The organism is Paenibacillus sp. FSL H7-0716, from assembly GCF_038002705.1.
Taxonomy (GTDB): Bacteria; Bacillota; Bacilli; order Paenibacillales; family Paenibacillaceae; genus Paenibacillus_AQ; species Paenibacillus_AQ odorifer.
Genome location: NZ_JBBODA010000011.1, coordinates 1 through 57,671 on the forward strand (window position 1 = coordinate 1; position 57,671 = coordinate 57,671).

The following is a 57,671-nucleotide window of genomic DNA, read 5'->3' on the forward strand; positions in this document are numbered from 1 at the left end:
TACATCCCGCCATCTCAGCTACTCCATCCCAATTCAACGGGATTTATACCGTACATCCCGCCATTCCTGCCACTTCGAGCCAATTCAACAGCATTTATACCGTACATCCCGCCATCTCAGCTACTCCATCCCAATTCAACGGGATTTATACCGTACATTCCACCATCCCAGCCACTATGAGCCAAGTCAGCCATATATCATGTTACTCAAAACCGCTCATCACTTCATATCTTAATCTAACCCAATTTTATAATCTTTACAGTGTCCACGCGCACTTTTACTCCACCCGTTGCTCAGCAATCCAAGCGTCCATATCCTCCGGGCTCCACGCTATGAAGGTACCCTTGCTCATCTCGTTCAACACATCCAGCGCGCCCAGCTTCCGCAAAAGCCTTCCACGAACTTCAGCAGAAGGTTCTTTTTCCTTAATCCGGGTACGCATGGCATGCACAAAATCCAAATATGGCTCATACGCCGCATCCAGCGCTTTTTCAAGCACATTTTTGATCTTCGTTGCCGCAAGCGGGCCAGCACCCGAAGTAGATACAGCTACCGTCAAACGTCCCCTCCGAACCACTCCAGGCGTGATAAAGTTTCCCGCTTCGGCATGGCTGGCCACATTTACATGAATTCCAAGCCGCCTAGACTCCTGAGCAACCTCTTCATTAACCGCCCTATCGTTAGTGGCTGCATATACGAGAAAGGCCCCACGGAGATCTCCGGGAGCATAAGTACGGTCCATCCAGATCAGGAGACCTTTTTCAGCTAGAGAATCAAGCGAATCTGTCAAAGAAGGACTAATCACCTTAACCGCCGCTCCAGCTTCCAACAGCCCGCTCACCTTACGTTCAGCCACGACACCACCGCCAATAACCACACAGGGCTGCCCTTCACAATCCAGCATTATGGGTAAATAACGCGTCATGCCCTTCACTCCCCGCTCCAACCGTGAAAATCAGACCAAGAATTCAACAGAAAATTCAAGATAATAAAAGCATATCCTAAAATCGCCCAGCGAGCCATACTTACTCCACTTTTCCGCCCGGACTTCTTAAAGATAATATAAAATATGTAAATCCCAAGACCGATAAGAGTCGTTAATACTTTTAAATCCTTCAATAAAAGCGTCCGTCCCTCGGATACTATAGATAAACCAGCCACCACCAGTGATATTCCCAGCAAAGGCGTGCCCACCAAAATAGCGGTGTAAGAGTATTTATCTGTAGTCTCTAGGTTCGGCAAACGACGGATCCGGTCGCTCCATTTCTTGCTTTTGAGTCTGGTGTGCAGGAACAAGTACAATATTGCAAAAACCGTCCCTAACGTCAGTGCTGCAAAACTCAAATTTGCCAAAATCACATGCATCGTCAGCCAGCCATACACCGCACTCCAAGTCTCAAGCGTATGTCCACCCGCCGTCAGCCACACCCGATTAAGCAGAAAAACACTAAACCCAGCCATACTGAGCAGCAGAATCGTAAACTCGCCACCACGTGTAAAAGCCACCGCAAGCGAAGTCAGCACAATACTAAACGCAAACCAAAACAAGAAATCATAAGGTGTAAAAATAGGCAGGCCTTTCTCCTGAGAGAAACGAATTCCAAGTCCTGCAACTTGCAAAAGACCCACAACAACAAGAAGCCCCGTGCCTAACCGCTTCCCACCCGGACTCCTTTTAAGGCAATCCGAGAAAACAAACAGCAGGCTCAGGGCATAGACCAGCAGAGCGGCGTCATATATTCCGTTCAGCAGTTGCATATTATTCACCCGCCCAGCAAGCCTGCCGGAGCAAGCGCCGTTTTAGGCACAGAAAAATCAGCGCTGCCAGCCGTACGTTCTCCAGAACTAGACTGCTTAACCGGGGCAATGTCTCCATCATCTGAATCGGATTTGAGCTGTTCCTGCAATGCAAAGATTTTAGAAAAATAATCAAGAGCTTCATTCCCCTGCTTACCGCCGGACAGCTCTTTAATTACATTGATCGGATCATGCATCATCTGGTTCACGATACTTTTAGTCAGGCGGCGGATTACTTTCCGCTGATGCTCGTCCAGCTCGGGCAGCTTGTTGAACAGACTCTCCATCGTTTCTTCATGAATCGTATTCGATTTATCCTGGAGCGCCCGGATCACCGGTCTTACACCAAGCGTCTTGAGCCACAGCTGGAACTCATCCATTTCCTCGCTGATCATCACTTCAATCTTCGCAGCTTCACTTCGGCGCATTTCCAGATTGTTCTCCACAATGCCCTCCAGATCGTCAATATCATACAAAAAAACATCCGGCACATTTGCCGCCGCAGGATCAATATCACGTGGTACAGCAATATCAATCATAAAAAGCGGCCGCGAAGGGCGGCGTTTCATAGCATGCGCTACCTTATCAGCCGTAAGCACATACCCGTCTGCTCCTGTTGAGCTGATCACGATATCTACTTCATTTAGAGTTGTTAACGCATCTTCAATCGTGCTCGGCTTACCCGAGAACTTCTCCGCCAATTCAATCGCACGCGACAGCGTACGGTTAGCGACAATCACTTCTGCCGCACCACTACTGTATAGATGCTTCACGGTAAGCTCGCTCATTTTGCCGGCGCCGAGAATCAGCACTTTTTTCCCAGTGAACATGCCAAAAATCCGCTTGCCCAGCTCCACAGCCGCATAACTGACAGATACTGCACTCTCGCCGATTGACGTTTCACTATGTGCTCTTTTGCCCAGCGTCACCGCTTGCTTGAACAACCGATTGAACCAAGTTCCAGTTACACCCTCAGCCTGAGCTGTGAGAAAAGAACTCCGCACCTGTCCCAGGATCTGCGTCTCCCCAATCACCATGGAATCCAGACCGCAGGTCACGCGGAACAAATGCGCAATCGCCTGTTCGTCTTCATAAATATACATATGCTGAGCAAATTGCTCGCTTTTCACACCAAACCATTGCTCCATAAAGCCGCGGATGAAATAACCAGCCATATGAAGGCGGTCCATCACCACATAAATTTCCGTACGGTTGCAGGTAGCTACTAAGACCCCTTCTAGCACACCCTTCGTCTTCATCAGTTGATGGAGCGCTGCCGGAAGATCACTTTCCGCAAAAGCAAACTGTTCCCGAACCTCCACGGGAGCCGTACGATAATTCAGGCCAACGACGACGATGTGCATCGATAGTTCACCATCCTAGTCTCTATAAGTTGCTGAAATCCAATTATATAAATTAATATCTTACATACCGTTCACTTTCACAACATCTCAAAACACTGTGTTAAGTATATCACACGAAAATAAGACTTTTTACAGATTTTTTGAACGCTTTATGAAATCCAGATAATAATTATTATAAATAAAAAACCGTAGGTTCGCTACGGTTAGGATGAGTTATTTTTAGCTAATTTATAAGGTTGTGATAGCAAAAAGGAAACATTAGGACCTACTAGTTCTTAAAATCGTCAAAAAGTCCGTTCTCCAAAAAAATAAGTCACTGCTCAGTGACTTAAAACTTCTCAGGTTTCTTAACTTTTATCGACGCTACTTCTCCACACTTTTTACAAAATGTGATGAGATCACCTCGGAAGTTGGACAAAAATATTAATTATATAGTAGACTCTACTCTTTTTAGAAGTCGCCGATGCTTAGACCAAACTTTAACCCAAACACGATTTTCATCATCTAGATAAAAACGAATATTCACTAATTTTAAAGGCGTCCATATTTCTTTAAAATAGTAATTTGGCATTTGGCGTCTCTCCCACGAGAATAATATTGATATAGTTATAAGTATAAAACTATTAAGCAATATTGTTTGTCGTAATGCGCCTTAAGCCAAGATAAGAAAAAAATGTTTTTGTCGGATTATAGTGTGAACATTCTACAGCAGATTAGCGAAACCAGTTCTTAATCTGATCAAGAGTACTTTTTGCCTCCGGACCATTGTAACCAAAGGTGTTGCCGATCATTTTCACATACTCGTTGAACGTTGTTTCTCTACTTTTTCGGTCACTCCACCAGCGTTTAGCGTTATATCCTGATGCAGAACCCACATATGTCAGCTCAATCTCCGATTTTTTGTAAACACGACCAAAAAGAAATTTCACCCTCCGCATGTGAAAGTCAGAGGAAACAACAATCGCAGATTTAAAACCGTATTCTTTCATTATAGGAAGAGTGTACTCGGCATTCTGATAAGTGCTATCCGCCGCGTTCTCGGTATAAATAACGTCCTGTGGTATGCCTAAAGCTAGGGCGGTTTGGATCATATCACCCGATTTACTCGTTGACTCTTTAGCATTGGAAAGAATTATATAAGGAGCATAGCCTGCTTTATATAACTCAGCTGCCTTTTCCACACGACCTTGGCCTCCGCTTAGGACGATGATTACATCTGAATGTTTGGGAGATTCAGATAGAGCTAAGAAACGGCCTGCACTGAATAAACCAGTAATTAACAATAGCAAGCATACGAAAAGGACAAATCTTTTATTCATTAAATTACCTTTTCTTTTCTTAACCGTTAAGTCGTGCATAAATCACTTATGCGATTCGTTACTAAGGATTTGTTGCCACCATTCAGCATTATCAATATACCATTGGATCGTCTGCGCAATTCCGGTCTCAAAAGTATAAGTTGGCTTCCAACCTAAATTCTCAAGTTTCGTTGGATCAATGGCGTAGCGTTTATCATGTCCTAATCTATCTGTTACAAATTCAATCAAATCTTCAGATTTCCCCAAGGTACTGATAATCGTCTTAACTACTTCAAGATTAGTTCTCTCATTATGACCACCTACATTATAAACTTCACCGCTTACTCCTTGGTGCACGACAAGGTCAATGGCCGCACAGTGATCCCAGACATGGAGCCAGTCGCGAATATTTTTTCCATCTCCGTATACAGGAACTTTCTCTTCGTTTAATACTCTTGAAATGGTTAGTGGAATCAGTTTCTCAGGAAAATGATAGGGGCCGTAATTGTTCGAGCAGCGTGTTATGTTCATTGGTAAACCAAAGGTCTCATAATACGCACGAACTAACAAATCAGACGCTGTTTTGCTAGCACTATAAGGACTGTTAGGCTGCAAAGGTGTTTCTTCGGTAAAAAATACAGTAGGATCAAAATCGAGTTCGCCATACACTTCATCCGTAGAGACATGGAGGAATTTAGTAATGCCGAATTTTTTAGCTGCATCCAGTAGTACCTGTGTCCCCATAACATTCGTACGAACGAATATCGCAGGATCAGTAATTGAGCGATCCACATGGCTCTCCGCAGCGAAATGAACAACATAATCGAATTTTTCCAACTCAAAAAGAGACAATATTGCCTCTCGGTCAGCAATGTCAGCTTGAACAAACCGATAATTGGATTTGGACTCAATATCCTTATGCTTCGTTAGATCACCCGCATAAGTTAACAAATCCAAATTCACAATATCATAATGCGGATATTTATCTACCATATACTGTACGAAGTTGCCTCCAATAAATCCGGCACCACCCGTAACCAGCATCTTTTGCTTACTCAATGAACGCACTCCCGATCTATTAGCTTTATTAGTTATTGTAAAAAAAATTCAAATTAGCATCTTTTAATAAAGGCGCCTTCTCATCCTTGGCAGATAATACAGGTGTAATATGAAGAGGCCATTCGATGCCAATAGAAGGATCATTCCACAGAATACCCCCATCACATTCCGGGGCATAAAGCTCATCGCACTTATACTGAACCTCTACGTCTTCTGTTAGTGTCATGAACCCATGTGCGAATCCTTTTGGGATCAGCAGTTGCTTTTTGTTCTCAGCGTTCAGTTCAATGCCGAACCATTTACTATAGGTAGGACTACCTTTTCTGATATCTACGGCTACATCAAAAATAGCACCACGTGTACACCGAACCAGCTTCGTCTGTGCCTTAGGATGTAATTGAAAATGCAAACCACGTAATGTTCCTTTAGTCGCAGAGTAGGATTGGTTATCTTGTACAAACTCCATGTCAATTCCATGCTCTTTAAACTTAGCTCCGCTATACGTCTCCATAAACCAACCACGGTGATCCCCAAAAACAGCCGGTTCAACGACTAATACGCCTTGCAAAAAGGTCTCTGTAATTTTCATCTCTGCCACACTTTCAGTTATTAGTATTGTATTTTACCTGTTGCTACTTTCATCAAATACTGACCATACCCCGTCTTACTTAACTTCTCCCCGCAATTCCACAAGTGTTCTTTAGTAATCCATCCATTAATATATGCAATTTCCTCAGGAGCGGCGATCTTGATTCCTTGATGATCTTCAATAGTCCGTACAAAGTTAGTTGCGTCGACAAGACTTTGATGAGTTCCTGTATCTAACCAGGTGAATCCCCGACCTAGAAGTTCCACATCAAGCTCACCAAGATTTAAGTAAGCTTCATTAATGGAGGTAATCTCCAATTCCCCACGTGAAGAGACCTCAACATTCTTAGCAATCTCAATAACTCTGTTATCATAAAAATATAGACCAGTAATTGCATAGTTAGATTTTGGCTGAGTTGGTTTTTCTTCCACGCTCAATACTTTACCTTCTTCATTAAACTCTACCACACCGAAGCGCTCTGGATCTTGTACATGATATCCGAACACCGTTGCTCCTTGTTGTTTAGAAGAAGCACGTTGCAACATCTTCCGCATTCCATTTCCATAGTAGATATTATCTCCAAGGATCATGGCAACTGAATCATCACCTATAAAAGATTCACCCAAAATAAAAGCCTGCGCTAAACCATCAGGACTTGGTTGAACTTTGTATTGTAATGAGATGCCAAATTGAGAACCGTCACCTAATAAACTTTCAAATCTAGGCGTGTCCTCTGGAGTGGAAATAATTAGAATTTCTTTAATGCCCGCTAGCATTAATGTAGATAGTGGATAGTAGATCATTGGTTTGTCGTAAATAGGTAAAAGCTGCTTACTTGTGACCATTGTTAATGGGTATAGGCGCGTACCGCTGCCGCCTGCTAGGATAATGCCTTTCATTCATGCCACCTCTTCTTCTTTTTAGAATATATATAGAAAAAGCTAATTTTAACATATTAATTCTAGTCCCTGCTGAATAAATCTCTCGTATACACTTTTTCCTTAACATCTTTAATCTCATCAGACATTCTATTGGCAACAATAACATCAGAGATACTTTTAAATTCATTGAAGTTCTTAATAACTCTTGATTGATTGAATTTTATTTCATCTAGAGAAGGTTCATATAAAACAACTTCAACACCTTTCTCCTTAATACATTTCATAACCCCTTGAATAGAGGACTGCCTAAAATTATCCGAATCCATTTTCATAGTAAGTCTGTAAATACCAACAATCTGAGGCTTTCTAGCTAATATCATTTCAGCTATATGGTTTTTTCTTGTTCTATTAGCATCTACTATTGCAGTCATAATATTATTAGGGACATCCGAGTAGTTAGCCAATAACTGTTTTGTGTCTTTAGGTAAACAATACCCACCATAACCAAATGAAGGATTATTGTAATGATTTCCTATCCTAGGATCCATCCCAACTCCCTCAATTATCTGTTTTGTGTCTAAACCTCTTACTTCTGCGTACGTATCCAGTTCGTTAAAAAATGCAACTCTCATTGCAAGATATGTATTAGCAAATAATTTAATAGCCTCAGCTTCTGTAGAATCAGTTAAAAGTACTGGTATATTGTCCTTAGTAGCTCCATTTACAAAAAAACTGGCTACTTTTTCAGCTCTTTCAGATCTTTCGCCAACTATAATACGTGCTGGAAATAAATTGTCATATAATGCTTTGCCTTCCCTCAAAAACTCCGGTGAAAATATAATATTTTCCGTTTTAAACATTTCTCTAACTTTCTGTGTGTATCCAACAGGCACTGTAGATTTAATTATTATTAAAGCCTTATTGTTTACAGAGATTATATCGTTAATAACCTTTTCAACAGTTTGTGTATTAAAATAATTTTTTTCAGTATCATAGTTGGTAGGTGTTGCTATAATAATAAATTCTGCATTTTCATAGGCTTTACGGTAGTTAGTAGTTGCAAATAAATTTAGTTCTTTAGTACTTAAATATTCTTCTATTTCACGATCACATATCGGTGATATCTTATTATTAATCATATCAACTTTATCCTGTATAGTATCGAGCGCTATAACTTCATTATTTTGAGCTAGAAGTATTGCATTTGATAGTCCAACGTACCCGATACCAACTATAGTTATTTTGGCCATTTAATATAAATACCTCCTAAACTAATTTTTCTGTATTTATGTACTCATAAATTGTTTTAATTTGTTAAACGATTTAGCAATATCCCTCCTTTTCATGATTAGAAATGTAAAATAAACAACTATATATACAATTCCACCAATTAAAGAGGAAAAAAACCAACCACTAATAACAAAAAGAGACACGACAATTAATTCAAGAATAATATCTTTCATTATTGATAATTCTAAACTTTTACATAATAGAATTTCTGCAAATAGAGATCTAAATGCCAACAATAACAATATCGAAAGAACAGCAAAATGTAAATTCTTTAGAATTAAAGTTGTTATCACTGTTATTAAAATGCTAATGAATAAAGAAATTAAATTAATTTTCAACAACAAGGATTCTTTTCTCATGGCCTTATAATATGTATTAATTAACACAGCCGTTCTACCTTCAAAAATACACATTGGAAATAATAAGCACATATACATTAACGTATCTGCGTAATCTGGTAACCATAAGGTGAGTATAGATTTCATAGGAAAGTATAAAATTAATACTCCCAAAGTAACGACTAACAATAAATCTCTTATAGTAAGGTATAAATTCGAGATTTTTCTCTCATCAGTTCTCTTTAATAGTGGAAACATTATTATCCCAATTGCATTAATGAAAATCATCATTAAATTCGAAACGCTAAACGTTAGTGAAATTTTTCCAAATGTAGATACTCCCCAAAAACGTTCAATCCCAAACCGTACTACACCAATTATCATAATATTTGCGATATTTGAAAACATCAATTTTATTCCAACCTTAATATTTTCGAACATCTCTATAAAATTAAAATAAAATATAGATAGTTTTTGAAATGCAATTTCTTTGCAACAATACATTGCATACAATAAAAAAACAAACTTTGCGCTAATGTCCGCTACTATTATCAGTTTATAATCTCTGATACCAAGAAGCAAAAACAAAACTATCAAAATAACATAAACAATTCTATCCAACATTGTAATTTTTGCGTACTCTTTTATCCTGTTAGTAGCTTGAAGAATGTATAAGAACATGTACCGAACGTTAACAACTAATAGACAAAGGGCCGTCATTCTAATAATATAATTTCTATCAGAATCATGTATATTTAGTAAAGTAAAAACTACAATTAAACATGCAATCGAAATTTGAGAAATAGTAAGCATTAAGAATTGTGAAAAAAATAACTTTTTATCTAAATTTCGGTAATCATCCCCACCGTATCTTAAGTATATTCCATCATTCCATCCAAAATGTAAAAAACCGACATATGAAGTAAAGAACATATACAATTGCCAATATCCATATTCTTCTACACCTATTAATTTAGGGACAACTAGAACAACTAGACTGGAAATAGCTAAAGAGACGAGGTTTGAAGTGAGAGTATATGATAAGTTTTTCATTACACTTTTTGCTCTAGTATTCAAAGCTCTAACCTCAACATTCTTATTCATTTTTAAATCAAAACCAATATGTAAAGTGATATTTTAAAACATAAAAAAATAGATTATCCCTTCGCTTTTTGTATGATATCTCTTTTATTATAAACTATTGAGTTTTCTCCCACGGTACCTCGAACCACAGTACCTGCGGCAATCACTGAATTTTTCTTGATAATAGTATTTTTCAGAATTATTACATTCGCACCTATCCACACGTTATCTTCTATAACAATCTTTCCTATTTTAAAATTATTCGCATAATCTTTTGCCAAATAATCATGATCATGATCAAAAACCATAACATTAGGTCCAAATAGGACATTATTTCCAATATTAATATCTCCTCTACAAGTAACTATACAAGCATTATTAAAGTTCACCCCAGTTCCAATAATTAGTTTTGCAGATTCTCGAACTCTTATAGATACATTTTTATTGAAAATCACTTTCCCTAATTTAACTTCCGACTTTTTGTGAACTTCAAAGTTCAGACTTATTGGGAGTAATATACGAGTATTGAAAGATATATTCCCATTATTTAGAAATAAACTTTTTAATTTGTAATATAAATACCTGCTAAAACCAAAAATCTTCCTAAACAATTAGTTCACCTCGAACAATTCAGAATAATGTCAGTTTAGAAATTAATAATTCTACAAACTTTATTTATGAGAAAAGTATAAAGTTAATAATTTTTTATAATCAAATAGAATAAAACCATGAGTACAAAACTAGATTAAATAATATTTTGTGTGTAAATAAATGACTAGTTTCTTATTAATAGTCATGTTTATGCAGTAATGATCGTACCCTATTAAATACTAACCTCACAGATGACCCCGAACCCATGATCTCCTAATTTTTGGTTTAACAAGCCAGTTGTACAATAAAATCAAATAAAAGATACGAATTAAATATCCAAGCGATAATACATTCATGAAAAATCTTTCTTCGATAGAACATTCAATTATAGTTTGAAATAAAATTGCATATATTATCAAATTCACACCTGGTTTATTCACTATTCTTAAGTTCAAGTACAATGCAGAATAAAAAATCCCCAAGAAAATTTCAATAAGTACAAAACCAAAAAATGAAAAATCTTTAATGTATCTCATGTACGAAGTGTATACATTTGTTTCATAATTACCTATTCCAACAAACTCTGCTTGTTTTAATAATTTAGGAAAATGACCATCAAAAATACGTAAAATATCGTAAATGCCAAACAGCGTACTTCCACCAAAAAATTCCGAAGAACTCCCTGGGTTTTGCAAAAAATGATCTAACGCCACCACAGACGATCCAGTATAAATTGATAATGTATCAACTAAATTCAATTTTGCAGTCTTGCCTGTATAACTTCCAAGGAGATAAAAAATAAGTAACATCGATATAAATGTGAATAAACCAATTCTTAAATATTTTAAATTTTTATCATTTTTCCATCCATTTTTAATATTGTAAAGTATTACACTAATTAAAAAAGCTGAGCTAACTAAATAGATAAATTGCGTTCTTCCACCAGTGAGTATTATCTGAATTACATATATCAGTATAGGGAAAATATACAAAAAGTACTTTTTTCTGAATTTTGTGAATATAAGATTATAAAGTAACACAAAGAGTATTAAATAAGTGTATGAGTATGATATGATTACAAATTGACCTAAAATTTTATTAGTATTCAACTCATCCAAACTAGTTGTTGCGATTCTAGCGAATTTTAACATAGGTAGATTTGATGATGATGAATAACCTGCGCTATATGCAATATTTAGAACTTGTTTATAGTAAAAAAAGGTAACTACAGACATGAAAATTATTGACAGAACAATAATGACTGTATGAATATTTATAGGTTCTCTCAGCATATTTTCATTATTTTTTTTTGAAATTTCATAATGATAAGAAAGTTTTGTCTTATAAAGTCGTCTAACAGTCATTTCACCTAAACCAAAAGATAATAATCCTAGACCAATCGTCATCAATGTTTTTAAACTCAAATCTACATTCCAATTACCGACATTGGGAACAATAAATAAACAACTCAAAATAAACATACAACAACTTATCACCCAAGGTGACATTAAATCCCTTTTGGTAATGAAATAGCTCAGAAAAAACATTAATAATAAAAATGAGATAAGAATAAATATCATAAAGAGCCCACTTTCAATTTGTCTTATTACCAAAAATATACATACTAAAATATAAAACAAGAAATAATTTAAGTTTGTAGAGAGTAAGTATTACTGCTTTTTTTTTATTTTTCTCTCCTAGTTCAATCAACTTACTATAATTATAATTTGCTTTGAAACAATCTAACTTCGATATATTTCTCAAAAAAATCATTTTATCGCGTATACTTTTCGTTTCTATTTTAGTAAGTGCAAACAAAATTTGAACAATATAACTACTCAGACATTCATTCCAAATTTCATTTTCAAAACTTTGAGAATTAATCATTTTATATTCCAATTCTGCATTAATTATATATGCGTCAAGTTTGTTATCATTAAATTTAACTGCAGTACTATGTGAAAAACGTTTATAATGTATATAATGTTCGGTAGGATTTATAGCTAATTTATTTATAAACGGAAATATAGAAAGATTAAAATCAATATCTTCTCCTCCATATTTTAATTTTTCATTAAAATAAATTTTATTTTTTATAAGTTCGGCTTTGTATAAGCCGTCCCATACATACACTAAAAACTTATCTTTTTTCAAAAGCAAATAAGCTTCCTTTATTTGTTCCCTTGATAAAACTTGAAATTTTTCAGACCTAATTTGAACTTTTATCTTTTTTGTTTCTGATACAACATAATAAGAAATACCATATTTCACAATATCAGCTTCGTATTTTTTCGCTATACTATAGTTTTCTTCTAAAAGCTCATTTGAAAACTCATCGTCATTATCAGCAAAGGTTATATATTCTCCATTTGAGAGTTCTATCCCCCTATTTCTTGCAGCAGATATACCTTTATTATTTTGATGAACAACCCTAATTCTATTATCTTGACTAGCATAATAATCACATATTTCTCCAGACCTATCCGTTGACCCATCATTTACTATAATCAATTCAAATTCTTTAAATGTTTGTGACAATATACTTTCAATGGCTAAAGAAATATATTCTTCGGAGTTATAGACTGGCATAATAATGCTAATTGGAATCATTCTTTTCTCCTTATGATTTCATATTGTTCAATTACTTCTCTAGCTGTCCGTTCTATACTGAAGGATTTTTCAGCACGTTCAAAGGCTCTCTCCACTATTTCATCCATTTCATTTTTATTAAGAATAGCGTACTTGATTCTATTTGCTAAACTAATATAATCACCTTGATGATAAATTAATCCTGTTTCCATATCATTGATTATTTCGATAGTTCCACCAGTATTCGAACCTATTACCAGTTCCCTAGCAAGCATTGCTTCAACAGTAACTCTACCAAACGCCTCCATTTTAGAACATATTAATGCTATAGAACACAACTCTCTAAATGTTGAAACATCTGTATGATAGCCATGGAAAATAACATATTCATCTAGCTGATTATCTTCTATGTATTTCTTTATTTCCGAAAAATATTGCACATCAATGATATTACCAACTATATGTAGGACAATATTCGCTACTTCTCCACTATTAACTAAAAATGATATAGCTCTTACTGCTTCATACTGCCCTTTATCCTCTGCAATTGCTCCAACCAATAAACAGGATATTTTATCATTGCTAGACTTTCTTTTTAGAACGGTTTTATTATTATTCACCTCTAAACCATTATAAATCAATTTAATTTTCTTTTTATCAAACTGTAATGAAAAATGATTATAAATCGCACCAGAGATTGCCATTATTTTTTCTGAATTCGATACAAGCTCATAAGTTTTTTTTCTATTATAAAATGTTAACCCAAAAGTTTCTTCAGGAAATTCCCTAATATGCCAAACATATGGAATATTAAGTTTCAGCAAGGATTTTGCACCAACTCCATATATAAAAGAGTTGTAATGAATTAAATCGAAATTAAATTTGTTATTTTTGAAAAAGGAATAGAAACGATATTCTGCAAATAAATTAATAACTATCTTCGCCAACTTCTTAATTTTTTTTTCTTTTTTCAGATCACCTAACCAAGACCCAGAGTAAATGCACAAATTCTCAATCTTAAGTTCGTCTAGTTTTCTACTCAGTTCACCTTTTTTGGGAGTAATCACAAAAACGTCCACTCCTAGATTGCGAACAGCACAAACTAAATCCACTAGAGACCTATTGGCACCTGATAAATCTCCTAGATGTGCTATGTAACATATTCTCATCTCTATTCTCCTAAACGTTTGTATATATAATCAAGTATTCAATCATTCTTTAAATCCATTTTCAATCCATGTAATATTCCTTTGAAATAATTCTTAATCTTTTCTTTTTTATTAGATTCAAAAAGAATTGCTAGAGTTAATACTTTGATTAGTCTTAAGTACTCAAGTTTAACATTCATTACCTTTCTATACTTTCTAATATAATACGTTATATTACGAGCAATAAAGTATTTTCTAAAGGCGGAATGATTCGTTACCCTTATCTCCTTAAAGAACAATTTCTTTATTTTACTATCACCCAATTGGTGGCTTAATGCCACGTCATTCATTCTAAGAATTTTATAATTATTTATAAAAAGCCTTGCGCAATAATCAAAGTCAACATAATCAATAAATAGTTCATCATTAAAAAAACCAATTTCATTCCAAATTTCTACATTCGTTAAAGATGCAGAAGTTATACATCTATTAACAAATTCATAATCAATGTCTTTATTAGGTTCAGTTAATAAAACATTAATTTTTGTATCAATTATTTTTGGGCAAATAATCCCAATATTTCTTTTTTCAATATATCTCGATGACTTAACAATTAAATCATTAGGACATATTGAATCTTGATCCAATGTTAATACCCAATCAGCTCCTTGTGTCTTTGCAATTTCCATAATTTGATTAAGACCTTTAGCAACCCCAAAATTCCGTATATTATTAACAATAGTTATATTCCTTAAACCCTTAAATGCTCTTTCAATTTCTTCGATATTAGAGGAACAATTATCAATCATATAAAGCTTATCAACTTGCGGTAAAATACTATTCACATTCTCTTTTAATCTATAAATGTCTGGATTAAAGAGTATGATTCCACCTATAATTTTCATCAACATTTCTACCTCTCTTTAATAAATAGTGAAATATTGATCCAACACTTCATTAAAACTTTCAACCGAAAAATGCTTTTCAAAGACTTTTCTTGCGTTTTTTCTCATATTAAGTAGTTTCTCAATATCTAAATTACAAATACTTGAAGCAAGAATATCAATATTATCATTCATAATATTGATACCTACGCTATATTTATTAACTAATCTTTCAGTATCAAACTGAATATTGTTAATTATTGGTAAACCGCCTTGAAAATAATCTATTGACTTCATCGTAAGACCTACACAAACTTCATCTTTCATAATATTGATTCCGAAATGACATTTATCAAATACTCTTTGTTTTTCTGTATAATCATATACTTTTCCATAGTATTCCACTGAAGCTCCAGTTTCTTTTATTTCTCTCATTAGCTTCTCTCTGTTTTCTCCGTCACCAATAATATGAATTGTTGTAGGTTTTAAACGGTGAATCACTTCTATTGTTTTCTTTATTTTTTGTATATCAATAATATTATTGATAGATCCTAAATAGCACAAATGAATCTCGTTTTCAGACAAGTTAGGAATACTCTCATATGAGATTTCTTTTTTTGCCAAGTAAAGTGTGAACGACTTCAAATTCACTAACACATCTTTCAGAATGGATCTAAATAAATCGCATTCCGAAATTATAAAATCAGCATGTTTCAAATTTTTATCTCTCATTGATTGCCAAAATGAGAATGGAGGGAAGTTCTTAATCTTCCCTATTGGCATCGTTTCAGGCCAAAGGTCAATTAAATCAAAAATCAACTTCACTTTCGGATTCTTTTTTTTATAGTTAGCAGCAAATTTCGCTATAGAATTCGGAGGGATAATTGCATATATTAAATCCGGTTTATTGTTTTCAACAAGTTTGAAAGCATTCTTCGCAAATATATAATGCGATTTCATCCTAGAAAAAGAAAGGTTTTTGTAGTAAGGCTTTGAAGGTACAAATAAAAAATCTGCTTTTTGTTCTGTTCGATACACTTTTTTAAAATGTCTAAAATCAGACTGAATAACTGTAACTTTATGACCGTTGCTAACAAAATATGCGTGGAGAAGATCAACCCTCTCTTCATAAGTATCAAAACAATTTACTATTATTACATTCATTGCTTTATCTCTCCACTTCAGTCACTGTAATAGATTCTCTTAAGCTGAGTACTCTATAGTTAACTTTATACTCACTGATATTTTGTTCATAATACAGATTCCCAAACACCTTATTTACTATACCTACTTTGGTAATCATCATTTTTATAATTGGATTAAATACTTTAGTTAATCTAATGCGTTTGTTGTGAGCCTCAGCAATACAACTAACCATTTCGCTTGTTTTAACATACTCACTATTTTGAGGAAAAAAAAGACCACTCTCATAATTATCTATTACAAGCTTTACAAACTCGCAGAGATTCTTTATATAAATCATACTTCGCTTGTTATCATAATCAGGAAAGACAGGTAGCTCCCTAGCTAATCGCGATAGTCTTACAAAGTTGCCCTTTGAGTGTCGACCATATACCATTGGAGGACGTAAAATAACAACCCTAAAAGAATTACTCTCTAATAACTTTATTCCCTCTTCTGCCTGCAATTTGCTATTTCCATAGAAATTACTGGGTTTAGGTACAGTATTTCTATCTATGACCTTCTCACTACTACTATCACCATAGACGATAATACTGCTTGTGAAAACAAACTGCTTAACGTGTTCTTTTTTTGCCTTTTCCGCAACTTCAATCGCCAAATCGCGGTTTACTTTATAATATTGCTGTTCCATACTTGGGTCCGTAGATACATGAGCAATTCCAGCAACATGGAGTACTACATCATAAATTGAAAAATCATGTTCCTTCCATTCCGTACCTCTAACCGATAGCTCCACGACTTCGTATTGATCTGGCCATTGTTCCAGCCACTTTATAAAATTTGTACCCACATAACTACCTTTACCAGTTATTAATATCTTTCGTCTACTCATCTTATAAAGTTACTCCTTTAGTAGAAGACACTTCCTGTTTTGTTGTTCCTTCCTTTACACCATCCGATTTCAGAACACTCAAGATAGTCATAAAAAATACCTTTATATCAAACTTAAAAGAAAGACTTGCAACATACTCCCCATCCAGGCTCGCTTTCTTCTCAATGGGCAATTCATCTCGACCATTAATCTGAGCCCATCCAGTCAACCCAGGTTTAATATCATTAGCTCCATATTTATCACGTTCAGCAATCAAATCATATTGATTCCATAATGCAGGACGAGGTCCCACGATACTCATTTCACCTTTTAGGATATTGATAATCTGAGGCAATTCATCCAAGCTTGTTTTTCTTAGGAACTTGCCTACTTTAGTAATGAAGAAATCAGGATCTTCCAGTAGATGAGTTGGCGTGTCTTGTGGTGTGTCTGTTCGCATTGTTCTAAATTTTAGTATGTAGAATTCTGATTTATTTTTGCCTAAACGTTTTTGTTTAAATAATATAGGGCCTTTGGAAGTTGTCTTAATTGCGATCGCAATGATTAAAAAGACTGGCCATAACACTAGCATCCCAATTAAAGCTAATAGAAAATCTATGGTTTGTTTCGTGTAAACATAAGGTCTCATAAATTCACCTGATCCTTTTAGTTACTATTTCTCCATATGTAGATCATCTCTATGCCAAATGAGCATAGAGATGATATTTTACTACTCTCTTAATCCGCCATTTTCGCAGCCAGATCTTTTCCCAACTGAAGCTGTGATTCAAATTCACTTTTATATTGACTAATAATTTCTGTACTGTACCCATTGCTGTTCAGTTTTTGTTCAGCATCAGCAACTATACTATTGAAGCTAGCAGTGAATGAGGCTAGTTGTTGTACCCCTTTAGCTTTAATACTTTTCTTACTCGCCTCATCTGTTGCTCCAACATACTCAAACGCAATACTCATTAATGTAGATTGGCTTTGATTTTGAAGCGCCGAAAGTTTTGCTTCTGTGTCACTAGTGATAGTTTCATATGAAACCTTTCCAGTTCCTGCAGAACCACCACCTGTTGCACCTGTACCACCTTGTGCACCTGTTGTATCCGTTGGCGCTGGTGTCGCTACTGGAGATGGGTCCTTAACATTGTCATTGTTTGTCGATCCATTAGTGGCTTGTTCCTGATAAGCCTTCGAAGCTGCAGTAATGGTCTTCGTCTTCTGATCCCAGCTAATGTTATGACCTACAGATTCCGATAAAAAACGTAGGGGTACATATAAGGAACCATTCAGAATAAAGCTAGATTGGTCTGTAGGCAAAGCCTTGGTTGCACCGTTAAATACATAACTTGCCTTAACTTGATTGAGGGCAATATTCTTCGTTGCTGCTGAAGTACTATTCCCGTTCGTTGCATTCATTAGGTATTCTTTAATCACAACTAGCTCTGAGCTGCTAGGCTCTGCAACTGTAACTTTAACGTTTTTAGCATCCCAAGCTACACTCTTTTGCAAAGCATATGACATAAACCGCAATGGAACATACGTTGTATTGTTGTACATGAATACATACTGGCCTGCTGGCGGCTGAATACTCACGCCGTCAAAAATCAAATTCACGTTCATACTTTGCACTTTAATCGTATTAGTTGCAGCCTTAGTCGTTGCACTTGGTACCGCCGCAGCTGCCGAGACAGATATAGGTGCAGATGCTGTTAAGGGTGCTAAACCAATTGAAGCAATTAATGATAAAGCCACGACTGATAGTGTTGCTTTAGACATGCTTATTCACTTCCCTTTTCTTTCGCTTTTAGTCGTTCTTCTTCAGCAATAATTTGGTCACGTGTTTTTCCTTGACTAACTCCGTACTTTTTAGCAATTTGAGATAACTCATTGTATTGCTCATCAGATACTTTACCGAGAATGATACTGCGTGCTTCTCGCTTTTCTTCTACGGTTAAGCCACCTTTGGCTAATTCTTTTAGGCGGTTAATATCAGATACGCTAAGTTGACCAAGTACAATAGAAGCCACATCTGCTTTATCCTTAATCGTTACATTTTCTTGAATTTGCTTAGCTTTATCCGTGGAGACCTGTGCTGTATAACCATCTGAAGAGCCATCTTTTTGTTCTGATGATGGAGCTTTGGTCGGTTCACTAGTAGTAGAAGCTGTTGTTTCACCACTAGGTTTATCGTTATTTTTACTACTTTGATTACTACTTCCCTCATCATTTACTGGTGGGGTAGAAGGTACCGCAGACTCTACAGGTTCGACATTACTATCATCAACTGTATCAGTTGGTGCTGTTCCTTGATCTTGACCACCAACATTATCCTCAGACTCCAGATCAAAACCATCTGCCATTGAATTCATCAGCTTATCGACAGCGTAATTCGCGGCGAACAAGCCGCCAACACCCAGCACTACAATAACTGACAGCGTCCATAAAAGGATCTTTTTCCATCGTTTGTTGAACACTTTATATCCCCCTTTATGAAATAGTTAGCTAATAGCAACTTGGGCAACGGGCTGCATCGGTACAATCTGATTGATTATTTCGCGTATAACTTCTGGTTCCTCAGCGAGAACACGTTCCAAACGTTTAAACTCCAACTCTAACTGATTTAGACTTATTACATTAGGTCTACCAATGAAAATTCTTCCATGATCTGTAGAACCTAGATTTTCTTCATCTGTAAGCAACTCTTCATATAACTTCTCACCCTCACGAATACCGGAGAAATGAATATCAATGTCCTTATAAGGTTCATATCCAGAGAGCGTAATTAAGTCTTCCGCCAACGTTAGAATTTTAACCGGCTCTCCCATATCCAGAATGAACACTTCTCCGCCTTTGGCGAAAGAACCAGATTGGATGACAAGCTGAACAGCTTCTGGAATCGTCATGAAATAACGCACCATTTCTGGATGAGTGACAGTGACTGGACCTCCGGCAGCGATCTGCTGCTTAAAGGCTGGAATTACACTGCCGCGACTACCAAGAACATTCCCAAAACGCACAGCAGAAAACTTCGTTTGACTTGTAGTGTGCAGGCTCTGCACATACATTTCCGCAATCCGCTTAGTGGCACCCATCACACTGGTTGGGTTAACCGCCTTATCAGAAGAGATCATTACGAATCTCTCGGCACCATATTTATCTGCACAATCCGCAACATTTTTGGTGCCGAAAACATTATTTTTAATAGCTTCCGAAGGATTACGCTCCATTAAAGGAACGTGTTTATGTGCTGCTGCGTGAAAGACTACATGCGGTCTATGGCCACTGAATATGTCCATCATTCGACTACGATCCTGTACATCTGCTATCACAGTCACAATGTTTAACTCTGGAAAACTCTTACGAAGCTCCATTTCAATCGTGTAAATACTGTTCTCACCGTGTCCAAGTAACATTAGCTTGTCCGGACCAAAAGGAGCAATCTGCCGGCATAACTCTGAACCTATAGAGCCGCCAGCCCCCGTAACTAACACCGTCTTATGATGTACATAACCTAAAATACTGTTCAAATCAGCTACGATCGGCTCACGACCTAATAAATCTTCTACGCTAACATCCCGAAGTTTCTTAACTGATATTTTTCCAGCGATCAGATCATTAAGAGCCGGTATAATCTTCAGCTTTGCTCCAGTCTTTTTGGCAAGATTAATAATTTCAGAAATCTCAGTACGTGAAACAGAGGGCATGGCGATGATAATCTCATGAATTTCTCTTTCTTTCACAATCGCTGGGATTGCATAACGATTTCCAATTACAGGAACACCCATAATGTACATATGGTATTTATTCGCATTATCATCAATGAAACCGACTAATTTGGTATGCGCAAAAGAGGGTCCCATCATTTCCCGAGCAATTAATATCCCACAATCACCAGCACCTACAATTAGTGTATGGGTCTTAGTGTCTTTGTAATTGATTCGATCATTATGAAGTACTCTCCACAAAAATCGGACTCCACCTACTAATAAAAGAATAGTCTCCATCGACCGAACTTCTATGGCAAGAGGTACTCTATCCGGCAAAATTAGATATGCCAGTGCAAATGAAAATAAAGACCCTACTACAATAGCTTTAGAAACCGATATAATTTCACCGATACTGGCATATTGCCACATTCTTCGGTAAAGACCGAAGTATATCAGGCTTCCACCAAATGCAAATGTTGCAATCAAACCAAATTGCAGCATTTGTACAACGTATTCCTGAAGAGCATGGTTAGGGTACCGAAACAAATAAGATGTCACAATACTGAACCAAATGATCGCAAGATCAATGAAGAATAAAAGAATCACTCTAGATTTCGCTGTCATTTTCAGTGCCTCCAAAAATAACATTTTTAATTATGAATAAATCAATTTCCATAGTAGTAGTAATAGTACCCTTCACTAGCTTTACGTTTTACATTATTGAGAACAACGCCAAGCATTTTTGCACCCACGCGATCCAGATTAGCTTTAGCTTTTACTGCGATATCGCGTTTTACCTTACCATAACTGACAACCATAATAACGCCATCACTCTTCGAGGCCACAATTTGTGCATCCGTAACCGCTAATAATGGTGGAGTATCAATAAGAATGACATCATACCGCTGACGCAAGTCCTGTAAAAGAGTGCTCATCCGATTAGATGCCATCATTTCCGCCGGGTTGGGCGGGATTGGTCCAGAGGTCATGATTGAAAGATTATTAACTCCAGAGTCTTGGACAGTGTCCTCAAGAACTGCCTGTTGAGACAGTAGGGAGGATAAACCAAAACGGTTGCTTAGTGTAAATGTCTTATGTGCCGTCGGCTTCCGCAAATCGGCGTCAATCAACAATACTCTTTTATCTGCTTGTGCGTAAGCTGCCGCCAGGTTAGCAGATACCGTAGATTTTCCTTCTTCCGGTCCGGATGAAGTGACCATAATCACTTGAATAGTCTGATCTACAGAAGAAAAATCAATATTCGTGCGCAATGCGCGAAACGCTTCAGAGACAGGAGAGCGTGGGTTCGTAACGGTGATCAGATGGCGTTGTTTATTTGGAAGCTGTGACATGTTCGAGGTCCCCCGCCTTTCTGGATGATTGTTTCTGAGTTTGTGCGGCACCTTGCTTGCTTTCATCTTGACCCAATCTTGTAATCATAGCTATGGTAGGCAAACCAAGATACTTCTCAATATCAGCTTCTGTCTTCAGGGTGTCATCCATATATTCCAGCAGGAAGGCAATCCCTAATCCAATCATCAAAGAGACGATAAAAGCAATAGCCATGTTCAGTAAAACATTTGGTTCTACCGGCCGTGGCTCAACAGTTGGATTCACTTTAGCTTCATTCAGAATCGATACATTTTCCACATTAAATAGACTTGGAATTTCTTCCTTGAACACAAGTGAAATGGCATTCACGATTTCAGCAGCCCGCTGATAAGAATTATCTCGAACGACAAGTGTCATCACCTGCGTATTATTTACGGAACTCACATTAACCTTTTTTAATAGCTCTTCCGCAGTAATATTAAATTGCGGATAATCCTTTGTAACAATATCAAGGATGGCCGGAGTCTTAATAATTTCCTTATACGTATTAATTAATTGAATATTGGTATTAATCTGGTTTAAATCAAGCTGCCCCACCGCTGACTGCGTCGGTGTTTGGTTAACGATAATCTTCGTGGATGCCTCATATACCGGGTTTTTAATATACAGACTATATACACCAGCAATACCGCACACCAATACAACTATGCTGAAAATGAGCCATAGTCTCTTCCTGACGATCTGAAAATAATCGCGAAGATCCAATTCTTGTGATGACAAGTGAAATTACCCCCAAGCTATTTCTGAAATATTTCGATGCCTGTTCAAATCTTCCCTATTTGCAAAAAAATCGCCTCCTCTCACCTACATGAGAGGAGGCTGTATACTATAAGTTTTATTTACTTGAAGTTAATAGTACGGTAGATAATTACTGCTGCTTCAGCACGGGTAGCAGTATCGTTCGGGTTGAACTTGCCAGCATTTCCGATAACCAGGTTGTGGCTTGCTGCAAACGCTACGCCATCTCTTAGGGATGCACTGATCTTAGCAGCATCAGAGAATTTGCTGATTGCAGTAGAATCGGTTTTTGCATCAGGATTGATAGATTTCAACGCACGGGAGATCATTGTTGCCATTTCTGCACGTGTAATAGTTGCATTAGGATCAAATTTGGCCGCACTGCGTCCAGTAATAATCCCTTTTTCTGCTGCAACTGCTACATATGGTGCATACCAAGCAGTTGAACTTACATCGCTAAAGCTTTGTACAGCAGAGTTGTTTTCCAGGTTAAGCGCACGAATCAGCATTTTGGAGAACTCAGCACGAGTTACGTTGCTCTTCGGTGCAAATTTACCTGCTCCGACTCCTTCAATCGCACCTTTAGCAGCTACGACTTGAATTTGTCTACCAGCCCATGCTTGTACAGCAGCAATATCATTAAAGGAGACCTTATTCTCAAGTACTGCGTAAGAAGAGAATGTATCACGTGGTTCTACGATGAAATCTCCATCAAGAACTCCACCTTGGAATTGCAGGTCGCCGTATACAAGTTTACCAACGGAAAGCAATTCTTTATCAAGACCATCAGTATTCTTAAGTGGCAATTTGATAGTAATTGGTTGTTTAAATGTGCTTTGTGCTACACCGTTCACACTAAGTGTGAATTCGTACACATCCGAAGCCAATTTCAGCTTGGTAACGGAAGTTACAACTTCTGGTTTAGCAGTAGTTACTGTCAATGAAATCGCTGTGCTGAATTGGCTTACAGGAATCGTTACAGTTACACCGTTGAAAGTAACGGCGATATTCGCAATACCTTTAGCTTTTGCAGCTTCAATAATAGCTTGGGAAAGTGGAACTTCAACTGTAGTAGCGTTTACTGTTCCCAGATTCAAGGTCAAAGTAAGACCAGTTTTACCAGGGTTCGCTGCAACCAGTTTATCAAATTCTTTAATTACATCAGCATCAACCAATTTCAAGGTTGCTTTACCGTCAACAATGCTTACGAGCTTAGATACGTCATAGATTCCTGGAGTTTGAACAGGAGCTACAGGCGTTGTAACACTTCCATTCCCGCTTCCACTACTACCATTACCATTGCCGTTGCCATTACCGTTGCCATTATCGCCTAATCCGTAGGCTTTAATATAAGCAAATGCAAGTGATTTCGCCGCAGGTTTCGCGGATTTAATATTATTGTTCAAGTTTTTCAGTGTTTCTTTCACATCACTAGCAGTAACTCCAAGCTTGTCCAACGCTTGACTTACTGTGAGTGCTCCTGTCCCTGTTGTATGGCTCAATACTTTCGCAATAGCTTCATTCAGCAAAGTATCGTAACCGGATTCGGATGTGAGAATTTCCAACAAATCTGAAGTGGACTTGCTGCTTACCAGATCACGAAGTTCTGTTTCAATACTGCTCAAGAATTCAGCAACACTATCAACAGTAAGTCCAGACACACCCGCTTTAGCTGCAATTTTGCTTACCAAAGCAATGTTTTTGTCATCGTTACGGATCACTTGGATTCCTGAGTAGTCATTTCCATAGACATCGTAGACTACACTAGTAACGCTTTGGAACAATTTAAGTGATGTTTTTGTTTCTTCTCCATCCAGTGAAAGCTTGTTCAGTACTGGAGCAAAAATTTCTGTAAATTCTTTTTCACTCAGTGCTGCAACCTCAGTCTTCAAATTGTAGAGATAAACTGCATCAGTTGCGGTCAATTGTTTGTAAACAGCAAGAACCTTATCCTTAACTGCTGCACTACTACTAACTGTAGCCGCAGATGCTGTGCCTACTGCTCCAAGGCTTCCCAACGGAAGACCCGCTACGGATGCTGCTACCATACTTGCTGCTAATGTTGATACTACTAGTTTCTTTTTCAAAGTCACTAAATATCCACCTCTTCTTATGTATTAAAATACTGTACTACCATAGACCTAGAACAATTCGCCCAAATGCTACGCTATTACGTATAGCACTAAATCACCCAATAAAACCCATTCTACCACTATTAGGTAGAATAGTCAGCCCTTTCGGAAAAAAAATCCAAACAATTTTTGTCGGTTTCCCCTTGTTTGTACGTGTTTTCCATGAATAACCTCGCCATTGGTCATAATTTGCTGAGCATTGCCGCGAACATAGTCACGCATCTCAGGGCCTAATTCTTTCTCCATAACCACATAAGCAGCGTTTAATCCAAAAGGACGATGAACACTGTCATGTGCATCAGAGGCCAACACATGTACTGCATTTCTACGGCATAGCTCCAGCGACAATTTCTGTAGCTTATTCCCGAAAACGCCTGCAAGACTCTGTGCAGTTACCTGCCCAAGTGATCCTAGCTCTATCAGTCTCTCTAGTTTAGAAGGATCAGCAGCTATTTCAGCATTGCGCTCCGGATGGGCGATGACCGGAACGAACCCTTGAATGATCAGCTCGTGGCAGATTTCTTCCATGTTACGTGGTACTCGTGAAGAAGGCATTTCCAGTAAAATATACCGCGAATCTGCAAGACTCAGCAGTTCCCCCCGCTCCAGATCATTCAGAAGTTCACCGTAGATACGGATCTCTTGACCTGGAAGAACAAGCAGTGGATTACCAGCCTGACGAAGTCTCTCATTCATCATCTCCACAGCTTCTTTAATCTTGGGGGCATTATTCATATATTGACCGTTGGCATGATGTGGCGTGGCGATGACTGAAGTAATCCCTTCTCTGTGGGCGTCTTGCGCCATGGCAAGAGCAGCTTCCCAATCAGAGGCTCCGTCATCCAAAAAGGGTAAGATGTGGCAGTGAATATCTATCATATGTTATCTATCGGTCCTTTTCCATAGAAATTTTAGTTTTATCAACAAAAAAATACAACCATTCCCACTAGGAATGGTTGCTTGATTGTAAATGAGTTCATATCTTACGCTTCGGTTGACTCCTCTTGCTGAGATTCATTTGCTATCATTTCAGCATCCTCTGAATCCGGAGATTCATTCTCAGAAGGGCGAATATACCCATCAATTAAGCCCCAAAGCTCGTCTTTGCCGAGACCAATTTCCGAGGAGAATGGAATAAAATTATCCCCTGGCAGCACACCCAGCTCCTGCTTCATGGTCTTGATATGTTTTTGCCAGCGTGTCTTCGGAATTTTATCCGCTTTGGTCGCTACAACACACATAGGAAGATCATAATGCTTCAACCAGTCGAACATCATCTTATCATTGCTGGTAGGCGAATGCCGCAGGTCCACAATAAGCAGAACAAGCTTTAACGTATCGCGCTCAGAGAGGTATTTCTCAACCATTTTACCCCATACGGCGCGTTGCGTCTTGGAAACCTTGGCATACCCGTAACCTGGAAAGTCAACAAAATACATGCTGTCTTCATTGATACGGTAATAGTTCATGTGTTGTGTCTTACCAGGCGTGGAGCTTGTCCGAGCCAGATTCTTACGGTTAATCATTCGGTTAATGAGGGAGGACTTCCCCACATTGGAACGCCCTGCCAGAGCAACCTCTGGCAAGGAATCATCAGGGTACTGATCAGGGCCAACGGCACTGATAATAAATTCGGCAATATTAACTTTCATAGGACTTCCTTTCTAATGCACACTACTCGGTGGCTCACTGCTAATTTCATTATGAGGCTCAACTAACGCATGATGCAAGACCTGATCCATATTAGATACCGGTACGAACTCAACATCATTACGTACGCTCTCAGGAATATCTTTCAAATCCCGTTCATTGTCTTTAGGAAGAAGGATCTTTTTATATCCAGCTCGGTGAGCGGCAAGAGATTTCTCTTTCAATCCACCAATGGGCAGTACACGTCCCCGCAAGGTGATTTCACCTGTCATCGCCACATCCTTCGAAACATAACGTTTCGTGAGCGCGGAGATCAATGCGGTTGCAATCGTAATCCCTGCAGACGGACCATCCTTCGGAATTGCACCTTCCGGAATATGGATGTGAATATCAATCCTCTCATAAAAATCGGGCTGGAGCCCCAGCTCCTCCGCCTTCGAACGAGTATAGCTGAATGCGGCCTGTGCCGACTCCTTCATTACATCGCCCAGCTGTCCGGTGAGGGTTAGTTTACCTGTTCCCTGCACAACCGTAACTTCGATCAGCAGTGTATCCCCACCGACCTCAGTCCAAGCTAGCCCAGTGACGGTACCAATCTGATCTTCAAGCTCGGCCATACCGTAACGATATTTGGAAGCCCCAAGATAATCCTTGATGTCGTCAGGAAGAATGATCACTTTCTCTTTTTCCTCAGACACGATTTGTTTCGCAGCTTTGCGGCATAACGCTGCAATCTGCTGCTCCAAATTACGCACACCGGATTCACGGGTATATTCGCGGACAATGCGTAATAAGCTATCGTCTTCGATAATCAGTTGATCTTCTGCAAGACCGTGGTTTTTCTTCTGCTTAGGCAATAGATAACGGCTGCCGATTTGCAGTTTCTCCAGTTCCGTATAACCTGGAATGAACAGCATTTCCATCCGATCCAGCAAAGGACGTGGAATATTATGCACTACGTTCGCTGTTGTTACAAACATTACGTTCGACAAGTCGAACGGCAGCTCTACAAAATGATCACTAAACGTGTTGTTTTGTTCTGGATCCAGCACCTCAAGCAGCGCTGAAGATGGATCTCCACGGAAATCCGCAGCCATCTTATCGATTTCATCCAATAGGATAACCGGATTAATCGTACCCGCCGTCTTCATGCCTTGGATAATCCGCCCCGGCATCGCACCTACATAAGTCCGGCGATGACCTCGAATCTCCGCCTCATCACGTACACCGCCTAACGAGATACGGACGAACTTGCGGTTCAGCGAGCGGGCGATGGAACGAGCCAGTGAGGTTTTCCCCACCCCTGGAGGACCTACAAGACATAATATCGGACCCTTAAGCTTCTTAACCAGCTGCTGAACGGCCAAATATTCCAATACCCGTTCCTTCGGTTTTTCCAAACCGTAGTGATCCTCATCAAGTACCTGCTCGGCCTTTTTGATGTCAAGATCATCCTCTGTCTGTTCACTCCAAGGGAGACTGAGCAGCCAATCTACATAGTTGCGAATGACGCCGCCTTCCGCAGAGCTGACGGGCATTTTTTCCAGCCGGTCGATTTCTTTATCCATCTTTTCTTTCACGCGTTCCGGAACATTTTTCTCTTCCATTAGTGCCCGCAGCTCTTCCGCTTCTCCTACCCGGCCTTCCTTCTCGCCGAGTTCTTTCTGGATCGCTTTCATTTGCTCACGCAAATAATATTCCTTCTGCGTCTTTTCCATCTGCTTTTTGACACGTTGATTGATCTTACGTTCAAGCTCCAGCACTTCACGCTCATTATTAAGAATATCAAGAAGCTTCTCCAGCCGTTTACTAACATCAATCGTCTCGAGAATTTCTTGCTTATCCTTAATTTTTAGCGATAAATGGCTCGTAATGACATCCGCAAGTCGACCAGGCTCTTCTATATCGGATACAGCAGCGAGGGTCTCTGGGGTCACTTTTTTGGATAACGTAATATAGTGTTCGAACTGATTGAGTACTGTACGCATCAGCGCGTCACATTCTTGATTGCTATCTTCATCTTCCGGCAGCTCACGCGCCATAACCTCATAGTACTCATCATTATCGATATAATTAATAATTTCGGCCCGTTCTACACCTTCAACCAGTACACGTATCGTACCATTTGGAAGCTTCAGCATTTGCCGCACATTGGCGACAGTACCGACCCGAAAAATATCGTCCTGACCTGGCTCTTCAATATTCACTTCCGACTGGGAACAAAGAAGAATCAAATTATCTTCAACCATAGCTTTCTCTAGCGCCCGAACTGACTTCTCACGGCCCACATCCAAGTGAAGAACCATGCTTGGGTACACAAGAAGCCCTCTTAGCGGCAATAAAGGAAAACGACGACCTTTTGTTTTATTTGTCATCATCGCTTTCGCACCTCCCATGGCTCTCAATTAATCTCATATGCATTCATTCTAACAAAAGCAGCCCCAAAACACCAACAGAGTCCTTAGATTTCAAGAAGAACCGACTTGCTTTTCCTTAAATAGAGACAACATATCTTATAGCATTTAAAAAGGAAGCAGCAGAATTGCCTGCAGCCTCCTTTATTTTACAGCGACAAATCTCACCTTATTCTTCGAATTAGGGATCAATTTAGTTTAACCCTTTGCAGATTCACCAGCGGCATCGGCCTTTAGGAGTGAAGGTGCAGCGGAGAACAACTCTCCAGCAACCGCAGGCAACCTTACATCAGCTGTATCGGCACCGAACAGATGACGGAACACCTCTTCTACTGTTTCCATTGGAATAACGCGTAATGGCGCGAGGTCAGCGAAGAGAGACTGCCAGTTTTCTTTTGGAATAAGCACTGTAGTGGCTCCAGCTTGAAAAGCAGCTTCTACTTTGGCGATTACACCACCCACTGGCTTAACTCGACCGTGGATGCCTATCTCGCCTGTGATCGCTACCGTGTTATCCACGGGAAGTCCACGAATAGCAGAGACGATTGCTACTGCCATCGCCACCCCTGCCGAAGGTCCGTCAATTGGTGTACCACCTGGGAAATTTACATGTAGATCATAACGATCGGGCTCCAGATTCATCGTACGTAGTACAGTCAATACATTCTCAACCGAGCCCTTTGCCATACTTTTTCGCCGAATCGTGCGGGAGCCTCCACCGATCTCTTCTTCATCCACCACACCGGTCACGTTCAATCTGCCTTGGCCGTTCACAGCAGGTGCTGCGGAAACTTCGATTTCGAGCAGAGTACCCATCCCTGGCCCATATACAGCAAGACCGTTTACTAATCCAATCTGTGGCGCGGAAGGAATCTTGCGTTCCGTACGTAGAGGAAGCTGGCTGCTGCCTGCCACCCATTCCACATCAGCAGCATTTAGTGTATCTCTCTGCTCAGTTAAAGCTAATCCGGCAGCCAACTGAATCATATTAACTGCCTCCCGGCCGTTGGTTGCATACTGTTGCACCACAGTGACTGCTTCCGGACTTGGTTTAAGCCCGATTTTCTGTATCGCGTCACGCGCGATGACGGCAATCTCATCCGGCAGCAGCGGACGGAAATAAATCTCCATGCAGCGCGAACGCAGCGCAGGTGAAATCTCATCCGGAGATCGCGTAGTAGCGCCAACTAGCCGGAAATCAGCAGGCAAGCCATTTTGAAAAATATCATGAATATAAGCCGGAGTATTATTATCCTCCGAATTATAATAAGCGCTCTCTAGCAGGACCTTCCGGTCCTCAAGCACTTTAAGTAGCTTATTCATCTGAATAGGGTGAAGCTCTCCTATTTCATCCAGAAAAAGAATCCCGCCATGCGCCTTAGTCACCGCACCCGGCTTCGGCTGTGGCACACCTGCCACACCCATGGCTCCTGCACCTTGATAAATAGGATCATGCACAGAGCCGATCAACGGGTCAGCAATACCACGCTCATCAAACCGAGCGGTAGTGGCGTCAATCTCTGTGAATTTGGCGTCACTTTTAAAAGGAGAAAGCACATTCTTTTTCGCCTCTTCCATGACAACACGCGCTGCCGCAGTCTTGCCTACTCCCGGCGGACCATAAATAATCACATGCTGCGGATTAGCGCTGCAAAGTGCGGCTTTCAGGGCGCGCAGCCCATCTTTTTGCCCGACAATATCTCCAATAGAAGCCGGACGTGTTTTCTCCGACAATGGTTTAGTTAATGTAATCATCCGCATTTTCCGTAACTTGTCCAGTTCCTTGCGCGACTCTCGTTCCACCGCTGTCTTATTTGTCTTCTGACCCCGCAGCAGATTCCAAAAGTATACGCCGATAACCAGCGCGAAAAAGAGCTGCACGATCATCACAACTATACTTAATTCCATAGGTCATCCTCCTGTTTCGTTCAGTCTACCTTTCCACCCTTGGCTACTATTAGGTAGTATAGCCGTTTCGGTAATTAGTAAACGCGAATTTGCGGATTTGTTGAATTGTTGCCGTAGGATAGACTCTGATAATTAATTTTAAGAGCATTAATGAGTGTGGGAGTGTGAATGTGGCTTATGTAAATTTTAAAAAGGAGAAGATTGTTGAGGTGGTTGGAACTGAGATTAGAGAGGTGGTTGGAGGGAGATTGGAGGAGAAGGAATGAGGAGGAGTGCGGAAGTAAAGGAGGGATGAAGAGGGATGAAGAGAAATGCGGAGAATCGTTGAGAAATACGGGAGAGATTAGTGGAAAGAGAATTTGAGTAACTGTAGTGTTAGGGGGAATCGTCATACTTAGTAACTGAGGATTGAGATCAAGACTATGTGGGGACGAGGAACCTAGTTCTGCGACTGTACCGCTAAGGGTAAGAGCGTCGGGAGTTTCCTGTAGCTTAGTTTGTTGAGTTCGAGGAGGTACTATTAGAAGCTGAGTCAGCTGGACGCAGTGGGTTACTTCTAGATGCAGAGTTAACTTAGTTTGCTGAACATTTCCCTTTGTATCTCCTATGCTCGTAGAAACATCCTATTTAGTACAAAAATCTAAGTATCATTGGTACCCAGCTAAATAATTAGGGAATTCCTCCCTATTTATCAGTGATTCACGACCTCAAAGCTGCCAATTAGGGAAATCCTCCCTGATTATCGGTCGAATCACACATAAATGGGAGAAATCCTCCTTTTATTAGGGAGTTTTTCCCTAATAAGCTTGATTTTGAGCCATAATCGGCTTATTTCAGGGAGAATTTCCCTAATTGTTGCGTTTTACTTCATAACGGACTTCACATCAAGCTCCTTCACATACCTTCTTTTCAAATTCCCACCTTCAGCAAAAGTCATGGCCAACATTGTTACGCCTATATGATCAGCTCCATCAAACCACTTCTGCTACACCTGCTCCATCAGCCACTTTTACAACTTTATCCACTTCAAAACATCAGCTACATCAGCTACATCAGCTACATCAGCTACACCAGCTACACCAGCTACAATAGCACCACCAACTCCATAAGTTTCACCAGATACATCAATTACATCTAAACTGTTATATTAATTACTCCTACATAAACTGCTTCAATAATTAGCCTCCATCAGCCATCAGCCATCAGCTTTTACAATTATCAATCCCAGTAAAAAAGAACATCACGAGCCAGCTTATACTCAACATTTTTGACGCCGATTCCCCTCTTTACAGGAGTAAGCCAGCCTTTTTCACAGAGATTCTTTAGCATCATCCGTACTGTTTTGGGATCTAGCGTGAAATAATTAGCGACTTCTTTAGGGCGTATCACCCCAGCTTGACGCACCACTAAACGCATGATTTCCTTCTCAGCGATTAGCAATCTGCCACGCGGTGCATCTACAATTTGGTAGCGGCTTAGCGCCAAACGCAGCAGTGTAACACATAACTCAGGGCGCTGTTCAACATCATCATAGGCAAATGAAAGTACTTGATAACCCATTCCGTACAGAAAAGTTTCACGATTTAGCTCATTACAATACTTCAGCCTATCCATGTCTCTTACATGAGCTGCATACCCTTTGATCTCAAACAAAAGCTTGATTGGTCCCGGCAAAAAAGCAAAATCAGCAAAATATGCTCGTCTTTGAAAATCCAGTACCTCATACTCCGGATGAAGATCATTGAATTCACCACGAAGCGGCCACCAGACATTCTGCAAAAATAATTTCTCGGCGTGGCCATGACCTCTCTCCAGCCTCCCCCGCCGTTCGCCCGTTCTGTTTGCAAGATGATGCGCAATAAATTTTTCATGGGCTTGTTCATAGTTCATGTTTACTCATTCCTTCCTCCAAAATAGGAAATAAACACAAAAAAACGCCCCATGGGCCCCGGGTTTACCGGAGCTGCACAGGGCGTTCTTCGCCACTTAGATCACCACTTACCTAACGTCGCCCAAAATTACTATACGATGCTAAGAAGTGTTTATAATATTATGAGATTGAAAATTCTTATAAATACCATTCAGGCCAAGTTACTTCGACTGCACCGGAGGTGCAAGGTTAGCGTGGGCGCGGCCTGGGATTTCGCCCGTTGCCTCGTAAGCCACCACGATCGCATCAATTTCCTTCTTCAGCTCGTTCACGAGTTCTGCTTCAGGCACTTTACGGATCATTTGGCCGTAACGGAAAAGCAAACCTTCTCCACGAGCGCCAGCAATACCGATATCTGCTTCACGTGCCTCACCAGGACCGTTAACAGCACAGCCAAGGACAGAAACTTTAATAGGCACCTTAAGCTTCGAAATGTATTCTTCCACCTCATTAGCGATGGAGAAAAGATCGATATCCAGTCTTCCGCAAGTCGGACAAGAGATCAGCGTCGCCGCGTTAGAGATCAGACCAAACGTCTTCAGCAGTTCACGCGCCACCTTAACCTCTTCAACCGGATCGGCACTAAGCGAGATACGCAGTGTGCTGCCGATGCCCATTGAGAGCAGTGCACCAATACCTGCGGAGCTCTTCACAGTACCAGCAAACAATGTTCCAGATTCTGTAATCCCCAAGTGCAGTGGATAAGGAATAACTTCCGCAGCCTGACGGTAAGCTTCGATGGCCATTGGCACATCGGATGCTTTTAGAGAAACGATAATGTCGTGGAAATCCAGTTCCTCCAGAATACCAATATGGTATAACGCACTTTCTACCATGGCTTCTGGGGTTGGATATCCGTATTTTTCCAAAAGATGATTTTCCAAAGAACCGGCGTTTACACCAATTCGAATCGGAATACCTTTTTCTTTACATGCTTTAACTACCGCTTCTACCTTTTCGCGACGACCAATGTTCCCCGGATTAATCCGTACCTTATCGATGCCGTTCTCGATAGCCATCAACGCTAGCTTATAGTTGAAATGAATATCCGCTACGAGTGGGATATGAATCTGTTTCTTGATCTCCTTGATTGCGGCAGCCGCCTCTTCATTGTTGACAGTTACGCGTACTAGCTGGCAGCCTGCTTCCTCAAGCCGCAATATTTCAGCTACAGTAGCCTCCACATCAGCGGTTTTGGTTGTACACATGCTTTGAATCGCAACCTCGTTGTTTCCCCCAATAATGAGCCCGCCAACATTGACAGGACGGGTTTGGTGTCTCAAGAACATGATTTTTCTCCCCCATAACGCCAAAGCTCCACCCCTTCGCTCCCGCTAATGTGAAGCGGGATAAGCGGAAGAAAGGTGGAGACTGTGACATGTATTGTTAAGGAAAAGCGGCTTACGCGCTTTCCTCTTTTTTCTTGTCTTTCTTAAGGTTGAGCTCAGGCAAAGCTTTCTCCTGAACGACCTGTTCCGTGATCACACAATCCTTAATATCATCGCGTGAAGGAACTTCATACATCACATCGAGCATGATGCTCTCAATAATCGCGCGCAGTCCACGGGCTCCCGTATTACGTTTGATCGCTTCCTTGGCAATTGCTTCGAGTGCCAATGGTTCGAACTTCAACGCTACGTTGTCCATTTCCAGCAGCTTGATATATTGTTTAGTGAGTGCATTTTTAGGCTCGGAAAGGATACGTACAAGCGTATTCTCATCAAGCGGCTCCAAAGTCGAGATGACTGGCAGACGGCCTACAAATTCAGGAATAAGACCGAATTTGAGTAAATCTTCAGGCAATACCATCGACAAATATTCGCCAGGCTTAAGATCCTTTTGTCCTTCAACTGCTGCGTTGAAGCCAATGATTTTTTTACCGATACGGCGTTTAATCATTTGCTCCAGACCGTCAAAGGCACCGCCAACGATGAACAGGATGTTCGTCGTGTCGATCTGAATAAACTCCTGGTGAGGATGCTTACGTCCGCCCTGCGGAGGCACAGAAGCAACAGTTCCTTCCAGAATCTTCAGAAGCGCCTGTTGTACACCTTCGCCGGAAACGTCACGAGTAATGGACGGATTCTCGGACTTACGTGCCACTTTATCAATTTCATCAATATAGATAATGCCGCGTTCGGCTTTCTCCACATCGTAATCTGCAGCTTGAATGAGTTTGAGCAGAATGTTCTCAACATCCTCGCCGACATAACCAGCTTCTGTTAGAGAAGTAGCGTCTGCAATAGCAAAAGGAACGTTGATAATCTTCGCCATCGTTTGTGCTAACAAGGTTTTACCAGAACCTGTTGGACCGAGCAAAAGGATATTACTCTTCGTCAGCTCAACATCTTCGATCTTACTTTGGCTGTTCACACGCTTGTAGTGGTTATAAACCGCTACAGAAAGAGATTTCTTCGCTTGCTCTTGACCGATTACATATTGATCCAAAATATCGCGAATTTCCTTTGGTTTTGGAATATCCTTCAGATCAAGCTCTTCCTCATGACCGAGCTCTTCTTCCACAATTTCCGTGCAAAGCTCGATACATTCGTCACATATATAAACGCCCGGTCCTGCTACAAGCTTACGAACCTGCTCTTGTGATTTACCGCAAAAAGAACATTTCAATTGCCCTTTTTCATCATTAAATTTAAACATCTAACCACCCCTTTAAGATTTCATCGGTGAAGAAAGAACCTGGTCAATAAGCCCATATTCCTTGGCTTCTTCCGCGCTCATGAAGTTATCGCGGTCTGTGTCCCGTTCGATTTTTTCAAGGGGCTGACCTGTGCGATCTACATAAATTTGATTCAGCTTCTGTCTCGTCTTGAGGATCCAGTCAGTGTGAATCCAAATATCAGACGCTTGACCTTGAACACCGCCGAGCGGTTGATGAATCATAACTTCGCTGTTGGTCAGCGCATATCTTTTGCCCGGAGCCCCAGCTGTTAGAAGGAGCGATCCCATGCTTGCTGCCATCCCTACACAAATGGTTGAAACATCCGGTTTGATATATTGCATCGTATCGTATATACCCATGCCGGCTGTTACTGAACCACCGGGTGAGTTGAGGTACAAGTGAATGTCCTTCTCGGGATCATCTGCTGCCAAAAACAGCAATTGAGCAATAACCAGATTGGCGACATCATCGTCAATCGCACTGCTTAAGAAAATGATGCGATCCTTGAGCAATCTGGAATAGATATCGTATGAACGTTCTCCACGACTTGTTGATTCCACAACCATTGGTACCAGACTCATGCCACCAACCTCTTTTCTCTGTACAGATTAGTCTTATCGTTTCAGAAATATTTTAACACGTTCACGGCGCGATGTCATTTTTTCACTACAGTGGACAGTCCGCTGCTTGTGAATTGTGACGTTACCGCCCCTATTACCTTATTGCCATACGTTCATACGGATACCTATGTAGTCACATATATTTGCGGCCGAGGATAAAAATAAGGCACGTAACGAAACTTACGTGCCTTATCATATCTGTATGGAGGCCGTGTAACTTGGCCGTTCTAGGTAGTGTCAAGCTAAAACGCCTTCGGCGTCCTTTTGAGGACGGTAAGCGTTTATGCGAGAATTATAAGAATAAAGTATAAAGTGAAACTTATACCTTCTTATAATTTTAAAATATCCTACTCAGCTTTAGTGTCTTCAGCAGCTGGTGCTTCTTCTACTGCTTCAACTTCTACACTATTGCTAACAAGGAAATCAATGGTTTTACGCAACGAAAGCTCTTCGCTCAAGCTGCCCAGTGAACCGTTAGCTGCCAAGATGCTGCGGATTTCTTCTGGAGTACGTTTGTAAGCTTCAGCCATAGTAGCCAACTCTTCGTTAACTTCTTCTTCGGAAACTTCAATGTTCTCTTGTTTTGCGATAACTTCCAATACCAGGTTGTTGCGAACGCGTTTTTCAGCATCGCCTTTCATTTGGTTCTGCAAGTCTTCACGAGTTTGGCCGGAGAAGCTAAGGAACATATCCATGTTCATGCCTTGTTGACGAAGACGAGTGTCGAAGTCACGAACCATGTTCTCAACTTCACTGTTGATCATAGCTTCAGGGATTTCAACTTCAGCGTTAGCTGCTGCTTTATCAACAACTGCATTCTCACGAAGGCCTTTCAGTTCTTCCTCTTTACGGGATTCGAGCTGAGCTTTCAGATCTGCTTTGTACTCATCCAAAGTTTCGAATTCACTTACATCTTTAGCGAACTCATCATCGAGTGCAGGAAGTTGTTTGCGTTTGATTTCGTGCAGCTTCACTTTGAATACTGCTTTTTTACCCGCAAGGTTCTCTGCATGGTATTCATCAGGGAAAGTAACTTCAACATCTTTGAAATCTCCAGTAGCCATTCCTACCACTTGCTCTTCGAATCCAGGAATGAAGGAGTTGCTGCCAAGCTCAAGAGAGTGACGTTCAGCTTTTCCGCCTTCAAACGGTACATCATCTACATATCCGTCAAAATCGATTACAGCGATGTCGCCGTTAGCTGCTGCTTCTTCTTCAACTACTACAAGCTCAGCATGACGTTCTTGCAGACGAGCAAGTTCAGCACTCAACTCTTCTTCAGTCACTTCAGCTTTTTGTACTGGAACTTCCAGACCTTTGTAATCGCCGAGCTTCACTTCAGGTTTAACCGTGATCTTCGCTTTGAAGATAAAGGATTGGCCTTTAGCGAATTGCTCAATATCAACTTCAGGACGGTCTACAGGGAAGATGTCAGTTTGTTCAACTGCTTCACCGTAAGCTTCAGGAAGAAGAATGTCGATTGCATCTTGGTACAAGCTTTCTACACCAAAACGGGATTCAAAGATCGGCCGAGGTACTTTACCTTTACGGAAGCCTGGTACGTTAGCTTTTTTAACGACTTTGTTAAAAGCTTTATCAAGTGCTGCTGTTACGCGTTCTGCGTCTACTTCTACTTCAAGAACTCCAAGGTTCTTCTCTATTTTTTCCCATGTTGCTTTCATATTATACTTTTCCCTCCAAAATATAGGTTCACAAGTTTACTTCAAATAATGATACAATCCACGCACAGAATAACCATTATATTATATACAACATTACTTTATTTATCAAGTAGAGAAGTCTTTACAAAACCCTTGAGAGCACGATAAGCTCCCTCAAATTGAAAGCGCATGCCGTCTGTGATGCCATACATTCCACGTGTCTCTTCCTCTTGTCGGGAGCCGTTTAAACTTTCAGAAACAAATTGGTGCAAAGCTCCTGCCCAAATATCCAGCAAAACGTCTTCGCCTTCCAGCAATTTCCGATATTCGTCCGACCCATAAATCGACATGATGAACTGACCCCAGAGCTCTTGTGCAAAATAATACAGCGTAGGCTCATGCACCTCAGCCTGCTCGGCTACCCGCTCCAGCACATGACTCACCTCCGGAGGAAAATCCTCCGTCTGCAGTGGCACGCTCTCGATCTCTACAAGTACCGTTTCATGTCCGCGAATCAGCTTCACTGTTCCCTGCATCCCACGCCGCTTAAGCGTCTGCAAGGTCCGAAATTGTAGCAGTGGATGAACATTATCCCCCTGCAACCAAGTGGTCAGCTCCTCGTCAACGCCGCCACCTTCCAGATAGGATAGCTGCTCTAGTGCAAGTATTGTCGCCTCAGACAGAGGTTCATTCATCACCCGCTGCAGCAGCTTTTTGGGATACCCCGCATCCTCGTTCATTTTGGATTTGGCCAAAAAGCGGGCCATATCCTCTTCCCTTAAGTCTTCGTCTTCGGGGTGAACAGCTCCCTCCGCATCTCCATTCTGGGACGCGTAAGGAAATGCCGTTTCGAGCCATTCCAGCAGGGACCGCCATTCCTCGTAATTTCGCTCTTCCTGTCCTTGACACTGCAGCAAAAAACGAAGCAGCTCCATCGCTTCCCCGTAGCGTTCACTTTCCAGCATCACCGTCAGCTGGATTTGATAATAGTCCAGTGTCTTGGGGAAAAGGACGATATTCTCTTTGGTGGCGGGGGAATCCGAATGTTTAATGAGGGCACCTCCTTATGTCTACTTATGTGAATGGAATCCTAACCATTATAAAAGTTATTAATACCTTAAGCTTCTTCCGAAACTTAATAATTGTAGATTATAGCATACCCCGTACTCTTTTTAAAAAACAGCTTGAAAAAAAACACCCCATATGATATGATAATTCCTGCTTGCTTTTCTGCCAGCAACCATGTCCCGGTAGCTCAGCTGGATAGAGCATGCGCCTTCTAAGCGCACGGTCGGGGGTTCGAATCCCTTCCGGGACGTCATATAGAAACAGCCTTCCTTCGGGAAGGCTGTTTCTGTGTTCAGGGGAGGGGTTGGGCGGAGTTCTGGGTCCGATGGAGCTTAGCAATCGAAGCTCAGTTTCCATGAGTCAGTACCACATCATACCCCGCCGCATTAGAACATTACGGCTGCTTTTCCGGAGAAACGCCGCTACATGCTATCTAATTGCATTTTTTGCAACTAAAAGTACCCTTTTTCCTCCAAAACTCGCTTTAATTGCATTTCATACACTTATATTCTCAGATTTACGCCTAGAATGACCTTTTCACCATTTTTAACTGCACAAAGTGCAATTAAACCCAAACAAACCTATCCCCATTAAAAATAAGTGCATAAAGTGCAATTAAAAACCACTCTTATCACCATTACTCATTACTCACCACTGACTACTCATCACCTGTAGGTTTGGGACAGCGGGGTTTGATTGTAGCACCTCCAAAAGCAGGAAAAACGCTCCTCTTAAAAGAAATTGCCTCATTACTCTCTACTCACCACCCACCACTCATCGACTATTACTCTTCACATTCCCATTTCTAATTTTTTAAATATGGGAAATTTTCCAGTTTTCTAAGCTAAGCGTGCCCAATCTAATTACTCAAAAGACACGCACATTAGCAATTTTATTAATGGATGGAGCACTCTGTTTATTTAATCGGGAATAAAAAAACTGTTCACGGCGATTTGTCGCCGAGAGACAGTTTTTTATGCATAATCTTCCTATATGAGCGGATCAGCGCCCTTTGCGGCGATTTCCGAGCCAAAGCGGAAAACGGAAGGCAAAGTTAATAAACAAAACTACAAATACGAGTACTGCCGCTGATTTGTCAGCGATTTGCCGCGCATCTTCTACAATTGCCTCGGATTGTACATACCATAGATGCACTGCCAGGGTTTCACCCGGCGAGAACAGATTAAAGTCCCACATTTCGCCCGAGGTACTGAGGCCAGCGGTAAGGATAATAACCGCAGACTCCCCGAAGGCGCGTCCAGCAACGAGACAAATCCCAGTAACAATGGCTGACATTGCAACGGGTAGAACTACTGTGCGGATCACATGGAATTTAGTCATGCCCAGTGCATATCCAGCTTCACGCATCTCGCCAGGAACAGCACGAATCGCTTCCTCCGTCACACGTGCAAGCATAGGCAGATTCAAAAGCGCCAAGCTTACTCCACCGCCAAGAATCGTCAGGCCGATCCCAAAATATTCAGCAAATATCGCAAGACCAAGCATACCAAATACAATCGAAGGAACCGAAGAGAGAGCTTCTACACATATACGCAGGCCGCCTGTAAAAGCATTATCCGGAGCATACTCCGCCATATAAATCCCCGCACCTAAACCGATAGGGACGGAAATAAGCAGCGAGATGAACAAAATATAAAAAGAGTTGAAAAGTACAGGACCGATCCCGCCACCTACGTCAATCTCTTCAGGCTGTTTAATCAGGAAGTCAGGCCGCAGCGCTGGCAGACCTTTACTAAGAATCGTGAAGAGCAGCCAGAAGATTAGCAGCATGACTAAAGCCCCAAGCGTATAAAACCCAATAGTCGCGAGCTTATTGCGTCTCTGAGCACGCGCTGTATACTTTGTACTTGCGAATCCGTTCACGCTGCATCCCTCCTTTTTCTACCCAGCACGCGGATGATCAGAATCAGTACAAATGAAATCACCAACAGAAGAAAGGCCATCATATGTAGGGCATAATTCCAGGTTGATTCAAACTCTACATTCGAGATTTGCATAACGATGTTACTAGTCAAGACCGAAGCAGGTGTAAATAAGGTTTTCGCCAACTGTGGTGTGTTTCCGATAACCATTACTACAGCCATTGTCTCCCCCACAGCACGAGTCATCCCGAGGATGACTGCGGAGATAATCCCTCTGCTAGCCGCAGGCAAAACAACACGCATAATGACTTGCAGACGGGTAGATCCAAGAGCGTACGCAGCATCCCGATATTTGCGTGGAACAGCGACAATAGCATCATCACTGATTCGGCAAATCGTTGGCAAGACCATTAATGCGAGCACGAGGGCCGCAGCCAGCAAACCATCACCCAAGCTCTCCCCACTAACTCTACGCAGGAAAGGAAGTAATACCGTTAAGCCTAAATAACCATATACTATAGAAGGAATACCAACGAGCAAATCGAGCACCGGGCGAATGAAGGTCTTCATCCACTTCGGAGCAATCTCCGCACAGAGCACGGCCATACCCACCGAAATAGGTACTGCGATCAGCAGGGTCAAAGCCGTCAGCGAAAGTGTATTTACAATGAAGGCAGCAGCCCCAAAGGAGTCCTCTTCAGGCGTCCAGTTAAAAGAAAAGAAAAAGTCCGCAGGCGAGAGATGACCAAAAAGAAGCAGCGCCGTTTTGCCGATAAATAGGATTACAAGTCCAAGCACGAAACAAAGTGCAAGAATGCTGAATAAGAAATAAAAGCGGAATAATCGGTTGCTAAACATATGTCTACTGTGACGTTTGGAGTTGGCGCTAACTTCTGTAACGCCCTCCTTAACCTTAGTTGCCAAGTTGTGGACTGGTGCCCCCATACTTTCCCTCCTGTAAGCGGCCACCCCCGTATCAAAATCGGGGCTGGCCGCTGTTACCGTTCAATATGTTCTTCAGATGTTATTAACCCTTCATTGCTGCGATCGGAATGAATTTAAGCTTTTTCAGAGAACCTTGTTGGAACTTTTTGCTTTGTACGTATTCGATAAATTCTTTAGTTGCGCCAGTAGGTTGGCCTTTAGTCATGTAGTAACCATAAGCCCAAATCTTATAAGAACCGTTAATTACGTTGTCTGTAGTAGCTGCGATACCGTTGTGTTTCACTGCTTTTACGTCGCCACTTACATAAACAAGGTCGATATAACCGATGGAGTTAGGAGTAGTTCCTACTGCTGTTTTCATGTCGCCGGATGAACCTGTTTCTTTGTAGTTCTTAGCTTTTTTAACAATATCTCCGCCATCCAAAGCTTTAGCTTGATAGTTAACGCGCGTACCAGAACCGAAAGAGCGAGTGATGACAACGATATCTGCATCTGCACCGCCTACTTCCTTCCAGTTGGTGATTTTGCCAGCGAAAATGCCTTTAAGTTGTTCTGTTGTGAGGTTATCTACACCCACATTTTTGTTTACAATCGTTGCAAAAGGAATGACAGCCACTTTGTTCGCTACCTGTCCGTCAAAAGCTTTGAAGCCTGGTACGTCGATGCTAGCATCCCAGTCGCAAGCGCCGATATCAGCGATGCCTTTTTTCACAGCTTGTGGTCCAGTTACAGAACCTTTACCAGATGCTGCGATTTTCACTTTAGGGTGCAGCTTTTGGAATTCTTTTGCCGCTTGCAAGGTCAATGGAAGAAGTGCGGTTGAACCGTTAACGGTGATTTTGCCACTAAGTGAATCTGCTGCTGCTGCAATCCCTGCAAAAGATGCGGTTACCGCGATTACGGCTGTTAAAGCCGTTACTGTTAATTTCTTGAAGATTTTCATTGTACTATTTTCTCCTCTCGGCTCTAGGCCGTTAAAATATGTTTGGGATAATCATTATTTAGTCAGTTGCAGCCCTTTACCGCCTTGGATAACCCATACGCTGTCGCCGCTCACAATCGCAAGCTTGCTTCCGTCTTTAGATACAGATACTTCAGATACATCTTCAGCCGTACGGAACAGTTCGGTCTTTGCACCACTACCATCGATAGAATAGATCACTGTGCTTCCGTCTGCCGTAGTACCTGCCACTACCAAACCATTGCTAACGCCAGTGGACCAATTCACTTCGATATCAAGTGCTATATTAGTGCTGGTTGCGTCCGCTTTTACAAGCTTCAGGGTATTCTTCGCATTGCCGTCTGCATCTGCGCTCAGGTATGCCACATTTCCATCGGCCAAAATCTCTGGGTAAAGCTTGTTATCCGCTGTAGTTGTTAGTGCAGCTGGTTTAGCATCTTTTGTAGCCAGATCAAGCTTGTAAAGCTGCTCTCCTGCCGAGCTGAAGTCTACCGTAAGAGAATCTTCTGTGCTGTCTGCATCATTTTTAGCAACACCCGTTAAATTAACGATATAAACAGCGCTTTTTTCGTCAGCAGAAATGCGCAGTTCAGATTTATTCTCAACCTTATCAGCCAATACAGATTTAACATCACCAGACTCTACTGAGATTTTAGCGATTTTTTCTTGCTTGTCTCCTTGGATGAAATAAATGCTTTTCCCATCTTTGGACCAAATCAGATCTGTCTTCACACTATTGTCGGTGCCTAGTGTTTTAACAGCTCCGCTAGACAAGTTAATCAGATTCAGCAAACCTTTCTCATCATTAAAAGCTCCCCACTGTTGATCCGGCGATACTGCAAAGTCCACAGCACTGTCATTTGACGAAAACACTTCATAGTTACCTGGTTCTGTACTGAATTTGATAAGCTGAGTAGTTTCAGCATCACTTTTGTTCGCGATCAGGTTACCGGCTGCTGTCCAGTGCAAAGTATCGAACAATCCTTCCGGACGTGCAAAGCTCAAAATCGTGCTAGCATCCGCGTCCAGCTCTCCACCTAATGCAATAACTAACTTAGTCAGCTCTACATAGGTTTTACCGTTATAAAACACTGGAGCCACTGTGAACGATTCGGAATTACCATCTACTTGATAGCTCTTTGAGCCTGTTTTGAGTTGCACATTATGTAGTCCTTTGCTGTCGTTAAGTTCAAACCCGCTTGTTCCCAGTACTACCTTAGCCCCAATTTCACCAGCTACCTGAGTCAGCGAGTAAAGCTTGTAACCACTGCTGTTAATGGTGTTAAACACAATCGGCGTTCCGTTTACATTCCAAGTAGTTGTACCCTCTTTAACTGCTGTTACAGCAGCGACTTGATTGGTAGCTACAGATTTTACATTACTGCCGTTGCTAGCTGCAGACACACTTCCAACGCCTACTGTTGCAAGAAGTGCTGAAGCCAACGTTGCGCTAATCCATTTACTGTTTTTCAATTAGATTCACCCTTTTCGTATAGGTAACTGCTAATGTCATTTTCGTCTACAATTGTCAATTCTGTTGCAGAGGAATGTAATGGAAATATTAACTAGTATTCTTTTTTTAAAAATATCAGGTATATTAGCTCATTTAACAATTTTCTTGATCTAAACCAAATGAACTAAAGAGCAAAAACAGCCTTTTTTCGTAAAAAGGTGCTAGGTGCAGTTACCTTATTTAGTTGGAGAATTGTTTGGGATTTGGTGTGACGTAGAGACTAGTTTGAGATTGCAGGCGGGTGGGTGAAGCTTGTTGCCGAGGTGGGCGGGTGGAGTATATTGCAGAGGTGGCTTGTGTGGGGGGAAGCTTGTTGCGGAGGTCGCTTGGCACTTGGAGTATAGTGCGGAGTTCGCTTGGGCGCGTGGGAAAGCTTGTTGCGGAGGTCGCTTGGCACTCGTAGTATATTGCAGAGTTCGCTTGGCGCGTGGGGAAGCTTATTGAGGAGGTCGCTTGGCACTCGTAGTATATTGCAGAGTTCGCTTGGGCGCGTGGGGAAGCTTGTTGCGGAGGTCGCTTGGCACTCGTAGTATATTGCAGAGTTCGCTTGGCGCGTGGGGAAGCTTGTTGAGGAGGTCGCTTGGCACTTGGAGTATATTGCAGAGTTCGCTTGGGCGCGTGGGGAAGCTTGTTGAGGAGGTCGCTTGGCACGTGGGGAAGCTTGTTGCTGGCGAGAGTCTGCTATCAATGATATGGCTGCTGCTTACGATTTAAAAACTAACTGGTCTGTTGGGCACTTTCTGCGTAAGGGTCATAGTAGGAGATTCGGCTGATTGTAAGGGATTTATACCGTTCTTTTACTGACTTTAGTGGGATTGAGCTCATTGTGCGGGATTTATACCGTTCTTTTGTTAACTTTAGCGGGATTGAGCTCATTGTGCGGGATTTATACCGTTCTTTTACTGACTTCAGTAGGATTGGGCTCATTGTGCGGGATTTATACCGTTCTTTTGCTAACTTTAGCGGGATTGAGCTCATTGTACGGGATTTATACCGTTCTTTTACTGACTTTAGTGGGATTGAGCTCGTTGTGCGGGATTTATACCGTTCTTTTGCTTGATTTATCTAGATCATACCTATTAAGTGGCATTTATGCCCTTCTTTTGTCTGGTTTAGGTAAACCCGTGCTATTTTGAGGCATTTATGCCTTTCTATTACCTAGTTTAGGCGGACTGGCGCTATTTAGTGGCACTTTTGCCTTTCATTCAAATCATCTCTATATACATAGTAAAAGAACATGTTGAATTAACAAACGTCAATCGGGTTTAAGCTAATACTGTGGGAAACATTTGTATAAATATATGGTTTACAATTCCTAACTTTTGATGCAGAATAATGAGTGAGTACTCACTCATTTTATGGTTAGAGTGTTTAACGCAATGCAGTTCAACATCAACATCAACATCAACAACATCAACACCTTCTACACTTCTACACTTCTACACTTCTACACCTTCTACACCTTCTACACCTTCTACACCATCAACACCTTCTACACCATCAACACCATCTTCAACTCAAGTATCCCAGAACATTCAGAATCGAGGAGATATACATGGGTTCAGAGGTTCCAGTTATTTCAGTGAGCCATGTCGGGAAAGCGTTTGGAGAAAAACAGGTGCTCGAGGATATTTCGCTTCAAGTGGAACGTGCGGAAACCTTTGGCATACTAGGGCCATCCGGGTCAGGAAAAACAACATTTGTGAAGCTGCTTACTGGTATCGATGAGGTAACCTCCGGCGAGGTGAAAATACTTGACGTGACGATGCCGAAGCTGACTATGCTGCAACAGATCGGGTATATGGCTCAGTCTGATGCCTTGTACACGGAGCTTAGCGCGAAGGAGAATCTGGAGTTTTTTGCAGCGCTATATGGACTAAAGGGGGAGCAACGCTCCAAACGCATCACAGCCGTAATGGAGATCGTTAATTTACAAGATCATTTGCGAAAAAGAGTAGACCAATACTCCGGCGGGATGAAACGCCGCTTATCATTGGCGATCGCGCTGCTGCATGAACCGCCGTTGCTTATTCTTGATGAGCCTACAGTTGGCATAGATCCGGTATTACGGCTATCCATCTGGAAGGAACTAAAAGCGCTGAACCAGAAAGGCACCACCATTGTGCTGACCACACATGTTTATCTGAAATAAATAGCACATAATAATATTGCACACCATTACATAAAAAAAGTAATCACAAGCCTTTGTACTCAAAGGTTTTTTTGTTGTGTTTAGTTTTTTCACTGCACACCACAAAACTTTGTGTTAACATTTAATTCCAGCTATATCTTAATATATTTCAGACCATATTTTTGCACATATTGATAGTGTTATGGAGGGGGGATTTAGTTGAAAGAATCTCACAAAGCGGAAATCATAGAATTTAACAATGATAATATACGATTTACGCTAGTTCCTGTGTGGTTAGACTGGGGGCGTAAGCGTGATGGTAGTATTATGGAAAAGCAAGTTGCTGCAATTGGTTTAAAAGATACCTTGAAAGATGTACATATTATCCACGGGCTAACCTCTTTTATATTAGGGGAAGGCAGCAGGTGGAGAACAAAAAAATATAACACTCAACGAAAGCATGTACACAATATCATTCAGTTTTTAAATTACCTAATAAAGAACAAAAGGAAATTAAAGATCAGTAAACTGTCTGACCTCACCATTCAAATAGGCACTGACTTTCTAACCCATCTAAGTTTTAGAAATCATGACGTAGCCGCAGAGGATGGCAGCATTGAGAAAAACATAACCATTGATAGAGCGACGGTATTAAGCATCAGCAAAACACTTACTTATTTCTATATCTGGTTGAAGAATAATGACATGCTTCCTTACGTTGATGAAGAGCTATTACGGGAGTTTAAACGTAAAAACCACCATAACGGTGAACATTACTATGAATCGATCTTTGTTCCGATTTTGCCTTCTAAAAAAATTAAAAAGTTAGAACACTTCTTCCCTATCAAATACCTACCATTGCTTTTGGAGATCTCTATATTAAAAACAAATCCTATCACTTTAGGATTGTACCTTCAGATGTTTGGAGGATTACGCGTTTCCGAAGTGGTCAATATTAAACGCACTCAATTTTCCCGAACTGTTAACAAGGGGGATTTCTTATTAAACATCGAATCCAGGAATATGAGAACAGATATAAAAGGAAGTACTGGAGGAGGATATGTTAAGAAACAAAGAAGACAACTTGTAATTCAAATCAAAGACTGGGGAGACATCCTATATAGACAGCATTTAGAGCTATATAAAGAGTCAAATAACCTGTCAAATTACTCCCCGAAGGGTGCCCTGTTTGTAAATTCTCACGGAAGAGCATTATCAGAGCCTAGCTACCGTTATTATTTCAAGAAATTAAAACAGGAATTTTGTGATTTCCTAATTCAATATGGAGATTCTGAAGATAAAATAGTAGCTAATCATCTTCGAATAATAGATTGGAGTACTCATATTGGAAGGGGAACATTTACAAACATGATCACTGAACAAACTGACAACATTGCAGAAGTTGCATTTTTAAGAGGTGATTCTAATCTGATGTCTTGTTTACCCTACTTAGCTAAAACAACAAGAGCTAGAGATCGAATTGAAAAACGTATTTCAGAAACCCACGAGGATTTTGTACCTAACTTAATTAATAAACATGCTCTCCAAAGGAGAAAATAATGCATTATACGGTAAGTCAATTATGTACCTTTTTCAAAGAAAAAGGATATATCGTGGGAGAAAAAGCGGCATATGGCATGTTGAATAATCACCCCCATGTCATCAAAGATCCCAAAATCATGATCCCAAAAGAACATGCACAAGAACTTGTAGAACAATACCTTTTAGTCCCCGAGGGCTATATACTCGCTACTGAGGCACTTAAACAATATAATATTGCACAGAATAAGATAGATTCATTAACGGAAGCAGGTACACTAAACAAATGTTTTCGTCTTCTTAATGGTTTTTGGAGAGTTTATATAGATTCAACCAAATTGGACGAACTACAAAAAGACTTTATCACTTACCAGCAACTACACGAACACATTCAAGCTCTCGGAATTACGATTGGCGCTGAGTATATTAGAAAAGTGATGAACACTCATCCTAATGCGATAAAAAGCGAGAATAACAAACAAAACTTACTACACAAGGACGAGGCAAAAGACATTATCAATGGGATAATACCACCTGTTGGTTACCTAACTGTAGATGAAGCTTGTAAACACACAGGACTAAATAAAAACTTAATTCAAGCACTAATAAAAGACAAAATAATCAATACATTTATCCCGAAATACGGAAGACAGAGAACTTTTGTTAATCTACAACAACTGCAAGAAGTATCGGATAGAGAAGCGAATTATTATTCAGTGCCTGATGCAGCATTACTATTGGGTACTTCTCGTACCCACGTATATAAAATAATTCAAGACGGCACTCTCAAGAATTTTAAACTCGACAAAGTAAAACAAACAAAAAAATATTTTTTAGATAAGAAAGAAATCCATCAATTGCAAGCGGATTATTTAAACAAAAAGAATGAAATTCAAAAACCTTTTAACAAAGCCTATTTCATCAAACAATTTTGCGATGAAATATCACATAAATCGCTTACAGCCAAACTTCGTTTGAACAAGGAATTATTCTCTAAATTCATCATCCAAATTCTAAACGATTTAAACGATCGAGAAACGAGTCTACAGAACAGAAAATGGGAGTTAAGTAATACATTTGATAAAGCCATTACCCACCTACCAAGTTTAATTCATACACTGAGCAAAGAGTTCCTTGTTGCTTTGATTGACAATGAACAGATTCCTTATTACGTAAAACAAGATTTCATGAGATTCTATAAGTATGCGTGTAGAACACAGCGCACATCCCCACACAAGGTCTACATAACAAGAAACCGAACAAAAAGCACAATAAGCGAATCCAATGAAGACGAGATATATCCTCCTGCGATTTATGGCCAATTTTATATTCATGCAAAAAAGGTAGATCTCCATATTCCACAAGCCATTCAAAAGAGAACGTATGCTAATATGTGGCTGTTCTCGACTTTACTATTAACAGATATGTGGAGAGCAACGGATCTATTTTACGAATTTCCACGCATCGACATAGACATACTAAATATTTCTGATTGTGCATGGTTCCAAACAAAAAAAATGAATGAGAACCAGGTCCATCTAGTAATAGAACAATTACGCTTATCTTTGAATTTTGCGAATGTAGGAAAAACAGGTGCTGAATTGCTTTTTTTAATGATACCTGAATTAGAAGAAGCTATCGCAACTGCTGCCGTCATATGCGAATTACACAGCAGGGACCTCCCAACTAGCAACGTGGTTCAAAAAGGATTTCTGCTAGGCACATTTTTTGAGGGAATCACGCCCGAGAAATTAAAAACCAGTTCTTCAGGAAGAGCAGTTCACATGAAATACTTCGCTACAGATGAATTATTAAAGAGAACCAAATTTAGCTCACATAAACTATGTAAGAGCACCATGACATATGTTTATTTTTACGTAAGTGAACAAGGTGAAGCTGGAGATATTGATACCCGTAATCAAGCAGATAAGATTTTAACAAAAGGACGATCTCATCAACAAGAAAATTCCGTGATTCCTTATGTAGCCTTTTCAAATAAAGACGGGTCCATGGATAACGTATCTATCAACTTATTCAGACGTGGTCATTTTGGATGGTTGTATAACACAATGGTCTCGCACGTTGAAAGTAGTTTATCCATTCAGCAAAGCATGGAAAAAAGAACCGAGTCGATCGAAGGATTAAGAGATGAATTCTCTTTGCGAGAATTAGAAGATTGGGCGGAAGGCTTACTTCAAAATAAAAAAAACAAAGAATTTGTAGTACGTCGACTCATGAAGATGTCCCGAGAAGAATTAATACAAGAGGTCGTAAAAATCTACAGATGCGAAAAACCAAGTCGCGATGGTCTAGGTCAATGTTTCGTGTTTCCTGATTGCCATTTTCCCGAAAGATCCTCATGTATTGGTTGCCCTGAGTTCATCCCTCAATATCAATTACTAAAGGAAGCACAATCTGAATTTTTACGCCTAACGGATAGTATTAGAAACAACATTTCTGAATCTCTTCGCCTTAGGGACTCTATGTTTTTGTATCGACTGTATATCGTTATCGGAGAAGCTGTAAAGGAATTCGGCAGCGAGAAGGTCAATGCATACATCTCCTTAGAAACAATATCGAACGAATGGCAAGAAGCGAAACAATATCTCGAAATACCAAAGAAGGTGTAATATATGGAGTTAAAGCAAGTGATCAATTCTAGCGGAACATTAAAAACCATTTTGATCGAGGATGTGGTGTTCCATTCCGATGAAATCTCTAAGTATAAAGATATTTTTGATAGTTTAAAAACACTAGGAATCATTGAACAGGGTGAATTTAGTGATCGACATTGGTACACCTTTGACGAGATAAAAAACGTGATTGTCCCCTTGCGCTTTGAATTAGATGTCTACGCTGAATTACAAATATCACTCAAATGTTTCATTGCAAGCCAACTGGCCATGTCAAAAGCAGCGAGCACTGCAAAGCAGACTCTAGAAAATTTAAAAACAATCATTTTTGAAACAAACGGCATTAAATTCGATAATTTTAACTCTTTTTTATCTCAATTGGAGGTTACATCACCTGGCCAAGCATACCGATATAGTCGCCACTTGATAAACTTTTTGAATTTTCACCCTATAAAAAATCGAGACAAATTCCTGGAACGCTGCTACACTATTTCTCGAATAAACACAAAAAACAGAGATCTACCTGAATTAGATGATATTATCGAATTCGACAGGATCGTGAATGATTATTTTCGAAGAACGCCCGTAGAAGATCATTTAACGTTTAAACCCATCCAAATTTTTTGGATCATCACAAATATCGTTCCTCTACGTCCTTCTGAATTCACCTTAATAAAAACGAATTGTTTAGAGAACAAGAACGGAAACTATTATATTGAGGTTCCAAGAATTAAGAACGGCGAAGGTGAAGGTATTCATTACCAAAGCATTCAGATCACCGATGATATCTATTTCTTTATTAAAGAGTTTATTCTACGCCAAAAGCAAATGGGCATTGAATCACACTATCTTTGTTCCTTGGAATTTCATGAGCGTTCATATGAATCCAGTTGGCCGCGCAAAGCTACCGATGGCTCGGAATCATTCCAAGATAGAGTCACATCTACCCAACTTCATGGGTTACTCAAACGATTCTATAAACAAGTCGTTGAAGGTATGTACAATGAGCATACATCCATGAAAATAATACCTGCTCACACTAGACATTTTGCGATTATCAACATGTTCCTTCAAGGCTATAACATGCTTTCCATTGCAAGAATGGCTGGCCATTTAGATTTAAAAACACAAGATAATTATTACAGCCATGCAAAAACATTTGCACAATCGCATGTATATAATTTATTGCGTACCAGCATGGGAGAGAAAATGGGACAAAGCATCCCCAATGGGATATTCGGATGGAGACAGAAACTTCGAGAAAAGTCGGCACGATTCATTAGGTACTCTCACGATGAACTCAACGATAATTACCGAAAAGTAACGCACGGATACTGCAAGAGTGGAAATTTCCCTTACGATTGCGCCGAAGATTGCCGTGTCTGTCTCCCCCATTTCATCTTCAAACCTAGACTAGATGAAGAACGCCAAGCTGGAAAGTGGTTGGAGAGTTACTCCAAGGAATTAGAACAAAAAATCGACTCAACACTCGATTTGATGATTAGCACGAGCAAGAGTCTAAGTAAGCTATCCAATCCACTTACCGAAGCCTCTTTCTCAAACGCTTCAAGGCAACTACAGCAATACATGGACCACAAATTATTAGTAGATTTTAAGATTAGCGAAGGTGAATACAATGGCGGGGAAATCTAATTTTACAGATGATCAACTTATGGATCTAGCTGACGAAATCAAAGCAAAATACAAAGGCAAAGAATTAACCCCTTCTTTATTAGAACGAGAAACAGGGATCGGTCGCATGACCTGGAAGAGACGTATTGACGATTACCTTAACGAATTGAACAACCCCCTGGTTCGAGATATGGGAACAAATTCAGATGATATGATTTTATTCCCCAGTATTGAGACCATTTTCACTAGGCACGGATATAACGTGGATAGCCATGTCAAGTTGGTTAATGCTCTTCATGAACTAGAGTTGTTAGTCCAAGATCTTTATAAAGAAAAACAACAACACAAAGAGCAATCGAAGAAGTACGAGAAAATAAAAGATTCTTTTGAAGAGCAAAACAAAAAAATTCAAGCCTTAAAAAGCCAGAAACAATATTACGAAACAAAATATAACCAACTTGTAGTCTCTAGTTTAGAACCTCATTTACGCAAAGAGCACGGCATTACTGCCGATATCATCGATTTCAACGAAAATAAAAAGTTCTATGAAAAACTTAATTCTTTAGAAAAGAACTTTCCAGAACCAGAGGAAACCTCATCACAGAAAAAGATTGAGGAATTGGAAGACGAGTATGGTTTTTAGCACGTTTTTTCCACTTCGCATCGCGTGTTATCATTGAAATATCAATAGATAAAAAAGAGCTGCGTTATCTACACTATCTAAAGAAGCACTTATTAGCGTAAACTGATATGCTCCCATCATTGTAGCAGTAGAAGTTTTTGTTTTTTACACTGTCCACTTGACAGGGAGCACTTCATTGCCGAGTGCTTTTTAAAATCTATAATTTCTAAGGAGTACTACCTATGGGGAGTATCATTGATCTGAAAAATTTATTGGATGAAGAGATCGAACTCATCTTATCGACGGACTACGAAATTGTTGTAACGGAGACGATGTTTGTCCCTACTATTGATGATTCCCTTATTACATATCCAAATTTGGAAACGATGCAGCAAAAGGTCAAACTGATTGAAACGTGTGTACTATACATCGATATTCGCCGCTCTACCGAACTCAACCTCACTCACCGTAAGGAAACGGTCACGAAGCTTTATTCTGCGTTTATCCGATCCATGGTTAAAGCGGCGGAACAATATGGAGGTAAGGTCAGAGGGATTGTGGGTGACCGCGTGATGGTCGTATTTGACTCTTATCAATGCTGTACCAATGCATTGAACACCGCAATACTCATGCATTCCATCAGCGAGTATTTACTAAACAAACACTTTAACAAAAATGACATTCAATGTGGGATCGGCATTGATTACGGAAAAATGCTCGTCTCTAAAAATGGAATCATCAAACAAGGCGCAGAAAATATTTCCAATAAATCACTCGTTTGGCTTGGAAAACCCGCGAATGTTGCTTCTAAACTTACAGATGCGGCGAATAAAATAACCACCATATCCCAAAAAGAAACGATAATTGAAGAACGTCATGAGTACAAATACTTAAAACAAACAGACTGGTACAAAAGGAGCATTACTTCTTTCTTGAACAATTTAGAAAATACATACAGCTCGGTTCTTAAACATAAAGATCCGAATTTCAGTTCATTTATACATTATCAAGGTACTTCGACTTCCTCGTTCTCTACTCCGCCGATATTGTTTACAGCGGATGTATTTGAGGGTTTAAAAATGGAATCTCCTGAAGATAAAGCATTAGTGAACAGTTGGTGGAAGGAACAAACACAAGAATCACTATCCAATTTCGCCGAAACGATCTACGGGGGAGATATCTATTTTGAGTTTTTTGAAAACTCTAATTAATTGTGCTTAAACAGTCCAGTAATAATTGGTAGTGTAGTATGTTTGCCACTCATTGTTATATTGAAACGAATGTGATGTCCACATATTCACAGTTTGTTTAACACCCCAATCATTAGTATAGGTATGGATTTTTACTTCATCTGTTAAATTATTATAAACGTAACTCGAAATACTGATATGATTAGGATCTTTTGCCTCATCTCCCAGCCGAGTTGACTTGTTTACTGCATTACCTACCCAAAAAATGTCTCTATTATTTTCCCCTGCAATTCCAATTTTAGTTGCCAATATTTTTCCGTCATCAATACCTATTCCAAAATCAATTGCAGAATATTTAGAAAGGTAGTTATTGATTCCACTTTCTGAATCTGAGATCATGTATTTCATTTTCATCGCAGCTTTAACTGCATTGCTTAAAGTAAGCTTGCTTGTTCCTTGAAAAAAAACAAGCATGCTGTCCCCGTTAAAGGAGCGAACTTCACCACCCAGGCTTTTTGCTATCTTAGTGACAGTATGAAAATAAGCCATATGAATTTTAGCAACCGTTCTACGGTTGTGTTGATTTAGGATCTTTGTAGACCCTCGCATATCTATGAACAACGTCGTTGCTTCAAAACGAAGACCTGTATTACCAAAGGTCAGCTTAGTATCATTGATATCAGGTACATAAGTAACATCAGTAACTTCAAAATTGGTATCCATGATCTCTTTTACTTTGCTAACGATATCCTCTTTCAGACCCATAACTACACATCCTTTTATACAAGTTGGGTTAAGAAAATAAAAATAAGAAGAAGTCCAATAAGATAGAACATGCGACTCATTACTTTATTTAACGACTCGGTTTTTGAAAATAAAATTTGTGAAACTTCATATACCTGCGCTGCAATTTCTTGTTCGGCTTGTTGATCTGGCATATTTTCTACTTCTTCTAAGTACCGTTCTTTTTCCATGAGCTTGATGTGTCCATAATAAAATAAGGAGTGATGCTCAGGAAGATAGTGCTTGGCTACACGTGGTTTTAAAATTTGATTAATTATAATTCGGATTTTATACAATAATAATGCAAGGGTTGCGACTCCGACCAGTAGCGTAAGTGAAGATAAGAATCCATTCAAAGGAGACATCAGAAAGGGATTTACAAAGTGCAGTTTGCTTGCGTTATTCACAAATGCGGTTAAAATGAACCCGAAAATAACGAGAATTGCCGACGATTTCTGATCCATAAAGCGAATTAAATCTTGAATATTCTTAAATGAATCCAACGTGAAACTATACTTGGACAAAAAGGACCACCCCGAGTTTTCAATATGATAAAATCTTTTATTTTTCTACAGAATATTTTACCATAATCGACAAATCCAACATACGAACATTTTGGGAATATATCGAATTAGTGTTACAAAATAATCATTGTAAGAATATACCATCAGTATGATAGAATCAGTTGACTGAAAAACAGGAGGGTTAAAAATGAACCTTGCAGAATTGTTTGAAGCGGTGCGACAAAAAAATTATTAATCTCCTTGTAGAAGATGATCTCTATTTCCAATTCATCAGGAAATATTTCGCAATAGCTTTTGTTTTGTTTAGAGAACATCAAAAACAATTCCAATCCTTGTCCAATCGTGAAGTCATCAAGTGCGATTTTCACATTGCGATGTATATGAGTTATGAGTTGTTTTACGCATCATACTCACACTTTTCTATAAGTGTCCATAAATAACACTTTTGGCCCCATCATAAACTCCGCAAAACCTCTGCAATTTTATTCTAATACATTCGTTTTGCCGAACGTTAGACCCACTTTCTCCGTACTTAACAGAGTACAGTATTTAAGCCAATCATAATAAAAAGATAAATATTTTTTTGGGATTCACCAACATACTTTACATAGCATAAAAAACCCCTTATCGTTTAAGGGACTCCTTTCGAATGTTGTGCAATTTTACTATGTGCAGCCTTTTCGTTTGTGCAGATTTTCATTGTGTGCAATAATCTTGAATCAGTTACGCCTATACTCCGTATGTATTTGTATAACAAACCAACCATCTTGTGCATCATTTTTTTATGATACGCATGTCATGGATGAGGCCGAAAAATGTGACTGGCTCGGAATGATCCGTGATGGCAAGCTACTTGCCGCCGACACGCCTGCAGGACTGCTGCAAGCCACCGGTTCAGCTTCTATTGAAGAAGCCTTTTTATATTATGGAGGTGTACGTTCATGAGAATCCGAGCGATCACCTTAAGGATTTTGCGGCAATTTATTCATGACAAAAGAACGATGGCATTAATGTTCATTGCACCACTCCTCGTTCTAAGCTTAATGAGCTTGGTCTTCAACGGTGACGCCTATGAACCAAAAATCGGTGTGTCCGGTGTCCCTCTAAATATGTCAGCTGCGTTAAAAGAACAAAATGCCACCATCAAAGAATATGCCAGCGCAGAGCTGGGAAAAGGCGCTTTAGTAGAAGGAAACATTGACGCTTTGATCACTTTGAACGGAACCGCCGGAGATTCGCAAGTTACGCCTCAAGTGCTGCTAGAAGGTAGCAACCCTACAGCCAACAAGGCAGTAATCATGACGCTTCAACAAATCTCCCAGAAGTTTCTTCCAAGCACAAAGGAACAATTACAGCCGCAGATCAGCTATCTTTACGGTTCTGAGAATATGAAGACGATCGACCGTTTCGGTCCCATTATGATTGGCGTCTTTGTTTTCTTTTTCGTATTCTTGATTGCAGGTGTATCCTTCTTAAGGGAACGAACCACAGGCACGCTTGAACGGCTACTTTCGACTCCATTAAAAAGATGGGAGATTGTGCTCGGGTATGTATGTGGTTTCGGCATATTTACCGTTTTTCAGGCGCTATTGATCTCATGGTATTCCATACAGATTCTTGGCATTATGATGACTGGCAGCTTTGGTTACGTGTTGCTGATCACATTACTCCTATCGATGACAGCGCTGACGTTGGGCACACTGCTGTCGGCTTTTGCAGCCAATGAGTTGCAGATGATTCAGTTCATTCCGCTCATTATAGTGCCACAAATCTTCCTCAGTGGATTATTCCCGCTCGATACCCTTCCACTGTGGCTCCAGCGCGTTGGCCTCGCTACACCGATCTATTACGGATCAGAAGCGCTGATGAACATTATGGTCCGTGGCAAAGGATGGAGCGCAATTGCACTGGATGTCTATGTACTAATAGGATTTTCGCTGCTATTTATGCTGCTGAATGTATTGGCACTGCGCAAGCATCGCAAAATGTAACTTCACAAAATGTAACATCACAAAAGCTATTATCATATAAACAAAATGAATCAAGCATGGAGGGCTATTGTAATGAAAGAGGAAGTTTCTAGGGAACAAAATATAGAAGAGCAGTGGATAGAAGAACTGCTGACCCTTGGCAAAGACGAGAAACTGACACCGAAGCAGATTTCTATTCTACAAGCGGCGATTGAGGTATTTTCCGAAAAAGGATACTCTGCGACTTCAACGAGTGAAATTTCTCAGAAGGCGGGCGTGGCGGAGGGAACGATTTTTCGCTATTACAAGACTAAAAATGATCTGCTGCTTGCCATAGTAGGTCCTACCATGAGTCGCATGCTTGCGCCTTTTGTGCTGCGGAATTTCAACGGCGTGCTTGATATGCCCTACGACAGCTTTGAGGAGTTCCTGCGGGCATTTATGATCAATCGACTGGATTTCGCCCGCAAGAATTTTAAAATTCTTAAGATTCTTATTCAGGAGATTCCTT

53 protein-coding genes, 1 tRNA gene and 2 pseudogenes (1 of these 56 running past the window's edge) are annotated in these 57,671 nt (G+C 40.1%); 17 read left to right on the plus strand and 39 right to left on the minus strand.

The annotated features are described in order from the left end of the window. On the plus strand, positions 1-235 hold a 235-nt coding region (locus MHH60_RS15805), incomplete at its 5' end, for a hypothetical protein (RefSeq protein ID WP_341161143.1). A gap of 42 nt (positions 236-277) precedes the next feature. Here the strand turns inward: MHH60_RS15805 and MHH60_RS15810 are convergent. The 27 genes from MHH60_RS15810 to lonB all read right to left on the minus strand — a co-directional run bounded on the left by MHH60_RS15810 (position 278) and on the right by lonB (position 30,875). After that, positions 278-925 carry a precorrin-2 dehydrogenase/sirohydrochlorin ferrochelatase family protein gene (locus MHH60_RS15810; RefSeq protein ID WP_076137790.1) on the minus strand — a complete coding sequence of 216 codons (648 nt, stop codon included), beginning with the start codon at positions 923-925 and terminating at the stop codon, positions 278-280. A gap of 5 nt (positions 926-930) precedes the next feature. After that, positions 931-1,758 (minus strand): cytochrome c biogenesis protein CcsA, encoded by an 828-nt coding sequence (ccsA, locus tag MHH60_RS15815; RefSeq protein ID WP_076129405.1) that lies wholly within the window; start codon positions 1,756-1,758, stop codon positions 931-933. A 5-nt stretch (positions 1,759-1,763) separates the two neighbouring features. Continuing rightward, entirely contained in the window at positions 1,764-3,161 is a 1,398-nt protein-coding gene (hemA, locus tag MHH60_RS15820) for a glutamyl-tRNA reductase (RefSeq protein ID WP_076129406.1), read from the minus strand. A gap of 713 nt (positions 3,162-3,874) precedes the next feature. Then, the gene (locus MHH60_RS15825; RefSeq protein ID WP_179088938.1) at positions 3,875-4,480 is read right to left on the minus strand and encodes a YdcF family protein; all 606 of its coding nucleotides are present in this window, start codon (positions 4,478-4,480) and stop codon (positions 3,875-3,877) included. Positions 4,481-4,522: 42 nt separating this feature from the next. Continuing rightward, positions 4,523-5,518: a dTDP-glucose 4,6-dehydratase gene (rfbB, locus tag MHH60_RS15830; protein ID WP_076099447.1), complete on the minus strand. Its 996-nt coding sequence runs from the start codon at positions 5,516-5,518 to the stop codon at positions 4,523-4,525. Positions 5,519-5,546: 28 nt separating this feature from the next. Then, complete coding sequence (rfbC, locus tag MHH60_RS15835) at positions 5,547-6,107, minus strand: dTDP-4-dehydrorhamnose 3,5-epimerase (protein WP_076105539.1); 561 nt, start codon at positions 6,105-6,107, stop codon at positions 5,547-5,549. A 20-nt stretch (positions 6,108-6,127) separates the two neighbouring features. Next, positions 6,128-7,006, minus strand: a complete 879-nt coding sequence (rfbA, locus tag MHH60_RS15840) for a glucose-1-phosphate thymidylyltransferase RfbA (protein WP_036685112.1) — start codon at positions 7,004-7,006, stop codon at positions 6,128-6,130. Positions 7,007-7,068: 62 nt separating this feature from the next. Then, entirely contained in the window at positions 7,069-8,238 is a 1,170-nt protein-coding gene (locus MHH60_RS15845; protein ID WP_076137794.1) for a nucleotide sugar dehydrogenase, read from the minus strand. A 36-nt stretch (positions 8,239-8,274) separates the two neighbouring features. After that, positions 8,275-9,720: an oligosaccharide flippase family protein gene (locus tag MHH60_RS15850; protein ID WP_256715207.1), complete on the minus strand. Its 1,446-nt coding sequence runs from the start codon at positions 9,718-9,720 to the stop codon at positions 8,275-8,277. A 53-nt stretch (positions 9,721-9,773) separates the two neighbouring features. Continuing rightward, positions 9,774-10,154 carry an acyltransferase gene (locus MHH60_RS15855; protein ID WP_143766756.1) on the minus strand — a complete coding sequence of 127 codons (381 nt, stop codon included), beginning with the start codon at positions 10,152-10,154 and terminating at the stop codon, positions 9,774-9,776. A gap of 381 nt (positions 10,155-10,535) precedes the next feature. Then, positions 10,536-11,870, minus strand: coding sequence for an O-antigen polymerase (locus MHH60_RS15860; protein WP_076137800.1), 1,335 nt, complete (start codon positions 11,868-11,870; stop codon positions 10,536-10,538). 13 nt (positions 11,871-11,883) lie between these two features. Then, entirely contained in the window at positions 11,884-12,900 is a 1,017-nt protein-coding gene (locus tag MHH60_RS15865) for a glycosyltransferase (RefSeq protein ID WP_076137803.1), read from the minus strand. Continuing rightward, the gene (locus tag MHH60_RS15870; protein WP_076137805.1) at positions 12,897-14,048 is read right to left on the minus strand and encodes a glycosyltransferase family 4 protein; all 1,152 of its coding nucleotides are present in this window, start codon (positions 14,046-14,048) and stop codon (positions 12,897-12,899) included. Before MHH60_RS15870 ends, MHH60_RS15865 begins: the two co-directional genes overlap by 4 nt. Before the next feature lie 38 nt (positions 14,049-14,086). Then, on the minus strand, positions 14,087-14,938 hold the full coding sequence (locus tag MHH60_RS15875) for a glycosyltransferase family 2 protein (protein ID WP_081389124.1): 852 nt from the start codon (positions 14,936-14,938) through the stop codon (positions 14,087-14,089). A gap of 12 nt (positions 14,939-14,950) precedes the next feature. Then, complete coding sequence (locus MHH60_RS15880; RefSeq protein ID WP_076137807.1) at positions 14,951-16,075, minus strand: glycosyltransferase; 1,125 nt, start codon at positions 16,073-16,075, stop codon at positions 14,951-14,953. Between the two features lie 4 nt (positions 16,076-16,079). Beyond that, positions 16,080-16,946 (minus strand): NAD-dependent epimerase/dehydratase family protein, encoded by an 867-nt coding sequence (locus MHH60_RS15885; RefSeq protein ID WP_076137809.1) that lies wholly within the window; start codon positions 16,944-16,946, stop codon positions 16,080-16,082. A 1-nt stretch (position 16,947) separates the two neighbouring features. Beyond that, complete coding sequence (locus MHH60_RS15890) at positions 16,948-17,574, minus strand: sugar transferase (protein WP_076137811.1); 627 nt, start codon at positions 17,572-17,574, stop codon at positions 16,948-16,950. Between the two features lie 89 nt (positions 17,575-17,663). After that, positions 17,664-18,710 carry a copper amine oxidase N-terminal domain-containing protein gene (locus MHH60_RS15895; RefSeq protein WP_076137813.1) on the minus strand — a complete coding sequence of 349 codons (1,047 nt, stop codon included), beginning with the start codon at positions 18,708-18,710 and terminating at the stop codon, positions 17,664-17,666. Positions 18,711-18,712: 2 nt separating this feature from the next. Continuing rightward, positions 18,713-19,408: a hypothetical protein gene (locus tag MHH60_RS15900; RefSeq protein WP_076137814.1), complete on the minus strand. Its 696-nt coding sequence runs from the start codon at positions 19,406-19,408 to the stop codon at positions 18,713-18,715. Between the two features lie 24 nt (positions 19,409-19,432). Continuing rightward, on the minus strand, positions 19,433-21,265 hold the full coding sequence (locus MHH60_RS15905; protein ID WP_076099441.1) for a polysaccharide biosynthesis protein: 1,833 nt from the start codon (positions 21,263-21,265) through the stop codon (positions 19,433-19,435). A 41-nt stretch (positions 21,266-21,306) separates the two neighbouring features. After that, the gene (locus MHH60_RS15910; RefSeq protein ID WP_036685074.1) at positions 21,307-21,993 is read right to left on the minus strand and encodes a CpsD/CapB family tyrosine-protein kinase; all 687 of its coding nucleotides are present in this window, start codon (positions 21,991-21,993) and stop codon (positions 21,307-21,309) included. Continuing rightward, positions 21,974-22,753, minus strand: coding sequence for a YveK family protein (locus MHH60_RS15915; RefSeq protein ID WP_036685072.1), 780 nt, complete (start codon positions 22,751-22,753; stop codon positions 21,974-21,976). Before MHH60_RS15915 ends, MHH60_RS15910 begins: the two co-directional genes overlap by 20 nt. A 119-nt stretch (positions 22,754-22,872) precedes the next feature. Beyond that, a complete protein-coding gene (locus MHH60_RS15920; protein WP_076137816.1) occupies positions 22,873-24,864 on the minus strand; it encodes an S-layer homology domain-containing protein in 1,992 nt (663 codons plus the stop codon). A gap of 135 nt (positions 24,865-24,999) precedes the next feature. After that, positions 25,000-25,782, minus strand: a complete 783-nt coding sequence (locus MHH60_RS15925; RefSeq protein WP_076137818.1) for a tyrosine-protein phosphatase — start codon at positions 25,780-25,782, stop codon at positions 25,000-25,002. Between the two features lie 104 nt (positions 25,783-25,886). Then, positions 25,887-26,555 (minus strand): ribosome biogenesis GTP-binding protein YihA/YsxC, encoded by a 669-nt coding sequence (gene yihA / locus MHH60_RS15930; RefSeq protein ID WP_036685063.1) that lies wholly within the window; start codon positions 26,553-26,555, stop codon positions 25,887-25,889. A 12-nt stretch (positions 26,556-26,567) separates the two neighbouring features. Next, the gene (gene lon / locus MHH60_RS15935) at positions 26,568-28,931 is read right to left on the minus strand and encodes an endopeptidase La (RefSeq protein WP_076137820.1); all 2,364 of its coding nucleotides are present in this window, start codon (positions 28,929-28,931) and stop codon (positions 26,568-26,570) included. Between the two features lie 234 nt (positions 28,932-29,165). Next, positions 29,166-30,875, minus strand: a complete 1,710-nt coding sequence (gene lonB, locus MHH60_RS15940; RefSeq protein WP_038573063.1) for an ATP-dependent protease LonB — start codon at positions 30,873-30,875, stop codon at positions 29,166-29,168. Between the two features lie 204 nt (positions 30,876-31,079). Here lonB and MHH60_RS15945 point away from each other — a divergent pair, with 204 nt between their 5' ends. Then, complete coding sequence (locus tag MHH60_RS15945; protein ID WP_179088940.1) at positions 31,080-31,238, plus strand: hypothetical protein; 159 nt, start codon at positions 31,080-31,082, stop codon at positions 31,236-31,238. A gap of 855 nt (positions 31,239-32,093) precedes the next feature. On the opposite strand, the gene MHH60_RS15950 is transcribed toward MHH60_RS15945, so the two are convergent. The 6 genes from MHH60_RS15950 to MHH60_RS15975 form a co-directional block, all read right to left on the minus strand. Then, positions 32,094-32,765: a BlaI/MecI/CopY family transcriptional regulator gene (locus MHH60_RS15950; RefSeq protein WP_076137822.1), complete on the minus strand. Its 672-nt coding sequence runs from the start codon at positions 32,763-32,765 to the stop codon at positions 32,094-32,096. Positions 32,766-32,966: 201 nt separating this feature from the next. Beyond that, positions 32,967-34,094: a flavodoxin-dependent (E)-4-hydroxy-3-methylbut-2-enyl-diphosphate synthase gene (gene ispG / locus MHH60_RS15955; RefSeq protein ID WP_036685055.1), complete on the minus strand. Its 1,128-nt coding sequence runs from the start codon at positions 34,092-34,094 to the stop codon at positions 32,967-32,969. A gap of 112 nt (positions 34,095-34,206) precedes the next feature. Further along, a complete protein-coding gene (gene clpX / locus MHH60_RS15960; protein ID WP_036685052.1) occupies positions 34,207-35,463 on the minus strand; it encodes an ATP-dependent protease ATP-binding subunit ClpX in 1,257 nt (418 codons plus the stop codon). A gap of 12 nt (positions 35,464-35,475) precedes the next feature. Next, the gene (gene clpP, locus MHH60_RS15965; protein ID WP_076129430.1) at positions 35,476-36,066 is read right to left on the minus strand and encodes an ATP-dependent Clp endopeptidase proteolytic subunit ClpP; all 591 of its coding nucleotides are present in this window, start codon (positions 36,064-36,066) and stop codon (positions 35,476-35,478) included. 386 nt (positions 36,067-36,452) lie between these two features. Then, positions 36,453-37,787: a trigger factor gene (gene tig / locus MHH60_RS15970; RefSeq protein WP_036685045.1), complete on the minus strand. Its 1,335-nt coding sequence runs from the start codon at positions 37,785-37,787 to the stop codon at positions 36,453-36,455. A 98-nt stretch (positions 37,788-37,885) separates the two neighbouring features. Then, complete coding sequence (locus tag MHH60_RS15975) at positions 37,886-38,731, minus strand: hypothetical protein (protein WP_038573064.1); 846 nt, start codon at positions 38,729-38,731, stop codon at positions 37,886-37,888. A 279-nt stretch (positions 38,732-39,010) separates the two neighbouring features. Here MHH60_RS15975 and MHH60_RS15980 point away from each other — a divergent pair. Then, positions 39,011-39,084, plus strand: a tRNA-Arg gene (locus tag MHH60_RS15980). A 376-nt stretch (positions 39,085-39,460) separates the two neighbouring features. Beyond that, positions 39,461-39,610 (plus strand): annotated as a pseudogene (locus tag MHH60_RS33300) (transcription termination factor Rho); the annotation flags it as partial. 226 nt (positions 39,611-39,836) lie between these two features. On the opposite strand, the gene pstA reads toward MHH60_RS33300, so the two are convergent. The 4 genes from pstA to MHH60_RS16000 all read right to left on the minus strand — a co-directional run bounded on the left by pstA (position 39,837) and on the right by MHH60_RS16000 (position 44,096). Continuing rightward, the gene (gene pstA, locus MHH60_RS15985) at positions 39,837-40,718 is read right to left on the minus strand and encodes a phosphate ABC transporter permease PstA (RefSeq protein ID WP_076137825.1); all 882 of its coding nucleotides are present in this window, start codon (positions 40,716-40,718) and stop codon (positions 39,837-39,839) included. Then, positions 40,715-41,662 carry a phosphate ABC transporter permease subunit PstC gene (gene pstC / locus MHH60_RS15990; RefSeq protein WP_036685038.1) on the minus strand — a complete coding sequence of 316 codons (948 nt, stop codon included), beginning with the start codon at positions 41,660-41,662 and terminating at the stop codon, positions 40,715-40,717. The genes pstA and pstC overlap by 4 nt, the downstream gene beginning before the upstream one ends. A gap of 82 nt (positions 41,663-41,744) precedes the next feature. Further along, positions 41,745-42,605 carry a phosphate ABC transporter substrate-binding protein gene (locus tag MHH60_RS15995; RefSeq protein WP_038573065.1) on the minus strand — a complete coding sequence of 287 codons (861 nt, stop codon included), beginning with the start codon at positions 42,603-42,605 and terminating at the stop codon, positions 41,745-41,747. A 54-nt stretch (positions 42,606-42,659) separates the two neighbouring features. Beyond that, positions 42,660-44,096 (minus strand): stalk domain-containing protein, encoded by a 1,437-nt coding sequence (locus tag MHH60_RS16000; RefSeq protein WP_076137826.1) that lies wholly within the window; start codon positions 44,094-44,096, stop codon positions 42,660-42,662. A 292-nt stretch (positions 44,097-44,388) separates the two neighbouring features. Here MHH60_RS16000 and MHH60_RS16005 point away from each other — a divergent pair, with 292 nt between their 5' ends. The 10 genes and pseudogenes from MHH60_RS16005 to MHH60_RS16050 all read left to right on the plus strand — a co-directional run bounded on the left by MHH60_RS16005 (position 44,389) and on the right by MHH60_RS16050 (position 53,904). Continuing rightward, positions 44,389-44,580, plus strand: coding sequence for a hypothetical protein (locus MHH60_RS16005; RefSeq protein ID WP_143766758.1), 192 nt, complete (start codon positions 44,389-44,391; stop codon positions 44,578-44,580). Between the two features lie 9 nt (positions 44,581-44,589). Continuing rightward, positions 44,590-44,850, plus strand: coding sequence for a hypothetical protein (locus tag MHH60_RS16010; RefSeq protein WP_143766759.1), 261 nt, complete (start codon positions 44,590-44,592; stop codon positions 44,848-44,850). A 112-nt stretch (positions 44,851-44,962) separates the two neighbouring features. Next, positions 44,963-45,196, plus strand: coding sequence for a hypothetical protein (locus MHH60_RS16015; protein WP_076137828.1), 234 nt, complete (start codon positions 44,963-44,965; stop codon positions 45,194-45,196). A gap of 298 nt (positions 45,197-45,494) precedes the next feature. After that, a complete protein-coding gene (locus tag MHH60_RS16020) occupies positions 45,495-45,722 on the plus strand; it encodes a hypothetical protein (protein ID WP_341161144.1) in 228 nt (75 codons plus the stop codon). After that, positions 45,692-46,276, plus strand: a pseudogene (locus MHH60_RS16025) (ABC transporter ATP-binding protein); the annotation flags it as partial. The gene MHH60_RS16020 and the pseudogene MHH60_RS16025, both read left to right, overlap by 31 nt. Before the next feature lie 210 nt (positions 46,277-46,486). Then, on the plus strand, positions 46,487-47,827 hold the full coding sequence (locus tag MHH60_RS16030) for a hypothetical protein (protein ID WP_256715208.1): 1,341 nt from the start codon (positions 46,487-46,489) through the stop codon (positions 47,825-47,827). After that, entirely contained in the window at positions 47,827-50,436 is a 2,610-nt protein-coding gene (locus MHH60_RS16035; protein ID WP_076137829.1) for a helix-turn-helix domain-containing protein, read from the plus strand. Before MHH60_RS16030 ends, MHH60_RS16035 begins: the two co-directional genes overlap by 1 nt. 3 nt (positions 50,437-50,439) lie before the next feature. After that, the gene (locus tag MHH60_RS16040; RefSeq protein ID WP_076137831.1) at positions 50,440-52,092 is read left to right on the plus strand and encodes a hypothetical protein; all 1,653 of its coding nucleotides are present in this window, start codon (positions 50,440-50,442) and stop codon (positions 52,090-52,092) included. Next, positions 52,076-52,714 (plus strand): hypothetical protein, encoded by a 639-nt coding sequence (locus MHH60_RS16045; RefSeq protein WP_076137832.1) that lies wholly within the window; start codon positions 52,076-52,078, stop codon positions 52,712-52,714. The genes MHH60_RS16040 and MHH60_RS16045 overlap by 17 nt, the downstream gene beginning before the upstream one ends. A 221-nt stretch (positions 52,715-52,935) precedes the next feature. Then, positions 52,936-53,904 (plus strand): adenylate/guanylate cyclase domain-containing protein, encoded by a 969-nt coding sequence (locus tag MHH60_RS16050; protein WP_076137834.1) that lies wholly within the window; start codon positions 52,936-52,938, stop codon positions 53,902-53,904. A 6-nt stretch (positions 53,905-53,910) separates the two neighbouring features. Here MHH60_RS16050 and MHH60_RS16055 read toward each other — a convergent pair whose 3' ends face one another. Together MHH60_RS16055 and MHH60_RS16060 are read right to left on the minus strand one after the other, a co-directional pair. Beyond that, positions 53,911-54,648 (minus strand): adenylate/guanylate cyclase domain-containing protein, encoded by a 738-nt coding sequence (locus tag MHH60_RS16055; protein ID WP_076137836.1) that lies wholly within the window; start codon positions 54,646-54,648, stop codon positions 53,911-53,913. 14 nt (positions 54,649-54,662) lie between these two features. Next, positions 54,663-55,169: a Pycsar system effector family protein gene (locus MHH60_RS16060; RefSeq protein ID WP_179088942.1), complete on the minus strand. Its 507-nt coding sequence runs from the start codon at positions 55,167-55,169 to the stop codon at positions 54,663-54,665. Positions 55,170-55,988: 819 nt separating this feature from the next. Here MHH60_RS16060 and MHH60_RS16065 point away from each other — a divergent pair. The 3 genes from MHH60_RS16065 to MHH60_RS16075 all read left to right on the plus strand — a co-directional run. Further along, the gene (locus MHH60_RS16065) at positions 55,989-56,135 is read left to right on the plus strand and encodes a hypothetical protein (protein ID WP_370511511.1); all 147 of its coding nucleotides are present in this window, start codon (positions 55,989-55,991) and stop codon (positions 56,133-56,135) included. Further along, positions 56,132-57,181 carry an ABC transporter permease gene (locus MHH60_RS16070; protein ID WP_076137840.1) on the plus strand — a complete coding sequence of 350 codons (1,050 nt, stop codon included), beginning with the start codon at positions 56,132-56,134 and terminating at the stop codon, positions 57,179-57,181. The genes MHH60_RS16065 and MHH60_RS16070 overlap by 4 nt, the downstream gene beginning before the upstream one ends. 72 nt (positions 57,182-57,253) lie before the next feature. Beyond that, positions 57,254-57,671: the 5' portion of a TetR/AcrR family transcriptional regulator gene (locus MHH60_RS16075; protein WP_076099430.1), read on the plus strand. It continues 272 nt past the right edge of the window; 418 of the gene's 690 nt are visible here — the first part of the coding sequence; its start codon is at positions 57,254-57,256; its stop codon lies off the right edge, out of view.

Bases quoted from the DNA above. Each gene is read 5' to 3' on its own strand.
- MHH60_RS15810 (WP_076137790.1), bottom strand. From the start codon at position 925: ATGACGCGTTATTTACCCATAATGCTGGATTGTGAAGGGCAGCCCTGT.
- ccsA (WP_076129405.1), bottom strand. From the start codon at position 1,758: ATGCAACTGCTGAACGGAATATATGACGCCGCTCTGCTGGTCTATGCC.
- hemA (WP_076129406.1), bottom strand. From the start codon at position 3,161: ATGCACATCGTCGTCGTTGGCCTGAATTATCGTACGGCTCCCGTGGAG.
- MHH60_RS15825 (WP_179088938.1), bottom strand. From the start codon at position 4,480: ATGAATAAAAGATTTGTCCTTTTCGTATGCTTGCTATTGTTAATTACT.
- rfbC (WP_076105539.1), bottom strand. From the start codon at position 6,107: ATGAAAATTACAGAGACCTTTTTGCAAGGCGTATTAGTCGTTGAACCG.
- rfbA (WP_036685112.1), bottom strand. From the start codon at position 7,006: ATGAAAGGCATTATCCTAGCAGGCGGCAGCGGTACGCGCCTATACCCA.
- MHH60_RS15845 (WP_076137794.1), bottom strand. From the start codon at position 8,238: ATGGCCAAAATAACTATAGTTGGTATCGGGTACGTTGGACTATCAAAT.
- MHH60_RS15850 (WP_256715207.1), bottom strand. From the start codon at position 9,720: ATGAATAAGAATGTTGAGGTTAGAGCTTTGAATACTAGAGCAAAAAGT.
- MHH60_RS15860 (WP_076137800.1), bottom strand. From the start codon at position 11,870: ATGATATTTATTCTTATCTCATTTTTATTATTAATGTTTTTTCTGAGC.
- MHH60_RS15865 (WP_076137803.1), bottom strand. From the start codon at position 12,900: ATGATTCCAATTAGCATTATTATGCCAGTCTATAACTCCGAAGAATAT.
- MHH60_RS15870 (WP_076137805.1), bottom strand. From the start codon at position 14,048: ATGAGAATATGTTACATAGCACATCTAGGAGATTTATCAGGTGCCAAT.
- MHH60_RS15875 (WP_081389124.1), bottom strand. From the start codon at position 14,938: ATGTTGATGAAAATTATAGGTGGAATCATACTCTTTAATCCAGACATT.
- MHH60_RS15880 (WP_076137807.1), bottom strand. From the start codon at position 16,075: ATGAATGTAATAATAGTAAATTGTTTTGATACTTATGAAGAGAGGGTT.
- MHH60_RS15885 (WP_076137809.1), bottom strand. From the start codon at position 16,946: ATGAGTAGACGAAAGATATTAATAACTGGTAAAGGTAGTTATGTGGGT.
- MHH60_RS15890 (WP_076137811.1), bottom strand. From the start codon at position 17,574: ATGAGACCTTATGTTTACACGAAACAAACCATAGATTTTCTATTAGCT.
- MHH60_RS15895 (WP_076137813.1), bottom strand. From the start codon at position 18,710: ATGTCTAAAGCAACACTATCAGTCGTGGCTTTATCATTAATTGCTTCA.
- MHH60_RS15905 (WP_076099441.1), bottom strand. From the start codon at position 21,265: ATGACAGCGAAATCTAGAGTGATTCTTTTATTCTTCATTGATCTTGCG.
- MHH60_RS15910 (WP_036685074.1), bottom strand. From the start codon at position 21,993: ATGTCACAGCTTCCAAATAAACAACGCCATCTGATCACCGTTACGAAC.
- MHH60_RS15925 (WP_076137818.1), bottom strand. From the start codon at position 25,782: ATGATAGATATTCACTGCCACATCTTACCCTTTTTGGATGACGGAGCC.
- yihA (WP_036685063.1), bottom strand. From the start codon at position 26,555: ATGAAAGTTAATATTGCCGAATTTATTATCAGTGCCGTTGGCCCTGAT.
- lon (WP_076137820.1), bottom strand. From the start codon at position 28,931: ATGATGACAAATAAAACAAAAGGTCGTCGTTTTCCTTTATTGCCGCTA.
- lonB (WP_038573063.1), bottom strand. From the start codon at position 30,875: ATGGAATTAAGTATAGTTGTGATGATCGTGCAGCTCTTTTTCGCGCTG.
- MHH60_RS15950 (WP_076137822.1), bottom strand. From the start codon at position 32,765: ATGAACTATGAACAAGCCCATGAAAAATTTATTGCGCATCATCTTGCA.
- ispG (WP_036685055.1), bottom strand. From the start codon at position 34,094: ATGTTCTTGAGACACCAAACCCGTCCTGTCAATGTTGGCGGGCTCATT.
- clpX (WP_036685052.1), bottom strand. From the start codon at position 35,463: ATGTTTAAATTTAATGATGAAAAAGGGCAATTGAAATGTTCTTTTTGC.
- clpP (WP_076129430.1), bottom strand. From the start codon at position 36,066: ATGAGTCTGGTACCAATGGTTGTGGAATCAACAAGTCGTGGAGAACGT.
- tig (WP_036685045.1), bottom strand. From the start codon at position 37,787: ATGAAAGCAACATGGGAAAAAATAGAGAAGAACCTTGGAGTTCTTGAA.
- MHH60_RS15975 (WP_038573064.1), bottom strand. From the start codon at position 38,731: ATGCTGGAAAGTGAACGCTACGGGGAAGCGATGGAGCTGCTTCGTTTT.
- pstC (WP_036685038.1), bottom strand. From the start codon at position 41,662: ATGGGGGCACCAGTCCACAACTTGGCAACTAAGGTTAAGGAGGGCGTT.
- MHH60_RS15995 (WP_038573065.1), bottom strand. From the start codon at position 42,605: ATGAAAATCTTCAAGAAATTAACAGTAACGGCTTTAACAGCCGTAATC.
- MHH60_RS16020 (WP_341161144.1), top strand. From the start codon at position 45,495: ATGGTTAGAGTGTTTAACGCAATGCAGTTCAACATCAACATCAACATC.
- MHH60_RS16035 (WP_076137829.1), top strand. From the start codon at position 47,827: ATGCATTATACGGTAAGTCAATTATGTACCTTTTTCAAAGAAAAAGGA.
- MHH60_RS16040 (WP_076137831.1), top strand. From the start codon at position 50,440: ATGGAGTTAAAGCAAGTGATCAATTCTAGCGGAACATTAAAAACCATT.
- MHH60_RS16045 (WP_076137832.1), top strand. From the start codon at position 52,076: ATGGCGGGGAAATCTAATTTTACAGATGATCAACTTATGGATCTAGCT.
- MHH60_RS16050 (WP_076137834.1), top strand. From the start codon at position 52,936: ATGGGGAGTATCATTGATCTGAAAAATTTATTGGATGAAGAGATCGAA.
- MHH60_RS16055 (WP_076137836.1), bottom strand. From the start codon at position 54,648: ATGGGTCTGAAAGAGGATATCGTTAGCAAAGTAAAAGAGATCATGGAT.
- MHH60_RS16065 (WP_370511511.1), top strand. From the start codon at position 55,989: ATGGATGAGGCCGAAAAATGTGACTGGCTCGGAATGATCCGTGATGGC.
- MHH60_RS16070 (WP_076137840.1), top strand. From the start codon at position 56,132: ATGAGAATCCGAGCGATCACCTTAAGGATTTTGCGGCAATTTATTCAT.